Source organism: Luteolibacter flavescens (assembly GCF_025950085.1).
Taxonomy (GTDB): domain Bacteria; phylum Verrucomicrobiota; class Verrucomicrobiia; order Verrucomicrobiales; family Akkermansiaceae; genus Haloferula; species Haloferula flavescens.
In genome coordinates this window covers 397,082-454,752 of record NZ_JAPDDS010000003.1, presented here as the reverse complement: position 1 = coordinate 454,752, position 57,671 = coordinate 397,082, and the positions used below count along the sequence as shown (strand labels likewise).

Below are 57,671 nucleotides of genomic sequence, written 5' to 3'. Positions count from 1 at the left end.
GTTCGGATAAAACCGGGCGTTTCCTTGGTTCTCTCGCCAGGCCAGAACCGTGAATGCACTGATATACCCCGGATTGCGGGCGTGCAGGAAATCGAGGTCGCCGTCGCCGTCGAGATCCATGAACGGTTCGTCAGGTTTCACAAATGTCGATAGAGGAAATGCCCTGCGTTCGAATGTGACGCCGGGACGCGTGAGCAGGATTTCCTCGCTGCTGCAGAGATCCGCGTGACCGTCTCCGTCGAGATCAGGGATGATAGACAGCGTCTCAGCCGAGAGTTTCCGGATGGATGAAAACGAACCGTTACCATCGTTCTCAAACCAGTAAGAGGAAAGGCCACCAAAGAGGTTGCCGTTGAAAAGCAGGTCGAAATCTCCATCCCGGTCCAAGTCGATCAGCGGAGAGGGCCGAATAACACTATTCGGATGAACGCCCCAAACGGTTGCCATGACAGAACCGTTGAGCAACTGGATCGGATCGCCAAAGCCCGAGGCGGTTCCGCGTCTCCACAAGAGCCCCGAGTTCTCATAGCTACGTGGAATCTGGTAGACGACGTCCTTGATGCCGTCTCCGTCCCAATCGACATGTGCCACTGTCGCCAGGCCACTTGATGACTCCGACGTCAGTGGTTTGAGATGAAAGCTGCCGTCGTCGGCTTGAATCAGCCACTGGAAGCGATGCGTGCCGTTATAGGACACCGTAGCACCGACTTGATAGGTCTGTACGAGAAAGTCGGGCCGGCCGAGGCTGTAAACCACTGTGTGCCCGTGCGGCAGGGGCATGGGAATCAAATAGGATCCCGCCAGGTCCACTGTTGCTATCACCTCGATTTGGAGGTAATGCTGGGGAATCTGGTTCCCATCTTTCAGGGGGATGATGGTCCGTTCAAAATCGGTGCCACCCCCTTTCCGCTTCAGGATTTCAAGTTGGTTGATCAAGCCTGACCTATGAACGCTGGAGCTGCCGAACAATACTTCATTGGTGCCATCTGCATCCAGATCCAAGACTGAAATGATCCGCGGATCGATGGTGCTTCGCGTGATCTCCCGGGGGGCCCAATCCTCACCTCCAGCAGCATCGCCCCGATGCCACGTGATCTGCTCTGGAGGAGCTCCACTCAGCCCGGGCCGGCTGGGCATGGACAAAAGCAGGTCCGGGACAAGATCTCCGTTCAAGTCATGCATCGACGGTGGAAGCGGCGTGACCATCCCGGAATACCTGCCAATCGGAGTCAGATTCACCGAGTTTCCTTCAACCGTCACTTCTTGGATGACGGTGGATTGATCCATCGTGAGTATGCTCGACGGGCTGTATTCATAGGCACTCACAAAAACCCGGCCCGACCGGGCATCACACGTCAGCCCGATCCAGTCGATGGATGAGTGAGGGTCTACGGCGGGCAGTGGCAAGCTGGCGATCTCCGTTGTCGTCAAATCGACTGAAATGTCCCGGACGCGGAGGGTCTGGGCTCCGGTCTCCTCGTTTTGCTCGATCAAGAAAATCCGTGCGGATGCATTCGCCCCGATCTTTGGCTGAAAGCAGGAGTGGTAAACGGTGAACGAGTCATCGGGGTCGTCCGGGATCAAGTTGATGAATTCGGAGAAGCCCGATGGCCCGAGGTTCCTTGAGAATTGGAACTGTTGATAGGTGAAGAAACTATGCGCCAGCAGGTCCTTCAAACCATCCCCGTCGATATCGACCGGCATGATTCCCTCCCGCTGGTCCCATAGCATGTCACCAGGCTCTTCCCACTCGCTCGCTGGGACATCGATGCTCGGACTAGTGAATGCCCCGCTGCCATCCGCGAGAAACAGCCCGTTCGGCGTGAGAATGTCGGGGCGGCCGTTGCCATCCATATCGATGATTATCGTCTCTGCCCAATGCCAGTTTCTCGAATCCTCAAGAACCAGTTTCGGACTTTCGAATGATCCCTCACCATCATTTCGTGCGACGTAAAATTTCCGGACGGGATTTTGCAGTCCCTGCGGTTCATCTGTATCTTGCAGCCACACATCCGGCCTGCCATCTAGGTCATGGTCGGCCAGTCCGACCACTTCCCAGTCATATTCGCCCGCGATCCACTCGCGTGCTTTTGAGAATGATCCCGTACCATCATTCTCCCACCAGAGGACGCGGACGCCGTAGCGTTCCGCCGCCAGCACGTCGATGTCGCCGTCGCCGTCCATGTCCGTGCCGGCCGTGAACATGAGGCCGGTGCCGATGGTTTCGATCAGCGGGATGGAGGGGCCGAAGGATACCTGGGCCAGCGCGGGGGTGATAGGCAGCGCTAGGCAAAAGGCCGCAAGCCGGAGGGGGGAAGAAAAGAGGGACGGCATGTAGAACGGGAAAATGTCGGGCGAAGCGGTAGGCGAATGATGGGGTCAGGACAAGTCCCGGGGCGTGACGTTCCTTCTCTTGTCGGATTGACTCAGATCGGCGGGATGATAGGCATCGGATAGATTGCATCGTCCGGTCGAATTATCATCCCCATGAAGCTCTCCCGCAGGTCGCTGGTTATCCTTTCGGGCATCGCCTGCGTCGCTGTCGCGGGGTGGTCCGGCTATCGTGCGGAGCGGTGGGCGATGAGCGCTGCCGGTGCGCCGCAGAGGAGCGTGGGGATGATGGTGAAGCGCCTCGTCACCCCGGCGGCGAAGCTTGCAGGTGTGGATCGCCTGGAGGAATTGCGGCAGTCCGTCGGGCGGCAGTATCCCACCTCTGCCGAGATCTCCGGGCTGTGGTCGGTGGTGCGGGGCTTTTCGCTCGAGGAAGTGAAGAGCGCACTGGACTCCCTGCCCGAGCCGGGCAGTCCGGGGCAGCTTGTGAATGAGGTGATCGCGGACATGCTCCACTACCGGTGGGCGCAGCTCGACCCTCAGGCGGCGGCGGTCGCGGCGGTGAATGCGGCATCGGCTCATTCGGAGAGGCGGTTCCTTCCCTACGCGGTGCTGGCGGCCTGGGCCCAGAGTGACCCGGACGCAGCGATCCGATGGGCGCGTGAAAGCGGCGATCCTTACGCGAAGAATGCCGCCATGAATCTGGCCGCGATGCAGTGGGTGGCAGCGGACCCCGCCACCGCGCTGTCCCGTGCGAGATCCGGATACCCGGAGGCGGCGCGCGGTGTGACGCGTAGCCTGATCGACAAGCTCTCGACCACCCCGGAGTCCCGGCAGCAGCTCTTCACCATTTTGACCCCGGAGGATCTTGGCGATCTGGAGCCCGAGGTCCTGTCCCGGCTTGCACTCGAGCTGGGGAGGATCGAGCCGGGGAGGATGGAGGAATTGGTCGCCGAATTGTCCCAGGCGGGATGGACGGAAGAGCGCATCCAGAAAGTCCGCGAGGGCTCCCAGCGATACGGCTATTCTTACGAGGAACCCGAGACGGACATCGCGAACACGGGCAGTGGTAAGACCGACGGGGCGCGCCGCCTGAAGTATCCATCCTGGGTGCTGGATCATCCGCAGCAGGCACTGGAATGGGCGGAGAGCCGGGGCGATGCGGAGATCGTCTCCAGCACCGTGGAGAGCTTGTCAGGTCGTCTCTTGCAGTCCAGTTGGTCCCCGGGTCAGGATCAGCAGAGGCAATGGGTCACGTCGATCCGCAAGCAATACACCGTCTGGGAGCGCATGGACGGCGAGGCGGCGCGGACCTGGCTGGAGGACATGCCTGCGGACATGAAGAAAATCATCAACGCCCCTCAAGACGATGCCGCGCGCTAAAACGATCCTGTCCGCCTGCTTGCTCGTCGCCGTCATCGGCGGGCTCTCCTGGTCATGCCGGGAAGCAGGGAAGCGCATGGCACGCGCCGGGTGGTTCCACGGGGGTGCGGGGGCACGGGATGCCTCGCCGCCCGTGCCTGTCCGCGGCGCTTCTACTGTGAACGTAGTAGATCGGCGCCCCGATGCCGCGGCGAATGCCCTGCTCCGCCTGACCCATCTTTGTGAAGGGTCCATCTACCTCGCCTCCGACTGGGAAACGCAGGCAGAGGTGAAGTCCATCCTGGAGGGGCTGTCGGCCGAGGAACTGGCGGAAATTTTCAGGATGATGGAGGAGGATTTCACGCACTCGCCACTGGGCAAGTCCTTCCTCCTCGGGCGATTGCTGATGGAGGAGTGGGTGAGGAAGGATCCCGCCGCGGCCCTGGTCGCGGCATTCCGCCATCCGCGTCTGGGACCGGCGGAGGCATTCACCTCGTGGAGCATGGCTGACGCTGCTTCAGCCCTCGCATGGCTGGAGAGCGAGAGCTTTCCTGCCGAGCTGGCGAAGAAGAAGGACGAGCTTCGCGAGGCGGCACTGCGCCCGCTGCTAGGCCGGGATTTCGCGCTCGCCAGCGCCGAGTTCCTGAAGCTCCCGCCGGGGGGCACGGAGTGGCAGGGGCGCGCCGGCCTGATGCGCGGCTGGGCGGCCGATGTCGTTCACGATCCTGCGCTCCGCGAGCAATTGGTCGCCTTCGCGAAAACCACCGGTCACCCGGGCGATCACTCGCGCATGAATGACTCCCTGCTGCGCGCCTGGCCGCAGGAGGACGCGCTCGGCATGTTGACGTATCTGAATGAACTGCGGGACTACATGGAGACCGCGGATGTCCCCGCGGACCAGCGGCCCGGCTTCGATGCGATGGCCGTGGGTGCCGCGATCTACCGCGAATACGACCGCCCCGCGCTCGAGTGGTGGATGGAGCGCCACGCGGACCAGCCCGAGGTGCCCGGCGCCCTTCAGGACGCCATGATCCAATGGCGCGCCAAGTATCCGGACAAGGTCGCGCAATGGATGGCCGAGCAACCGCCATCGCTGCAACGCGATGCCATGCAGGCATCCTTCATTCCGTCCCTCGCCACTTCGGGCAAGATGGAAGAAGCCGCGCAAATCATCCAGGACATCGCCGATCCCGGCCTCCGCCAATCCGCCATCGAGCGACTGGATTACATGTGGTCCAGATACGACGCTACCGCCGCCGAAGAGTGGCGGGCGGGGCTCTCGGAAAATACAGACGGGCAATGAGGCATGGGATGGTCTTCACGGGCCGTCGTGCTTAGGGTGATCTGCTCGCGATGACTTTTTCCTCCCGCCATTTCCGGTGGATGACCTGCGTTGTTGCAGTCGCGCTGGTGGTGTTGGCCATCGGGACGTGTCATCGCGATCAGCCCGGCGAATCGTCTCCACATGTCGCATCCGGGCGTTCTTCGAAGACGGCCCGTTCCGATGACCGCATTGCCACGTGGTCGCAGCGCTTCGCGGTGCAGCGTCCGCCGCCGGAGGAGTTGCTGCCGGATCCCGGGCAGCAGGCGGGAGTCCTGGAGAATGGCATGCGCTACATCGTCGTGGAGCGCCCCGATTCCGCGGAAGAGGTCAGCCTGCGTCTCATGGTGCTCGCCGGGTCGATGCACGAGGATGAGGGTGAAGCAGGCTTTGCCCACTTCATCGAGCACCTCGCATTTCAGGAGACAGGTGAGGGGAATGCCATGGAAGCCTTCGAGCGGATGGGCCTGGAAGCCGGTTCCCATACGAATGCCCACACCGCGCTGGATCACACGCTCTACCGTCTGGACCTGCCCGTGGCGGATGACGCAGCGCTGGAGACCGCCTGCGCATTCCTCAGCCGCACGGCGGGCGGGCTGACCTTTTCCGAGGCGGCACTGGATGCCGAGCGCCGGGTGATCCAGCGCGAGATCGATGAGCGATCAGCCAATTCTCGCTACTATGAGGAAGCAGCGGCCATCCTTCCCGGTGTGCCGGCCTTGCGGCATCGTCCTGCCGGGACGGTGGAGTCCGTCACAGAGGTGACGAGGGAGGCTCTGTTAGATTTCTGGCACCGTCACTATGTCCCATCTCGGATGGTCGTGGTGGCAGTCGGTGACCTGAAGGCGGAGGCAATGACCGCGAGGCTCCGGCGGCACTTCTCGGACATCCCGGCACGCCCCGCGCCCGCGGAACCCGAGGCGGGCGATCCGATGGCTCCCGCTTCCTCACCAGTGACCATCATGCCAAGGGCAGCGACCTCGCAGGTTACCATGACCTTGGCCTTTCCCCGGCCGGTGGATCGCGAGCCGGACAGCCTAGCCAAGCGGCGGCAGGAACTCGTGGCGCAGGTCGGGCTAGCCATGCTGCAAAACCGGATCAGCCGGGAGTTCCACCGGCTCAAAATCGAGGCGACGTCCCCGGACATCAATGCCGCCGAGATCATTCCCGGCGTCGGCTGGCTGAAAGTGTCCTCCTCTTTCAGTCGTCCCGAGCTTCCCCGCGTGGCGAGGGATTTGGTTCTCAGGTGGCGTGCCGCGTTGGCCCATGAGTTCCACGAGACGGAGTTTGCCGAGGCCCGGGGAAAGGTCCGCTTGCAAATGAGGAGGGAATTCCTCTCGCGCATGACAGATGACGCCGCCGATCTGGCGAGGCGTCTCGCGGACTCGGTGCGGACCGGCCGCATCGTCCAATTGCCGGAAGACGAGCTCAACTGGTGTCAGTCGCAATTGCCCACGATCACGCGCCAGGAGTGCGAAGCTCTCTTGAAAGCGATGCAGCTCACGGCTCCCCGGGTCCTCGTGACTGGCGCGGTCGATGACAGTCTCTCGAAAGCGCTGGCGAACGTGGTGGAGGAGGCCCTGACCGCAGACACGCCGCGATTCGTCCATGGCGTGGAGAGCGAGAGATGGAACCCGGAGTCTCCCCGCCCGCCGGGCCGAGTCATCCGCAGGAATCTCGATGAAGGGCGCGGCATCCTTGAGGCCGAGCTTTCCAATCAGGTGCTGCTCAGGCTGGTGCCGATCCCTTCGCTCGGCGGCTTCGTCCAGGTGCAGGTGGACGTTGGTCATGGCAGCCAATCGCTGCCGCCGGAAAGTCCCGCACTCGGCTCCGCTGCACGGTTTCTCTACAAGTGGTATCCGCTGGAAGGATGGCCGGAGCTCAAGCTGAACGCGGCCCTGGCGGACGAAGACCTCAGCCGCAGCTTCACCGTGGCTGGCGATTCTTTCCAGTGGCACGGTCTAACAGATCGTGCCCAGCTCCGCCGTCAGCTCGACCTCCTGGCCTCGATGGTGGATCGTCCCGGGTTCGCCGCCCTGCCTCGGACGTGGAGGCCGCCCGCGGGGATGCGCGCATGGGAGGATCGCGTCCGAGAAGGGGCCTCGGTCCCGTCCCGGGAAGCCTACCGCCGGATGATGGGCGCGGATCCGCGTCACGAGATGCTTCCAGCAGGCATCATGGAAACGGACAGCGATCAGGTCACCGACTGGCTTCTGCCGATGATATCCGGCGACCGCCTGTGCGTGAGCATTGCCGGTGATTTCGAGCCCGAGGCCGCGCTTGCAGCCGTGGCCGCCAGCTTCGGGGCATTGCCTGCACGTCCTCCATGGGAGGACTCAAGCCGGTTCCCGCTGCCGCCGTCGCCCTCTCCCGGAGAGACCCGGATTCCGTTGGCGGAGGGGGTGGACACGGCGACTGTTGCGCTGCTGCTCCCACTCGGTCCCGCCGGCGATTCTGCGGAGATGCTGCGGCGGGACTTGCTCGCGAGGACACTGCAACTCCGCGTCCGGGAAATCATCCGGGAGAAGCGCGGCGATAGCTATTCTCCCTACGTATCCATCATTCCGACCGTCGAGGGTGGCAGTGAATATCTGACCATCAGCATTCACTGTGCTCCCGGTCGCACCGGGGAAATCTCGGAAACCCTGCGGGAACTCGTCCGCGACTTCCGCGACAAGGGCTGGACCCGCGATGAATTCCACCGTGCCCTGCGGCCGCTGCCCCATGTCCGCGCCCGCCAGTTGCGAAGCCCCGAGTGGGTATTGGCCAATCTGATGCGGCCCGACCGGATCGCAGCACCTGAGGAGATGGAGCTGTCCGCCTTGGCCGAACAAGAAAGCGCGGTCCGGGACCTCGCCCGTCGCGTCCTCGATCTGGAGCAGGCGTTGGAGCTACTGATGGATCGATAAGCCTATGGTGGAAATGAATCGAGGGGGGCGATTGATTTTGCGGCACGACGTGGGCTTGTGATGTCCCGTCCATTGGCTAGATTCCTTCATCTCGCTTTCCCCATGAACCCCGGCTCTCCCATCGTCCTGTTAGGTCCGCGGATGACGGAAGACTCCGTCGCCGTGTGGCGGACTTGCCTCGATCTCGGATGGCTGCCGGAGCGTATCCAAGGGTGGCGCGTGCCGCAGCATCTGGCTGTCGCCGGGCGACCGGTGATGATCTACGGCGAGCCGCTTTTTGCCGAGGCAGTGGCGGATCAGACCGGTCTGGTGCTGCTGGAGCCATCGGTGGAATGGCTGACTGTGGTGCCGCGCGAGTATCTGCAGAGGGACATCGAGCTGATGTCCCTAGGGAGCGCTCGCGATCGGACTTCTGCCGCTTTCGTGAAGCCCGCCGACGGCAAGATTTTCGAGCCGAAGGTGTATGCCACGGGCGCCGATCTTCCTACCGACGAGCACGTGGACATGGATATCCCGGTGCTACGCTCCGGCATCGTGGACTTCCGGCTCGAGGTTAGGTGCTTCGTTCGCGGCAGGCAGATCGTGACGCTCAGTCCTTACTGGAGAGACGACGAACTGGCCCGCGGTGAGGACGGCATGTGGGGCTTTTTACCGGACGAGGAAGAAGGTGCCCGCAAATTTGCGGAGGCGGTATTGGCCGATGATCGCGTCCTTCTGCCTCCGGCCTGCACTCTCGATGTGGGCCGCCTTCCCGATGGCTCATGGGCGGTCATCGAGGCAAATCCCTGCTGGGGCGCGGGTCTCTACGGATGTGATCCCAAGGAAGTGTTACTTTCGATTCAAGACGCGATCATCCCGCGTGACTCGCTCACCGAAGAGTCGCGCCGTTGGGTGTCGAAGCGACGGACTTCGGTGCTCCAGTGACGGGAATGTGGATCTTCGCTGGATTTTCAGGGGCAGGCTGACCGCCAGGAAGATCTTTCAGTCTTTGATGCCGAAGTGTCGCTTTTAGGAGATCCGTACTGGTCGCCCTTGAAATTACATGATTCCGGTAATACCGTAATACCTGTGACCACCCTCAGTTTCAAAGTGAGCGACGACGAGGCTCACGAGATTCGCAAGCAAGCGAAGCTCGCAGGCATCACGGTGTCCGATTTCCTTCGCCGCCGGGCGATGGGACATGTGTCCGGTACGCCTGTGGGCAAGGTCCGTTGCGAGTTCACCGGAGCGGAGATCTTCGCTCCGTTGGAGGGCGCGGGGCCGCTCACCACTGCATCCGTTCGTGAGATGCTCTCGGATTTCCCATGACTTACCTGCTGGACGTCAATGTATTGGTGGCGTGGGGGTGGGCTGATCATGCCGAGCATCGCCGTGTCGTGGCTTGGCTCGCATCAATGAAGAAGGTTGAGGAAGCATGTATCCTGACCTCCTCGATCCCTGAACTCGGGTTCATCCGGGTTTCACTTCAACGCGCCGCCGGTCGACTCGCGATGGAGGATGCTGTTCAGACCCTGCGTTCGATGATCGGGTCACTTGGCGACTCGCACGGGTTCCTTCCTGATGATCAATCAGCCGTGGAAGGTTTTCCTTCCTGGTGTGACGGGGCCTCCCGAACCACGGATGCTCACTTGCTGGCTTTGGCCATGAAGAACGGAGCGGAGCTGGCAACCCTTGATCTCGGAATTCCCGGAGCTTTCGTAATTCCTTCGCTCTGATCCAGCGGCGAACCTGCAGCAAAGAGGATCATTTTTTCGCTTTGTTATGGAAAACCACCCGGGCGGGTCGGATTGATCGCAAATTTCCACCTTGTCCCGCGGGAGTTCTTCCGAAAACTCCGCGCCGCGATGCCGACCGATTCGATCCTCTACGCGACCCGCCAATTCCTCGGGATCGCGCCGACCGTTTCCGTGACCCTGACGCCGATCAAGAAAGGCGCGTCGGGCCGGACCATCGTGCGCGTCGCAACGCCGGAGCGCGACCCCTTCATCGGCATCCACTGGACCGACGAGCGGCCTGACAGCGACAATTTCCTGCCGGTGGCGAAGTTCCTGAAGGCGACGAAGCTGAATGTGCCGGAGATCTTCTTCGATATCCCGCACCGCCGGGTGGCGCTGGTCGAGGATCTCGGCGACATCGACCTGCTGTCGATGAAGGATCGCCCCTTCTCCGAGCGCGAGCCCTACTACCGCTCCGCCCTCCAGCAGATCGACAAGCTTTTCTACTCGAAGGGCCCGAAGGATTTCGAGCTGATGCCTTCCTTCGATGAAGCGCTCTACCGCTGGGAGCAGGAGTATTTCTTCGACCACCTCGTGGAGGACCTGCTGGAGATGGACGCTTCCTCGCTGCGGGAAGACGAAGCCTTCACGGACCTGGCGAAACGCCTCGGTAGCTCGGCGAAGCACCTGGTGCACCGCGATTTCCAGTCGCAGAATCTCCTGCTAAAGGACGGCAAGGCTTGGTGGATCGATTTCCAGGGCATGCGCCGTGGCCGCCAGGAGTATGACATCGCGTCGCTCGTCTTCGATCCCTACATGGACCACTCGGAGGAGGATCGGGAGGCGATCCTCTCGATCTGGGAGGATATTTCCGAGGACAGGCCGGAGACGACCATCTTCCACCAGTGCGCGGCCCAGCGTCTCATGCAGGCGCTCGGTGCATATGGGAATATCGCGAAGAACCGCGGCGACGACTGGTACCTGCAATTCATCGCGCCTGCCGCCCGCATGCTCGCGCATGTGACAGCAGGAACCCCGCTGGAAAAACCCCTCGCGCCCGTGCTGGCGAAGGCGACAGAGTTCGCGCCGTGACCACACCGTCCAGCCGGACCTTCACCCACGCCGCGATCCTTCTCGGCGTGGGCTTGTTCGCGCTCGGCGGCGCGTCGCTGATCGCACCGCTGCGCACGCTGGAGCGGTGGATCGTGAAGCGGGTGGCCGTCGCGATCGATCCGGTGGACACCATCGTGGACGGTCAGGGCAGCCAAGAGGTTCCGTGGACGCGGCGTCTGGCCGTGCCGCCGGCGACCCCGCCGCCGGTGCGCATGCTGACGATCGACGAGGATCCCGAGCGCTGGTTCAGCGCCTCGCCGCTCGCGCCGGTCGATCACGCGACCATTTTCGCCCGCCTCGCCGACGTGGGGCACAAGACACTCGGAGTCGGCCACCTGATGGCGTGGGACGAGCCTCAGCCGCTGGCGATGGACGCGCTGCGCCAGCAGCTCGACCGCTTCGATGGCGCGGTCATCGCCCTGCCGCTCGCTAGGGGTGCCGCACCGGAACCGGTCGCCGCGCCTTTCCTCCGCTGGTCGATCAATGCGAAGGACGCGAAGGGAGATGTCGCCTCACTGCCGCAGGTGAACCGCATTTCCATCCCGAATGCCGAGCTCGGCGGCCAAAAGACCTTGGCAGGATTCTCCCTCCTCGAAAACGAGAAGGACCCCGGTGACGGCACCCAGCCGCTGCTCGCGCAATGGGGGGACCGCGTGATCTTCTCCTTCCCGCTCGCGGTGGAGATCGCCGGACAGGGCCTGAAGCCCGAGGACGTGCTGGTCGATGTGGGCCACGAGGTCCGGCTCGGTCGGGACGGCCAGGTCATCCCCATCGACGGCTTCGGCCGCGGTCCGGTGGCGAAGGACATACAGACGGTCGAGGCTCCCGCGATGCGGCTCATCTACGAGAAGAATTCGCTGCCCGCGCTGGCGCTGCCGCTCATCACGCGCGATGTCCGCACCGGCCTGCCAGCCGCCGAGAAGGCGTGGTCGGACGGGCTCGCTGGCAATGTCCAGGCGCTCCGGCAGGCTCAGCGCTTCCAGCCTGCCGTCCCGCTGCCACGTCCGGACACGCTCATGGAGCTGGCCCTGATGCTGGGCATGGTCTTCTTCGGCACCTGGGCCACCTGCCAGCGGAATGTGGCATGGCGCGCCATCACCGCGCTGATGCTGGCGGGGATCGGGGCGCAATTGCTCTACCTCTTCGCCTCGCGGCAAAATCTGTGGCTTCCGCCGCTGGCCATCCTCTCGCCCGGCGTGACCGCCTTCGGTCTGGCATTCGTGAGAAAGCGCCAGTCCGCAGTGACCACGACCGCTGTGATCCCGGTGACCACGGCTCCCATCGACCGGGTGATCGAGGTCTCCTCGGAGGTCGTCAGGCCCGCGCCGCAGCCCGTCTATCTGCCACAGCCGGTCGAGCATGAGCCATGGCCCGAGGAGGTGCCCGCCGTCGCAGAAGACGTGGAAGAGCCCCTGAAGCCCGCTCGCAAGGTGGGCAAGAAGGCCGCGAAAAAAGCTCCCACCAAGACCGCGGCGAAAAAGGCCGCGAAGAAAGCGCCTGCCAAGAAGGCCGCGAAAAAGGCAGCTCCTAGAAAGGCCGGGCCGACCGATGAGGCCGGGCCAGAGTCCGCGGCAGGCGACGATGAGGCTGCGCCGTGACGGCACGCTGCCGGATTCCAGATTTCAGAAAACCAAGACCGATCCCATGTCCCTCCAGCATCCCATCGAAAAAGCCGAGGCACTCATCGAAGCCCTGCCCTACCTGCAGGCCTTCCGCGGCAAGACCTTCCTCATCAAGATGGGCGGCTCGGCGATGGAGGACCCGGACCTCGTCGCGAAAGTGATGCGCGATGTCGTTTTCCTCGAGGTCGCGGGCATCAATCCCATCGTCGTTCACGGCGGCGGCAAGGCGATCTCCGCCGCGATGAAGGACGCGGGGCTCGATGCCGAGTTCGTCGGCGGCTTCCGCGTCACGTCAGACCAGGCGATTTCCATCGTCGAGAAGGTGCTGTCGAACGAGATCAATCCCGGCCTCGTCCGCATGATCCGCGACCTCGGCGGCAAGGCCGTGGGCATCGCTGGCACGGATGTCTTCCTCGGTGAGAAGATGCACGCCACCGGCAAGGACGGCGAGCGCGTCGATCTCGGCCGGGTGGGGGAGGTGGTCGGTTGCCAGCTCGGCCAGATGGATGCCGCGCACCGTGCAGGCATCGTGCCGGTCATCTCGCCGCTCGCGGCGGAGCTCGCCACCGGCCGTCCGCTCAATATCAATGCCGACCTCGCCGCCGCCGCCCTCGCGAAGGAGCTGCGCGTGGCAAAGCTGGTCTATCTCTCCGATGTCCCCGGCCTGATGAAGGACCCCTCGAAGCCGGAGACGCTCATCAAGTCCGTGAGCCGCGCCGAGGCTGACGATCTCATGGCCGACGGCACGATCTCCGGCGGCATGATCCCGAAGGTGAAGAGCGCCGTGGACGCCCTGAATGCGGGCGTGCGGAAGGTCCACTTCATCGATGGCCGCCTGCCGCATGCCCTGCTGCTGGAGATCTTCACCGACGGCGGAATCGGCACCGAGGTGACGCGCTGAGGGAAAAGCGGAATTTTTTCGTCAGGATCGTCCGTTTTGCGGAACATTCCGCGGGATGTTGTCACGCGCCGAGCCACGGGATGATCCGCAGGACGACTCCGCCTTCGCGGCGGAGATCGATGCCTTGCGCGTCCCGCTGCGTGGCTACGTCATGAGCATCCTGCCTCATCACGCGGCGTGCGATGACGTGGTGCAGGAGACCAGCGTCTTCCTGTGGGAGCGCCGGGACGAGCGTGACGACGATACGAATCTCAAGGCGTGGGCCTTCAAGGTCGCGTGGTTCAAGGCGATGGCCTGGCGGCGCGACCAGCAGCGGGAGAAGACGGTGAGCTTCTCCGAGGACACGCTGCACGAAATCTCCACGGCGGCGGAAAGCCTCTCCGAGGACGCCACCGAGCGCCTGCATGCCCTGCGCTCCTGCCTCTCCCGGCTGTCCCCGGAGGAGGTGAAGCTGCTGCGCCTGCGCTACGTCGATGGCGGATCGCTCACCAGCCATGCGCATGAACAGCAGATGAAGCCAGCCCGCGTGCAGAAGACGATCTCCCGCCTCCGGCTGGCGCTGCGTCACTGCATCGAAACGAAACTCTCCCGCGCATGACCCCGAGCCCCGAACTCCGGAAACTGATCGACCAACTCCTCGCGGAGGGTGGTCTGGGCAAGGTGGAGACCAGCCGCCTCGAGGAGCTGTTGAAGGCCCCTGCAGCCATGCGCTACTACACGGAAGTGATGGCGCAGGAGGCCATGATGGCCGAGGCGCTGGAAGGAATCGAGGGGACCGCGAAGACTCCGAAGATCGTGCGTTTCCCCGTGAAGGCGGCGACGCTCGCAGCGGCAGCCTGTGTGGTTTTCACCTTGGGATTCTTCAGCGGTCGCGACAATGCGGAGTCCGTGCTGATGCCGGTGAAAAAGCACCAGAGCGTGCAAGTGACCGGCCTGATGGGAGTGGAGTGGGGCGATGCGGGAGCGCCGCAATTCACCTCCGGTTCGGTGACGGCGGAGCGCGTGGCCTTTCACACCGGTCTTGTGGAGCTCACCTATGCGAGCGGCGTCCGCGTGACGCTCGAGGGACCGGCGGATTTCTCGGTGACGGACGCGACCTCGGGGAATCTCGCGAGCGGGAAACTGGTCGCCTACGTCCCGCCCGGCGCGGAGGGATTCACGGTGGACTACGCGCAGGGAAAGGTGGTGGACCTCGGCACGGAGTTCGCGATGGACGTGAGCGGGCGTCAGGCCGAGGTGGGCGTTTTTGATGGCGAGATCGAACTGCACTTGCCCGGGGACAAGCCGAGGTCGCTTTTCCAGGACCAGGCAGTCATCCATCGCGAGGGCTTGGAGAACCGCTTGCGTGCGGTGCCGCTGGACCGTGAGAAATTCGTGCGGCGCATGCCCGCCCGGGATTTTCGCTGGGAAGTTACCTCGGCGGGCACCCGCGAGCTGGAATTCGACGTCTCTCACCTGATCTGGAAGCCCTCCGACTATCGGGCCATCTTCAAGTGGATGGAGGGTCGCGACGCGATCATCATCCGGAATGTCGAGCTGCGCCGCGATGGCAGGGCGGTCTCCGCGGATACCCACACGGGCGTGACCGGAAACCTGAAGCTGGTGAGCGCCAATGTCTTCGGGCTGGACGTGAAGCCGGGAGACTTCGAGCGCGGACGGTGGACCTTGCACGTGACCGTGGAGACGTATCCACGTGATGACTGGGCCTCGGATCGCACCGTGCCCGTGGCGAGCGTCGGCCTCCTGCAATTCGAGGAAGGCCTCGTCTCCACTGCCACCGCGTCGGACTTCATCGGACGCTGGAGCTACTACAATCTCGGCAGCCAGTACGTCCGAGAATTCCTGCCGGACGGTCAGGTGCGGCTTTTCGTGAATGGCGAGGAGCGGCCCGCCGCGTTCCGGGGCTCCTACTGGGAGGTTTCCGATGGTGTCTTGAGGGTCGGAGTGCCGAGTTCACCGGGCGTCCATGAGAGACATGCGCTTCGTGACCGGAACACCTTGATTTTCATGAGTAATCCATACGGAAACGCGACGAGGGTGGTGGATCCGTAATTTTTTTGGCGGATTTTTGTCAGGAAGGGACATTTCGCGGTACGGACATCGAAGCGGAGGATTCCGGGTTATCCGGGCGCCCCCGTGCCGAGAATCCATGAAAAAAACACCTCTGAAAACCCATGGCCTCGCGGTCGCCCTGCTCGTCGCGGCGCAAGGCCCCTCCCAGGCGGAACTCGTGGCCCGCTGGGGCATGAACGAGATGACCGGCAATATTTCCGATACCTCCGGAAACCAACTGACGGGCAGGCCGACTGCAGTCTCCCTGGCAAACAACGGCCTGACCTACGGCCAGCCCTCCGTGACCGAGGGCACCTATGGCGCGATCACGGTGACCGCTGCCGACGTGGCGAAATTCGGTACCTCGATCCAGTTCAACCGCGCGGGCAGCGGGATGTTCCAGATCGGGAGCCCTGCGGTGATCGGCAATCTTGCCGGCCCCGGGAAGACCGGTACCTTCACCCTGATGTGTTGGGTGAATGCCAACATCACCGCGAACTCGAACCAGCGGATCTTTTCCACGGGCCCTGCGAATGGCTGGGGCGTCGGACTTTCGAATGCGGACAAGGCGCTCTTCACCACCTTCGGCGTGGTGGACATGCGCTCCACCACCGCCGTCTCGGCGAACAACGTCTGGCAGCACGTGGCCTACGTGTGGAATGCCGGAGCGGTGGAGGTCTTCATCAACGGCAACTCCGTTTACACCGCCACGTCCGCGAACTTCAACGACGAGACGGTCACCCAGTACGGTATCGGCGCGAATAGCAATAACATCGATCCCTTCAATGGCAGGATCGACGACCTAAAGATCTTCAATACCGCGATGACCCAGTCGCAGATCGTGGCGGCGGCGATTCCCGGACCGGAGATCACCACTGCGGCCGTGAACAGCTTCACCAATGACGGGCGAAGCCAAGTTTTCAGTGTGCTGGTCTCCAATGCGGCAGTCAGCGGTGATCTGACCGTCACGTCTGTCACACCGGTCGGCCAGAATGCGGATCTCTTCTCCGTGGTCGATTTCTCGGAGACATTGATCCCCGGCGAAAACGGTACCGTGGAGCTGGGCTTCGATCCGCCCGAGGGAAGCGGGACGTATCTGGTCACGCTTCAGATCGCATCGAATGACCCACAGCAGCCTGTCCGTCTGGTGCCGGTGACCGTCGTCGTCGTGGATCCGGTGATCTCGGCAGCGACCCCGCGGGTGGACTTCGGCGATCTGGCGGCGAATCCGGGGCCGCAGACCATGACGCTCACGCTGAACAACGATGGCGGAGGGACGCCGCTGTATTTCTCCGGCGCGACATTCGCGGGTCAGGGCGGAAACGGCTTTTCCGTGGTGTCTTCTCCCGATCAGATTGATCCGGGCGAAAGCGGTGACGTGGTGATTTCCTTCGATCCCGGGACTGCGACCGGGGCCTTCGGAGACCTCCTGAAGATCGAGACCAATGCCGGGAATGCGGGAATCCTGCACGTGCCCGTCCTCGCAAATGTCGCCCTCTCCGCCGCTACCAAGCCCGTCACCATGGTGAACGGGAACTTCGATGCGGGCCTGTGGAACTCGAATATCGGCACGGCCCCGCAGGGCTGGACGAACTCGCTCGCCACTCCACCCGCAAACGGCCTCTACGGCCAGGCCGGCAACCTGACTCCCGGGCTGACGAGCATCGCCGCCCATTCGCAGTCCGTCGCCGGCTACTACGAGCAAAACCTAACCACCGGAAATGCGGGCCTGACCGCGGGAGAAGTGGACTCCATCACGGTATCGCTGGATCGCTTCTACCGGAACGATGCCTTCACCAACGGCCACGCGCTGCTCCGCGTTTCGCTCTGGGACAAGACGAACAACCTCGAGATCACGGGCCGCGACATTGTCTTCGAGAATCCCGGCGTCGCCTCGGGAGGAAATATCCTCACCCCCGTGTCGCTGGATCTTCCCTACGATTCTTCGACCTACGGAAGCGAGGAGATCGCCCTGCGCTTCACCCGCATCGCGCCCTTCGTGGTGAATGCGAATGCAAACCAGGCCACGCTCGTCATCGACAATGTCAGCGTGTCCGTGGACGGCACCTGGGCTCCGGCCGCTGGCTACGCAAGCTGGGCCGTCTCCATGGGTCTCGATGGGACGCCGGGCAAGGAAAGCGGACCGGCCGACGATCCTGACCACGATGGCGTGTCGAACTTCGACGAGTATGCCTTCGGCGGTCATCCGCTGGCTGGTGGTTCCGGCGTGATCCAGGCCGTGTCCGCGACCGATACGAACGGGGACTCGCAGCGCGAGCTGATCCTGACGGTGGCGGTGCGGGAAGACGCCGTATTCACGGGTACCACGTCACCGGTCGGCACGGCCGCCGGAGTATCGTATGCGATCCAGGGCAGCCTTGATCTGGTAGACTTCGTCGCAGCGGTGGAAGGCCCGCTCGCGGCTGCGGTCGTCCCGGTCTCGCTGCCAGCGTCGCCGCCCGCCGGTTACAAGTATGTTTCCTTCCGCCTCGCGGGGTCCGGCGGGTTGCCCGGGAAGGGCTTCCTGCGTGCCGCCGCGACGGTGAATTGAGCAGATCTCGAGGTCGAGAAGGTCATCGTCCGTGGGAGCGGGTTCTACCTGCGGGCGATGACCACCATTTCATGCCGCCGTCCGCCGCTTGAGCAGGCGCGCGGCGAGGAAGAGGAGGAGCGGGAGCGCGAGGAGCATCCGCATCCACGGCAGGCCCGGCTTGAGCGGCTCTGCAACGATCACCTCGCCGGTCGCGAGCGGTGCATTTTGGCTCAGCACGAAGGGCGCGTAACGCAAGACCGCGGTTTCGAAGTCGTTGTCATTTCCGGCTTCTGTTAGGAACTCCCGCTGGCACTGCCACAGCGCCTGCGCGGGTCGATCCGAGGTGAGCGCGAGTTGGTAAAAGCGCTCCATGAATGCCGGCGTCGAGCGGTCCGATACCGGCCACAGCGCCACCACGATTTCCCGCGCACCCGCGAGCGCAAAGCCACGCCGCAAGCCGAGCAGCCCCTCGCCGGAGACCGCGGTGCCCGCTCCGGATTCGCAGGAGGACAGCGTGACCAGACGCGTGCCCTGCAGCGGCAGCCTCGCCACCTCGGCAGGGAAGAGCAGGTCATCGTCCGGCGAGTAGACAGGGGAGCCCGGCTTTCTCAGGGCCGCCCGGTGCAGCAGCAGACCACCGGCATGAAGCAGGTCGGAGTGCTCGTCGAAGTCGAGCGCCGCCGCGGTCGGCACGTCCTGTGACAGGAAGAACGCGTGGCAGCCGAGGTGCAGGACGGCGGGCGCATTCCCGATCGATGCCAGCGAGCGTTCGCTTGCCTGCTCGTCCAGCAGGATGTGCGAGCCCTCCGGTGCGAGCTTCCGGAGCCGGTCCAGCTCGTCCGCCGTGCCTGGCATGTCATCGAGCCCGGCGAGCAGCTCCAGCAGGTGATCTCCCGCGGGAGGTTCCCCGGATTTCGGGAACTCCGAGACTCCTAGTAATTCCCACGGGGATGCGGAGAGGCGCATGGCTGGGGGCTCATCCAGCAGGTCGCGCCCGCTGGTCACCGTGGCAATCTGGAGGAAGCGTGTGCAAAGCGGTTGCATCTCCCCGTCGAGCAGGGCGGGCAGCGGGAGGAAGTGCAGCGCCCCATCCGGCGAGAAGGCGACGTGCTGGATTCCCGTCGGCAGCACTGCGGCCACCGGCTCCCAAAAGCCCCGGTGCATCGAGTTCAGGATGGCTCGCAGCTTCAGGGCGGGCGGCGGCTGGTCCACGCCCGCCAGCATGCCGGCCTTCCACGCGAGACGATCCCGGAACGCGGCGAGCCAGCGCTCCAGATCCTCACCGCTTCCCAGCGGCACCCACTTCGGAGGGCCATTCGGCAGCAGCACGATCGCCCCGTATCGCACCTCGCCCTCGATGGTCGTGAAGCGGCACGCGTCCACCAGTGCCGATCCCGGAGCCAGCGCCTGCTGCACCGTGCGCCAGTCGGGAATGACGTGGCTCTTCCCCGTGGTGAGCATGGCGTCGAAAAGCCGGGCCTTCGTCGCAAGCAGCACGTTTGCGATCCGCTCTGCGTCACCAGTCGCGCAGGCCAGAGAGACCAGATCGTGACGCTGGAGGAAATTCAGCCGCTCCTTTTCGCTCCCTTGAACGATGAGCTCGTCCAGCACGGCGATCCCGAGCGCAGTGGCTCGGTCGATCTGCGTGGCGGCGTCCTCGTTTCCGGATAGCAGGGCATTGCGGGCCAGATTGCGTGCGGTCTCCGACGCCTGCACGCTCACGCGTGGCAGATGCTTCTCCTGCAGCGCTGCCGCGCGTCGCAACGAGGTCTCCGCCCGCGGGTAATCGCCCGCCGCCTGCTCCGCCGAGCCGAGGTTATTGAGCGGCGTGATCAGCGACGGGTGCTCCGGGCCGAAATGGCCTTCCAGCAGGTCGAGCGCTTCCCGGAAGGACTTCCTCGCCTCGTCCGGATGTCCCAGCGACAGGTCCAGCGCACCGAGATTATTCAGGAAAGGCACCGCGCGGAAAGGGGAGTCGCGGTAGAGCTTGCGGGCCTTCGCGGCGGTCTCCTCCATGCCACGGCGAGCTTCCTCGGTCTTCCCCAGACGGAGCTGGGCCAAGGCGAGCTGGCTGGAGAGGGAGAGCCGCAGCTCAGCATTCCCGGGATCGAGACCGAGCGCTTCCCGGAATGTCTCCGCGGCCCGCGCGTGGCTGCCGAGCACGTGGAAGTATCGGCCGAGGTTTCCCAGCCGCCGGGCACGCGATTCGGTATCCGCAGCGGGAGTCGCCTCCAGCGTTTGCATCAGGAGCGCGTTCGCTTCCGGGTATTTCCCTTGTGTCAGGAGATTGAGCGCGAGGTGCTCTTGTCCCTGGATGCGGTCGGGCCCTTCCGGGCGAAGCTCGATCACTTCCCGCAGGTGTTTCTCCGCGTCGGCGTCTTTTCCCAGATCCTGCTCTGCCAGCGCCAGCACCTCCAGCGCATCGGCGCGGCCTTCCGGGGTGTCGGCGGCAAGTCGTTCGAGGGCGAGCTGCAGGTGGGGCAGGGCCTCTTCCGTTTTCCCGGCCTGACGCTCGATCGCGCCGAGGTAATGGAGCGCACGCCCGGACTCGATCGCGTTCTCGGGCGACGGGTTTTCCCGCCACGCCTCTTCCCACTCGGCCACCACCCCCTCCATTTCCTGCTCCGTTGGCGGCGGATCATCCGTGTCGAGCGCCGCCGCCGCTCCTATGCCGAGGATCAGCAGGCAGACGACGGTGCGGCGGGGAGGGGGCATCCGGACGAGTCTGAGGTTGGCGACGTGCCTAACATCCCTGAACCGTCCCCGGCTGACAAGCCTGCGCCGAGGGAGGGTGACACGCACCATCCCAGTCTTTCCTTGAATGAGTTCACTTTGGGCGGAGTCTGATGGATAGCCATGAAAGTCGCCGCATTGCTCCTGACCCTCAGCCTGCCAGTCATGGCGGATTGGAAAGCGGAAGTCACCCCTGCCAAGCTCGGACCGCACCCGAAGATCACCCCGCAGGAATTCGACTACCGGCTCTCATGGAACGGCATGGTGGATGCCGGGAAGCTCACCTTCAGCTTCGGGAAAAAGGACCCGAAGTATCCCTCGGACTACGTCGCTCGGGCGCATGGCGGCAGCACCGGCGTGGCCTCCAAGCTCTACAAGAGCAACGTGGCCCTGATCTCCCGTCTCGACCCCGCCACCCTGAAGCCGCGCTTCTCCGTGGGCGTGCAGGACGAGGGGAAGGAGATCGTCACCACCCGCAGCAGTTGGGCAGGCACGCAGGTCACCAGCGAGCGCATCACCAAGGTGGCGAAAACCGGTGCCGAGACGACCGCCGAGACGAAATTCATTTTCACCCCGGTGCATGACATCTTCTCGGCCATGCTGCATGTCCGCAGCCACAAGCTCGCAAATGGCGACAAGCTTGTCTTGCCGCTGATGCCCTTCAACAAGCCATACTTGATGAGGGTTCATGTCTTGGGTCGTGAAAAATTTGCAGGGAGGGACACCATCAAGTTGTCTGTGGCGTTGCAAAAGATCGATCCCAAGTCGAAGGCGCTTTTGCCTTACAAAAAGATGAAAAGCACCACTCTGTGGCTCTCAGATGATGCAAATCGCATTCCTGTGGAGCTGCGATCCGAGGTTTTCATCGGCGATGTGAGGATGACTTTGGCCGCCGACCGAAAACTTTGAGCTTGGAAGCGCAGATTTTCCCCGTAATACACGTAGATCTACGTTAGAACAAGCGCTTGAAAACTGTCCGATTTTGGATAAGTTAAACGCAGCTTCACCGAATTCCTGTATCTGCGTGCGTATTGCATCAGTTGCAGCGGGTTTCGTGGTTCCCCCCAGATTGATACCATGTCTTCCACTACGCCTGACGATTTGATGCATGCATTGTCCGCCGAGCTCAGTACCATGGAAGAGGCGCAAGCAGAGCGCCTCATGTCTATCCTGAGAGGCCTTTTTGCCTGCATGCAGGACCTGAACAACCGCGTCGCTGTCCTCGAAGCCCAGCTCGCCCGCGTCACGCACGGCGAAAACTGAGGCCGCGCCCGGGATTAGCGGCCGTCCGCTGGAAGCGGACCCGGCGGGCCCGCTTCCAGGGAGAAAAAGCAGCTTCAGAGATACTTGTCCGTCACGGCGCCCTCGCTGGCGCTGGTCGTGAGCTTGGCATACTTCGCCAGCACGCCGCGGGTGTAGCGCGGGGCAGGCGGGGTCCAGTTCTCACGGCGGGCCTTCAGCGCGGCATCGTCGAGATCCACGGAGAGGACGTTGTTCACCGCGTCGATGGTGACGATGTCACCTTCCACGAGCAGGCCGATCGGGCCGCCGTCGTGTGCTTCCGGGGTGATGTGGCCGACCACGAAGCCGTGGCTGCCGCCGGAGAAGCGACCGTCGGTGATGAGCGCGACCTTCTTGCCGAGACCCAGGCCCATGATGGCGCTGGTCGGCCCGAGCATCTCACGCATGCCGGGGCCGCCCTTCGGCCCCTCGCGGCGGATGACGATCACGTCGCCCTCCACGATCAGATTGTCGAGGATCGCCTTCATGCCTTCGTCCTCGGAGTCGAAGACGCGGGCACGGCCGGTGAAGACCTCGCCTTCCTTGCCGGTGATCTTGGCCACCGCGCCGCCGGGGGCGAGATTGCCGTAGAGGATGCGCAGGTGGCTGTCCTTCTTGATCGGATTGTCGAGCGGGCGGATGATTTCCTGGCCCTCGGGGTAGTGGATCTTCGAGTTGGCGAGGTTTTCCGCCAGCGTCTTGCCGGTCACGGTGAGGCAGTCACCGTGGAGCAGGCCGGCCTCGAGCAGGATGCGGAGCAGCGGCACGGTGCCGCCGATCTTCACGAGCGCGGCCATGGAATACTTGCCGGAGGGCTTCAGGTCCGCGAGCAGCGGAACCTTCTTGCCGATCTCCGTGAAGTCATTGATCGAGAGTTCCACCTCGGCGGCGTGCGCCATGGCGAGAAGGTGCAGCACCGCATTCGTCGAGCCACCGAGCGCGATCACCACGGTGATGGCGTTTTCGAAGGCCTTCCGCGTCATGATGTCGCGCGGCTTGATGCCGAGATTGATCATGTTCAACACGGCGGCACCGGCGTCGAAGCAGTCGCGCATCTTGTCCTCGGACACCGCGGCCTGTGCGGAGGAGTTTGGCAGGGACATGCCCAGCGCCTCGATCGCGGATGCCATCGTATTCGCCGTGTACATGCCGCCGCAGGAGCCTTCGCCGGGGATGGCGCAGCTTTCCACGGTCTCGAGTTCCTCGTCGGAATACTCGCCGGACGCGTGCTTTCCGACCGCTTCGAAGACGGATACGATATCGAGGTCCTTTTGCTCGCCCTTGATGGTGGCGCAGCCCGGCAGGATGGTGCCGCCATAGACGAAAACCGACGGGCGGTTCATCCGCGCCATCGCCATCACGCAGGCCGGCATGTTCTTGTCACAGCCACCGATCGCGACGAAGCCGTCCATGCCCTCGCAGCCCACCACCGTCTCGATCGAGTCGGCGATGACCTCGCGGGAGACGAGCGAGTACTTCATCCCCTCGGTGCCCATCGAGATGCCGTCGGAAATGGTGATCGTGTTGAAGATCACGGCCTTGCCACCTGCTGCGTCCGCGCCGTTGGCGGATTCCCGGGCGAGGCGGTCGATGTGGATGTTGCACGGGGTGACCTGCGACCAGGTGGAAGCGATGCCGATGTGCGGCTTGGCGAAGTCTTCCTTCTTGAAGCCGACGGCGTAGAGCATCGCACGCGAGGGCGCGCGGTCCGGGCCGTCGAGCATGAGTGAGGAGTAGGGTCTGGTCGGGTCGGGCATGGGAGGGACATGCTACGGGGCTCCGCGCGGCGCGCCAAGAGCGTATTGGTTGTGCGAAAGGGTTCCCAAACGACCGTTGGTGAAAATTATTCACATTTTTGACCGGGCAGTCAGGGAATTCTCTTGCCGTCCCCGCAATTCGTATCGTTTGTAAATACCGCGTTAATTGCAGGTTGCTGCCCTTGCCGACACACTCTCCTCACGAAAATCGCCGGTTCCTCTGAACCCAGGGATATCCCGGCACAACCCAAGAGATTCCGTAAGGAGAGAGTCCGGCAAGGGCGAGCAGTCGCCGCAGGAGTGGCCGTTCGTTGTGCGGCTTTGATTTCCAGCGGTGACGCGAATGAGTCCTGCCCGCTCTTGCCAGCCCGTCCGGGCACGCCTATGGCGCTTCTGACATGGCCACTTACCGCGTGCTCGTTTCGGATCCGATTTCGGAGAAAGGTGTCGAAGCCCTCGCTGCCGCCCCGGGAATCTCCGTGGATGTAAATACCGGTCTCAAGCCGGAGGAGCTTTTGAAGATCATCGGCGACTATCACGGCCTCGTTGTCCGCTCCGAGACGAAGGTCACCGCCGAGCTGCTGGCCGCCGCCACGAACCTGAAGGCCGTGGGCCGCGCCGGGGTGGGGGTGGACAATATCGACCGCAAAGCCGCCACCGACCACGGCGTGATCGTGATGAACACGCCGACCGGCAACACGATCTCGACTGCCGAGCATGCCTTCACGCTGATGCTCAGCGCCGCCCGCAATATCGGCCCGGCCCACTCCGCCGTGCTGAAGGGCGACTTCAAGGCCGCCCGCAAGGCCTACCAGGGCATAGAGCTGAATACGAAGCGCCTTGCCATCCTCGGCATGGGCCGAATCGGCACGGAATTCGCCAAGCGCGCCCAGGCCTTCAACATGACGGTGGTCGCGTACGATCCCTTCCTCACCCAGACCCGCGCCGACGAGCTGAAGGTGGAGCTGGCCGCCACGCCGGACGAGGCCCTGAAGGGTGCCGACGTGGTTACGCTGCACGTACCGCTCACCCCGGACACCAACCGCCTGATCAATGCCGAGCGCCTTGCCCTGATGAACAAGGGCGCGCTGGTCATCAATTGTGCCCGCGGCGGCCTGATCGACGAGGAAGCGCTGAAGGCGGCCATCGAATCCGGCCACATCGCCGGGGCCGGCCTCGATGTTTTCGAGGTGGAGCCGCCGCCGAACGATCACCCGCTTTTCACTCTGAACAAGCACGTCGTCTTCACCCCGCACCTCGGTGCCTCGACGAATGAGGCGCAGGAAAACGTGGGCATCCAAGTGGCCGAGCAGCTCCGCGATTTCTTCGTCACCGGCGAGATTCGGAATGCAATCAACATGCCGTCGCTGGACGCAAAGGCGCTGGCGGAAGTCGGCCCCTATCTCGGCCTCGCCCGCGCGCTCGGCAAGCTGCTGGCAAAGCTTGGCCCGGCCGGCCCGGACTCGCTGCGCGTGTCCTACCACGGCGCCCTCGCGAAGAAGGACACCGGCCTCGTTTCCCGCACGGTGCTGACCGCCCTGTTGGAGGCATCGCATCAGGAAGGCCAGGTGAATATTGTCAATGTCCCCGCCGTTGCCGCCCAGCTCGGCCTCGATCTCGTGGAATCGACGATCAATGCGAAGACGGAATTCAACGAGCTGCTCGTCGCTGAGCTCCGCAAGGGCGAGGCCCGCTACCGCGTGGCCGGAACGATCATCGGCCGCTCGCCGCGGATCGTGGAAATCGACCACCTCTACGTGGACTGCAATATTTCCGGCCGCTTCCTGCTGGTGGAGAATGACGACCGCCCGGGCATCGTCGGCGTGATCGGCACCGCCCTCGGCGCCGCCAGCGTGAATATCGCGAACATGGACCTCAGCCGCACCGCCGACCGCAGCCGCGCGCTGACTCTCATGGAAGTCGATTCCGAGCCGCCCGCCGCCCTCATCGACCAGCTCCGCAGCACCCCGGGCATCCTGCGCGTGCTGACGCTGGATCTCTGAAACCCGAAACGGAAGTCGGGGTAGGCACTCGGTATTTACCGGCCTTTTTGCACCCGGAACTTTTCCCTTGGAACTGCCTTCCTGCCCCACTTTCCCGTTGCCAACCCCCGATTCCCGCTCCTAACCTAACCGCAGGACATGAAAAAACTCGCCGTTCTCGCTACAGCCGTGCTCGCCCTTGGCGGCGTTGCTTCCGCCGATATCCAAGCTCCTCCGGGATCGACCTACACGGCGACCCGCAAGCTGGGCCGCGGCATCAGCAACATCCTCTATGGATTCATGGAACTGCCCGAGCAGATCGTCCGCAAGTCCGACGACTACGGCCGCAAGGCTGGCTGGTCCTTCGGCGTGGTGGACGGCACCAGCCGCTCCCTGAAGCGCCTCGGCTACGGCTTCTATGAAGTCTTCACCTTCACCTGCCCGACCTACCGCGGCACCTTCAAGCCGCCGTACGAGCGTTGCGGCGAAGACAACCGCATCGAGATGAACCCGTCCGACGGTCTCTCGGAGTTCCCGCCGGAACTCGGCTTCGAAAGCCACTTCCACCACGCACGCACCCAGCGCTGGTAATCCGGTAGGATAGACAGTTCATTGGTCCCGGCCGCGGCTTTGCCCGTTGCCGGGATTTTTTTGTCAACTTTCCGCGCCCCGCGGCGTTCTTCCAGCATACCCATGCGACTCCTTCTCCTCACCGCCTTCCTTTCCGGCACCGTGTCACTCTTCGCGGAATCGCGGACGTGGAAGAGCGCGGACGGTGGAAATTCCTTCACCGGGGAGTACGTGTCGCACACGGACTCGGGCGTCACGATCCGCCGTGAGGACGGGAAGGTCTTCACCGTGGACTACGCGAAGCTCCACCCGGATGAGAAGACATGGGTGACCACCCAATCGGCCACCGCCGGGAAAAAGCCTGCAGCCGCCGAGCCCGAGGTGGCACCGGACCCGAATGCTGTCTTTGACACGCTGTGCTTCGGCGACACGACGGACACCGTCAAAAAGAAGCTGAAGGAGAGCAAGGCGGTCGAGACCACGCTGGATGAGAGCTACATGGCCCGCACCGGCTTGAATGGCGTCTATCGCACCCGCCAGAAGATCGGCGGCTTGCATTGCGAGCTTTTCTTCGACTGGACGCCGGTCCAAACGCTCAGCGAGGTGGTGCTTCAGACGCAGGCCCAGCGCTCGGATGCCTACGCGGGTAACCTGCAGGCGACCTGGGCGCAGCTCGTGGAACTGATGACCACCCTCCACGGCAAGCCCGTCCAAGGCGGTGCCTACCCGGGGATCAATCAGGTGAAGGACGACATGTTCCTGCCGACCCACCTGTGGAAGCTGAAGAGCGGGGGCTCCGCGCTGCTGGGCGTCTCCAGCCAGGGCGGCGGCTACCTCGTGGTCGTCCGCTTCACGAAGGACAAGGTGGAGCCGGCCCGCTACTGAGAAAGATCAGCGGCGTCCGGCCCCGGTAATCTCTCACTTGGCCTCCGGGGCGGCGGTGGAGGTCATGCGGTGCTTCGTCGGCATCAGCTTGGCCGAGACGATGAATGCCGCACCGGCCAGGACCATGAAGAGCGAGAGGAATTGCCCGCTGGTCATGAAACCGACCATCTTCGAGTCGGGCTCGCGGAATTGCTCCGCAAAGATACGGAACAGCGCGTAGAAGATGAAGAACAGGCCGGTCAGGATGCCAGCCGGGAGCTGCGGGAAGCGGTTCCGCACCCACCAGAGGATGGCGAAGAGCACGACGCCCTCCAGCAGGCCCTCGTAGAGCTGGGACGGGTGGCGCGGTTGCAGGAAGGGCTCGATTGCCTTTGAGACGGCGGGATCCTTCCGCTGCACCGCGAGCATCGCATCCATCATGGCGTGGCTGCTGATTCGGTCCTGCTGCCAGAGGTCGAAGGACTCTTTGATCGTCGGGGATACCTCGGAGGCGGCTTGCATGGCCGCGGGGAAATCGACGCCCTCGGCTTTTTGCTGCTCCACCAGCGAGCGGGGGAATTTCACCGCCCACGCCACGCCTTGGGCCGCGCGACCATAGAGCTCGCCGTTCCAGAAATTCGCCAACCGGCCGAAGAACAGGCCGAGCGGAGCCGCGACGCAGAGGCCGTCGCCTAGACCGCGCCAGGAGACGTTTTTCTTCCGCGCGTAGAACCAGGTGAAAATCACCAGCCCGAGGATGCCACCATGGCTGGCCATGCCGCCTTCCCACACCTTGAAGAGCATCAGCGGGTCCTGATTCACCCAGTCCCAGCCGTGCTCGCGGCTGTGATACCACAGCATGTAGCCGACCCGCCCGCCGATGAAGACGCCGAAGATGGCCGCCGCCGCGATGAAGTCGCCCGCCGCGCCGGGCGGCAGCACCCACAGCTTCCGCTTTGCCAGCACGTTCAGCAGCCAGGCACCCACCAGGAATGCCGCCAGATAGGCCAGGCCGTACCAGCGGAGCTGGATGGCATCGGTGAAGCGGATGAGCACGGGGCTCAGGTCATGCACGTAAGTCGCGAACACGCGGCGACTAGAGAGCAGCCGGTAGCCGGTAGCAAGTAGCGAGGGGGCCGGGGTGCATTGCTGCCGCAGATGGCGATTTCGCCCCGCCACTCGCTACTTGCTACCGCCTCCGCCCCGTGCTGTCCTCCCGCCGCCATGAAAATCGTCGTCGCTTACTCGGGAGGACTCGACACCTCCGTGCTGCTTCTCTGGCTCAAGGAGAAGTACAACGCTGAAATCATCGCCTACTGCGCGGACGTGGGTCAGGGCGACGAGCTGGACGGCCTGGAGGAAAAGGCCCTCACCACCGGTGCCTCGAAGTGCTACATCGGCGACCTCAAGGAGGACTTCGCGGCCAACTACATCTTCCCGATGATCCAAGCTGGCGCGATCTACGAGGGCCGCTACCTGCTCGGCACCTCGATCGCCCGCCCGTGCATCGCCAAAGGCATGCTGGACATCGCCATCGCGGAAGGCGCCGACGCCATCGCCCACGGTGCCACCGGCAAGGGCAATGACCAGGTCCGCTTCGAGCTTTCCGCCGCCTCGCTCGCTCCGAATGTGAAGTGCATCGCCCCATGGCGCGACGCTTCCTTCCGCGAGCAATTCCCCGGCCGCTCCGAGATGATCGCCTACGCCGAGGCGCACAATATCCCGATCAAGGCTTCCATGAAGAAGCCCTACTCGATGGACCGGAATCTTCTGCACATCTCCTTCGAGGCCGGCATGCTCGAGGACCCGTGGTACGACGCCACCACCCCGGACGACCGCGAGATGTACGTCCTCTCCGTGGCCCCGGAAGACGCCCCGGACACCCCGGAATACGTCGAGATCCTTTTCGACAAGGGCAATGCCATCGGCATCAGGCACGACGGCCTCGACGCGATCATCACCGAGCTCGGCGACGTGAAGGTCACCGGCAGCCAGGACGGCTACACGCTGCTCACCCCGTACGGCGTGATGCGCGTGCTGAACCTGCTCGGCGGCCGCAATGGCGTCGGCCGGGTGGACATCGTGGAAAACCGCTTCGTCGGCATGAAGTCCCGCGGCGTCTATGAGACCCCCGGCGGCACCATCCTGCTCGCCGCCCACCGCGACCTCGAGGCGCTGACCGTGGACCGCGAGGCCATGTTCATCCGCGACGGCCTCATCCCGAAGTACGCGCAGCTCGTTTACAATGGCTTCTGGTTCGCCCCCGAGCGTGAGGCCATCCAGGCACTCGTCACCCAGACCCAGCAGACCGTCTCCGGCGAGGTGCGCGTGAAGCTCTACAAGGGCAACGTGATGAATGCCGGCCGCAAGAGCCCGCACAGCCTCTACTCCGAAGCAGTCGCCACCATGGAAGGCGGCCAGGAAGCGGCCTACAACCAGGACGACGCCACCGGCTTCATCGCCCTCAACGCCCTGCGCCTCAAGGCCAGCGCCCGCCAGGTCAAGTAAGCCCTTGAGGGGTGTCGACGTCCCGTCGACACGGCACAGGCCCCGCGCCCATCCACTCACCAGCAACGGACACCGGACAAGCTCCCGGTGTCCGTTTGTTTTTCGAGGGGCACTCAGGGTCGCGGCTCAGGCTCTTCCAAGCCCAGAAAGGCCATCCCGTTTGATCAGGCAAAGGGGAGGGGCGGTTCTCATTCCTCGTAGCGTTCCGCGATCTGTTTTTTCAGAGTCTCCGGTATCTCCATTTCAATTGAGATTTCGCGAAGCACTTCTTCTGGAGCGAGAATTTCATCGGCATGCGAAAGCCATGCCGATGCTGTTTCTGGCTGTTGCTTCATCCATTCTCCCAGCAAGGCCGCATGTTCGGAGAGACTGTAAACATTGTCGAAGATCCCGTGCTTGAAAACAGGGATACGGACCCAGTTCCCTTCCTCCCATGTTGCCCTGTCTTTCGCGAACCAAGCCATGGCTGCTTCGGGGTCTGATTGGAGCCAACGTTGCGCGAATGCGAGGGCCGCAAAAGCCCGGCAACTCGTCTCGAAAAACAAGTCATCAGGTTTATTCCACGGCAGGGCTTCCAACCGAGAAGGCCAAGCTGACCAGTCGGTGTCTTGGGGCAGCCCGGCGAAGAAGCCCTTGAGGATGTCGCAGTCCGGAGGTTCATTCATTCGTCCGGTTGTGACCGCTGTCCAAGCTGCTTCCGGATCGGTCGAGGCCCAGCCTTCGGCCAGTGCGGCGCAAGCCGGGAAGTGTTCATCATCGCGGACTATCGTGGGCACTCCGGCTACTCCTTCGATCCACTCAAATTTGATTGGCGGAGAATCCCGGTCGAGTTCCCGCCATTCATCACGAACCCGATTCCAGACCTTCAATGTTTCTTTCCCGTTCTTCTTCGCGGATGCCCTCAGAAGGACTTCGGCTCCGGAAGGGAAGCGCTTGAGGGAGGTTTCCAGCTCTTCGTGGGCGACCTGCTCCAGCAGCAGATCCCGCAGTGGTTGGAGTCGGATCAAGTGACGCCTGAGCTTGTTGGAACCGCCGAAGGAAGGGTCTCTGTAGTGCTGCTCGATCTCCTCCAAGAGATCCATGCACTCCGATGTGGTAGTCTGTGCGCACGCTCTCGCAAGAGCCGCCTTTCTAGGCGACTTCCAACGCGAGTCAGCCGACAACTGGATCTGCCTTCGAAGCCAAGCGGCGGCTTCATCCTTGCCGAAGTTTCCTGAGTTGGAGACCTGCTCTGAAGATCCCGGACTTGCGAGCGAAGCCTTCTCCGGCTGGCTCGATTTGGACATGGTCCACAAGGCCGCGAATGATGCCGCTGCCACGAGAATCGATGGGCCGGAGATGCGCATTCCAGAGTGGCGAGGTGCCGGTGCAAGAATGCCATGGCGCGTCCAACTTGTCTGTGCCGGAGGAAACCGTCATCGACAAAGACAAAAGGCACCCCGTTTCCGGAGTGCCTTTGTCTGATGCGGTCGTTGCCTGGAAATTATCCCTTCCGGCTCAGCGGTGCGTCCACTCCGGCAGGCGGATGAGTTCGCCGCCCTTGAGCGCGGACTCGTGGGCGAGGATGCCGGTGCAGGTGATGTTCGCGCTTTCGATGGCATTCGGATACGCGTCCTCGCCGGTCTGGAGCATCTTCACGAACTGGTGGACGAGGTGCGGGTGGCTGCCGCCGTGGCCCGCGCCCTGGGTGAAGGAGAGGTGGTCCTCGCCGGTGTCGCCGCCGTAGACGCCGCCCTTCGTGAAGAGCTGGATTTCCTCCGGCAGGTAGTGGGCGAAGTCCGGGCTCTCGACTTCCGAAGGGATCTCCGGCTCGGGCAGCTTCGCGGTGTGGAGCACCAGCGGATTGTGCTCGATCAGCGGCCACTCGACGGACTTTTGCGAGCCATAGACCTCGATGGACTCGCGATACTGCCGCGCCACGTCGAAGAGCGAGCGGTAGATGTGCGCGGAGACATCGCTGTCCTTGAATTTCACGTGGGTGGTCTCCACGGCGAAGGGCGAGCCGTAGCAGCCGTGCATCTCCTCGCGGATGGTGCCGGAGCCGAAGCAGGACACATACTCCGCCTCGGAGCGCATCAGGCCGAGCGCCGGGCCCACGCAGTGGGTGGCGTAGTGCATCGGCGGCAGGCCCGGCCAGTAGCCCGGCCAGCCATCCATGTCCTGCTGGTGGGATGCCTTGATGAACTGGATCTTGCCGAGCTCGCCCTTGTCATAGAGCTCCTTCATGAAGAGGAACTCGCGGGCATATACCACGGTCTCCATCATCATGTATTTCAGGCCGGTCTCCTTAACCAGATCGACGATTTTCTTGCAGTCCTCGACACTGGTCGCCATCGGCACGGTGCAGGCGACGTGCTTGCCCGCCTTCAGCGCCTTGATGGATTGCTCGGCGTGGTCCGGGATGGGGGAGTTGATGTGGACGGCGTGGACGTCCGGATCGGCGAGCAGGTCGTCGTAGGAGGTGTAGCGCTTTTCGATCCCGAACTTGTCGCCGACTTCATCCAGCTTGGACTGGGTGCGCTGGCAGATGGCATACATGTTCACGCCCTTCAGGCGCTGGTAGATCGGGATGAATTCGGCGCCGAACCCGAGTCCGACGATGGCGATGTTGATGTCACTCATGGATTTAAAGGAAAAGGAAATGGGTCCCAAGATATCCGGTATCAGTGGGAGGCGGTCAAGATCGCGGCCTCCAGGCTGCGGAGCGGCCGGTCGAAGAGATCCTGCATGAAGGCGAGGCCGCGCCCGGCGAATTCATCCTGCGTGGTGGTGAAGCGCTTCCAGATGCAGACCGCGCCTGCGAGGTCGCGATTGTCCGGCGTGAAGGACTCGATGACGATCGCGCCGGTGTAGCGGATGTCGCGCAGGGCATCGCGGAAGTCCTGCCACGGGGTGAGGCCGGTGCCGGTGACTCCGCGGTGGTTTTCACTGACCTGCACGTGGATCAGATCGTCGCCCGCATGGCGGATGGCGTCGCCGATGTCCGACTCCTCGATGGTCATATGGAAGGTATCGATCATCGCCTTCGCTGCGGGATGGTCGATGGAGCGGATCAGCCGGATGGTGTCGGCGGTGGTATTGACCAGATCGCTTTCGAAGCGGTTGATCGCCTCGATCGCGAGCTTCAGGCCGCGGTTGCCCGCTTCATTCGCCACGGTGCGGAGTTCGCTCGCTGCCAGGTCCCACTCGCGCTGGCGATCGTCCGGGGAAAGCTGGCGCGCCTTTCCGACCTGCGCATACATCGGTCCGGCGATGAAGGGGATGTCCAGCGCCTCGGCCAGATCCATCAGGCGGGAGAGGTAGGCGCGGGTATTCGCGCGCACGCTGGAGTCGGCATTCGTCAGGTCGCGCCCGGGGCCGAAGGCACCGCAGAGATACGGGGTCAGGCCGGTCTCCTCCAGGATGGGGCGGATCTCCGCCGCATCCACCAGATCGGGGTCCTCGATGGGAAGCTCGACCGCGTCGAATCCCAGTTTCGCGATGCTGCGGAGAAGATCGCCGTGCTCCGAGGTGAAGGGCGAAGTCCACAGCCAGGTGCTGGCTCCAAAAGTGACGCTCATGATGAGGGTCAGCTTAAATGAGCCGCCGTCAGGAGCTATGATGAAACAGGTTTGAGTGTGTATGATTCCGTATTTTCTGTGACAGCGGATTCCCGGAAAGTGCCAGCGGGCGCGGGATGCAGCGTGATTTCGGATTGGGATTTTTGTACCGGAAATCTTGAAGTCGTCCCGTGATCTGGAAGCTGCCCGCCCGAGACATCGTTTTTCCCCGCCGCCCGCTGGTCATGGGGATCGTGAATGTGAATGACGACTCCTTCTCCGGCGATGGCACGCTGGAGATCGCGGCGGCGCTCGCGCAGGCGAAGCGCCAGGCGGAGGAGGGCGCGGACGTGATCGACGTGGGGGCGGAGAGCGCGCGGACGAATCGCGCCGCGGTCGCGGTGGAGGAGGAGGTGCGGCGCTTCCGGGAGTTTCTCACCCGCTGGCCGGAGACAGTTGCGGCGGCGGTGCCAAAGGATGACCCCCAGGTGTGGCCACCCGTCCTCTCCGCGAATACCTGGCGGCCCGAGGTAGTGGAGGCCGTGCTTCCGCTTGGCGTGGAGCTCGTGAATGACATGGGCGCGCTACCCGATGACCGGAATGCGCGGCTCTGCGCCGGGGCAGGGGCGTCGCTGCTCGTCATGCACTCCGTCGGCGAGCCAAAAGTCCCGCATTTCCATCAGCAATGGGACGATGTGATGGGGGCCATGGAGCGCTTCTTCGAGGAGAAGATCGCGATGGCCGTGGATGCGGGTCTGCCGCTTGAGGCGCTGGTGCTCGACCCGGGCATCGACTTCGCGAAGCAGCGCGAGGACAACCTACGGGTCTTCCGCGAGCTGGAGCGCCTGCATCGCTTCGGCCGTCCCTTGCTGGTGCCGGTGAGCCGCAAGACGGTGATCGGCGAGGTGCTGGGAATTCCCGAACCAAAGGAGCGCGATGCCGGCACCGTGGCATGCATCTCCGCAGCCATGCGCCGCGGCGCGCAGATGCTCCGCGTTCACGACGTGCGCGCCGCGTGGCAGACGGTGAAAACGTTGGATGCGCTGGGGTGACGGGATCAGGCACCTCCAGCTTTTCCCGTGGTCCCGAGCATGCCGGGAAAGCGGGCTGCAGCCCGCGCATGCAAGCGTCGCGAGATTTGGTCGAGCACCAGTGCACCGACGATCCCTGCCAGAGCACCGCCGAGCGCGCCGAAGACGAGCACGGGCAGGTCGGCACTCGCTTGTAGCTCCGCCATCAAGCGGGTGGCCACCCATGCGCAGGCGGCACCCATCGGCACTCCGGCGATGATCCCGCATTGAAGTAGGAAAATCCGGATGCCATCCGTGGTCCGTCCGCTGTAGATCCCAGCGAGCACGGATGATGAGATCACGCCAAGGCCCACGAGCACTGCTGCGATGGCACAGGCCACGAGGCCCAGCGCGATCCCGACGCCGATCAGTAGGAGTGCTATCACCGCAAACACCAAGGAGACGATGGCCATGTGTGGATCATGCCTGACGTCACCGCGACCGGCAACTTCCACCGATTTCCGCGGCAATTCTTCACGAGGGCTTCACAGGAAGCTCGAGGCTTGTCCGCTGGTAGATCACCGATCACGAGGAAGCGAACCTCATGCTCCAGAAACAACTTCAAGAACTCTCTGAAGTCGGGCGGTAGCTGCGGCTTTGCCATAGACGATGTAGCGGATCTGTGCGGCGGCTTCGAACCGCTCTTCCGGAGTGGCCGCGTGCCATCGCGCCCGTTCGCTGGCCTCGGCTTCGTCGAAGCTTTGCACTACTTCCAGAGTCCAGCCTTCCCGTCGAGCGGCGATGAGAGGCTTGGTATCCTGAGACATGCGCAGAACCTAGCCGGGCTCTTTCCGCACGGCAAGAACGCAGGAGACCTACCCTGTCGGAACGTCGTAAATACGCGTGGTGAAAATCCGTTGGATTTTCACAGACAAACGGGGGCCGCTGCGGCACTGAGTTAGGTCGTCGATTGCAACGCAAATTGCCATGAGCAGCGTCCACACCCCGATTTCAGAAACCGCGCAATATCTCCAAGCGATCCGCGAGCGGGTCGGCACCATCGTCGTCGGCCAGGACGTGGTGGTGGAGCGCATGCTCATCGCCCTGCTGACGAGCGGCCACCTTTTGTTAGAAGGCATGCCCGGCCTCGCGAAGACGCTGCTGGTGAACACGCTGGCCCGCGCGATGCACCTGAATTTCCGCCGCATCCAGTTCACCATCGACCTCCTGCCCTCGGACATCCTCGGCTCGGAAATCCTCGACGAGCGCACCGGCAACTTCCGCACCCACCAGGGTCCCGTCTTCACGAACCTGCTGCTGGCCGACGAAATCAACCGCGCCGCGCCAAAGGTGCAGGGCGCCCTGCTCGAGGCGATGCAGGAGCGCAAGGTAACCATCGGCAGCCAATCCTACTCGCTGCCGACGCCCTTCCTGGTGATCGCCACGCAGAACCCGATCGAGCAGAGCGGCACCTTCGAGCTGCCGGAAGCGCAGCTCGACCGCTTCATGATGTGCCACCGCCTCGGCTACCCGACGCCGGTCGAGGAGGAGGAAATCCTTCGCCGGAACCTGAAGCTCGGCGTGAAGCGCGAGGGCTCCGGTGCCGTGGCTCGCACCGAGTTCGACATGATCAAGGAGGAGGCCATCGGCAGCGAGAACGACCTGATCTCGGCGATGGAAGCGGCGAACCACATCCACGTCAGCGATGTCTTCCTGAAGCACGTCGTCGATGTGATCGAGCGCACCCGCAAGCACCCGGACCTCGAGGTCGGCTGCTCGCCGCGCGCCGGCATTTCCATTCTCAAGGCGTCCCGCGCCCGCGCGCTCCTGCATGGCCGCGACTACGTGGTGCCGGAGGATCTCTTCGCGCTGGCGGAGGACGTGATGCTGCACCGCATCCGCCTAACCTACGAAGCGCTGGCCGAGGGCAAGACCGGGGCGAATGTGCTCCGCCAGATCCTCGAGGCCTCGGTTTCCTGAGCATGCAAGCCACGCTTCACAACGCCGATCCGCTCGACCACCGCCAGTTCCTGGTGGCGGTGAAGCGCTTGGCAGACAGCCTGAGCTACGGCACGGATCGCAGCCCGTTCCTCGGCCAAGGCTTGGAATACGTGCAGTCGCGCCGCTACGAGCCGGGAGATCCGGTGAAGTCGATCGACTGGCGGGTGACGGCCCGCACGGGCAAGCACCACGTGAAGCAATTCGAGACGCCGAAGCAGATGCCGGTGTGGCTCGTGGTGGACACCTCCGCCTCGATGGCCATCGCCTCGCATCCGCCGGGGAAGTACGGGCTGGCCGTGCAGGTCGCCGGTGGCATCGCGCTGGCATGTCTGGATCACGTGAATCCGGTGGGCGTGCTCGGTGCCGGTGGCCGCGACCTCGTCATCCAGCCGAGTCTTTCCCGCGACGTGTTGCTCCAGTGGCTCCACGCGCTGCGGCACTACCGCTTTGACGAGCCGACCACGCTCGGCCAGCGCCTGCTCTCGCTGGAGCCATCCTTGACGCAGCGGTCGATGCTGATCGTGCTCAGCGATTTCCACGATCCCGATGCACTCGCCGCGATGAAGCTCATTGGCGCGCGACACGATTGCCTGTGCCTGATCTTCCGCGATCCCGCCGAGGACCAGCTAGAAGGCGCGGGCCTCTTCCGTGGCCGCGAGGTCGAGTCCGGCCGCGAGCTGCTCACGCACGGCAAGCGCCTGCTCTCCACGACCGATGCGCTCACCGAGTCGCTGAAAAAGGCGTCGCTCGATCATTTCCTCATCCGCCCGGGAACGCCCTTCCTCGGCCAACTCCGCCACTTCCTCCGCTCGCGCGGGGGAGCATCCCGCCGCAGCCGCCAGTGATTCGCCGCGCCCTCATCGCCCTGTTGCTTGCCGCGAGCCCGCTGCTTGCGGAGACTCCCACCCAACGCGTCGGCCAGCCGCTGGAAATCAGCGACGTGTACATCCCCGGCGGCGAGGTGAAGCCAAAGCCGCGCCGCGACCGCAAGCCGCCGCTGATGGTCCGCGTGCTGGAGGTGAAGCCCGCCAAGGATGGCTCGCGCTACGACTTCGAGGTGCAGGGCCTTGAAGCCGGGACCTACAATCTCGCGGAATTCCTCGATGCGCCGGAGGGCACCACCCTGCCCGCCATTCCGCTGGAGATCACTTCCGGCCTGCCCGACGGGCTGGTCCATCCGAACAAAAACGAGGCCGCCGGCCTGCCGGAACTCGGCGGCTACCGCACGAAGATGATGCTCTTCGTCTCGCTGTGGATCGCGGGCTTCGTCGGCATCCTGATGTGGAAGAAGAGCAAGCCCGCCGCCGCAGATGACGGTGCGAATGCCCACGCGTCCCTCGCGGAGCGCCTCCGCCCTCTGGTCGGTGCCGCGGCAAAGGGCGAGCTTTCCTCCGACGATCGCGCGAAGCTCGAGCGCCTCGTCATCGGCCACTGGCGCGAGAGCCGACCGGACATCGCCGCGCTCGCACCCGCGGAGGCCATGGTGAAGCTCCGCACCGACGCCGATGCCTCGCCGCTCGTCCTCGCGCTGGAGCGCTGGCTGCACGCCCCGAGCAGCCATACGACTACCGCCGATATCGAAAAGCTCCTCGCCCCTTACTCGGGCTCCAGTCTTGCGTCCTGAGTCTCCCAGTCTTCCGTCTTTCCCATGACCTTCGCCCATCCATGGTTGCTAGCCCTGCTCGTCCTGCCGGTCGGGCTGGCGGTGTATCTCTGGAAGCGTGGCGGTCGCCGCGTGCCACTGCCCTTCGACCACCAGCCGATCCCGCGCGAGCGCATGCTCGCCATCCTGCTGAAGGCCGCCGACCTGCTGCCGGTGCTTCTGCTGATGCTCGCCATCGCGATCCTCGCCGGACCGAGGCGCTTCGAGCAGCCGCGCAACGAGCGGGAAATGACGAATATCCTCTTCTGCCTCGATGTCTCCGGCTCGATGACGGCGCCCTTCGGGTCCGGCACACGCTATGACGCGGCGATGCAGGCGGTGAATGACTTCATCTCCTTCCGGAAGGGCGATGCCTTCGGCCTGACGGTCTTCGGCAGCGCGGTGCTGAACTGGGTGCCGCTCACGAATGACGTGTCCGCCTTCAAGTGCGCGCCGCCATTCCTGCGGCCGGATGTGCTTCCGGGTTGGTTCGGCGGCACCAGCATCGGCATGGCGCTGCGTTCCGCGGAGAAGACGCTGCTCGCCGGCGACTCGGGTGACCGGATGATCGTGCTCTTCACCGATGGCATGAGCTCGGACCTGATGAATGGCCAGGACATCGCCATCGCGCAGAGCCTGAAGGCGAACAATATCAAGGTCTATGGCGTCCACGTCGCCGAGGGCGGCGCGCCGGACGAGGTGGGCGTGATCGCCTCGATCACCGGTGGAGAAATCTTTGCCGCGGGCGATCCGAATGGCTTGAAGGCCGTCTTCTCAAGGATCGACGAGATGGAAAAGGCGCCGCTCAAGCGCGTCACGCCGGACCCTGTGGATTACTTCCAGCCCTTCGCCATCGCCGGTCTCGGGATCGGGGCGCTTTATCTACTTACCCTCTTCGGATTGCGACACACGCCATGGTGAGGACGAGTCCAGAGATCGCGGATGGCGGATGGTGGATGGCAGATAAGATGCCATCGGCGAATCGCGTGATCCCGTCCGCATCGGGCGGTGCATCTTTCGCCCCGGCGGGGCGGGGGAGATTAGCCGGTGGCGTGAGCCACCGGAAAGGCACGGAAAAGCGGAATGCACCCCGGCGGGGTGCCGGAAGGGTGGGAATAACCCCACCGTACGTTTCATCCGACGATGGCGTGCTACAAGGTTTCTCCGTCCGGCGACCCTTCGGGACGCGGCAATTTTCTTCGACCGAGACCCGGTGGCTCACGCCACCGGCTAATTTCTCTGGCCCCTCCAGGGCTGAAATCATCGGCTCATCCCTCGCCAATCTCGGGGCATTTTCGTCGCATCTGCCATCCTCCATCCACCATCTGCCATCTTGAACCAGACCCCGCTGCTGCTGGCTGTCGCCGCCGTCGTGCTCGCCACGGGGGCGGAGTGGATTCACATGGGCCGCGTCCGGAGTGTCGCGGCGCTTGCCTTCGGTCCGGATAAAAGGGCCTCGCTGGTCGGTCAGGCTGCGCCGGTCATCCGCGTTTTGGCGCTCGGCATGCTCGTCTGGGGCGTGGCCACCTTGTTCCTGCTGCCGCCGGTCGCCCATCGTTCTTCGGTGAAGGACGTCGAGGTGAAGGACCGCCAGCACCTGCTGCTGGTGCTCGATGTCTCCCCCAGCATGCGCCTCCGCGACGCCGGGGCAGGCGGGAAGGAAAGCCGCATGGACCGCGCCCGCGCCGTGCTGGAGTCGGTCATCGCCCGCTCCGCCCACGACAAGCTCCACACCACCGTCGTCGCCGTTTATAATGGCGCGAAGCCGGTGGTCGAGGAGACGCGTGACCTGGAAATCATCCATAATATCATGGGCGACCTGCCCATGCACTACGCCTTCCAGTCCGGGCAGACGCGGATCTTCGACGGCTTGGAAGAAGCGGCCAAGATCGCCTCGAAGTGGCCCGCCGGTTCGGCCACGCTCATTCTCATCAGCGACGGCGATTCCGTGCCTGCCACCGGCATGCCAAAGATGCCGCCCTCCATCGGCGGCGTGCTGGTCGCCGGGGTGGGGGACCCGCTGAAGGGCAGCTTCATCGACGGCCGCCACTCCCGGCAGGACGGCACCACCCTGCGCCAGATCGCCACGCGCCTCGGCGGCGAGTATCACGACGGGAATGCCAAGCTGGTCCCCACGGCGATGCTGGAGCGCCTCGGCACCATCACCATGGACGGGATCGCCCGCCTGCCCGGCCAGCGTGAATTGGCGATCTTTCTCACCACAATGGGCGCCAGCCTGCTTGCCGGACTCCCTCTGCTGCTCCATTTCGCCGGGTCCCGCTGGAATCCCGGCCCTCTCCGGTTCCAAAATCCGCGGAAGTCCTCGCTTCCTTTTCCTGACAAATCCGATCAACTCGCGACTTAACAGACTGCCATGAAAATACTCGTTCTCACTTTGTGGTGCCTGGTTCCCCTGGGCCTCGTCGCCTATCATTACGGTCCCGGCCAAGCCGGGCTGAAGCTCGATGCCGCCTCCGAAGCACTCGGAAACGCGACGTCGAAGTCGGCTTCCAGCGAATGGAAGGGTGCGATTTCCTCCTACGAACAAGCGCTCGCGAAGCTGCCGAAGGAGAATGTCTCCGACGCTCGCCGCATCCGCTTGGAGCTGGCAAAGGCCCGCATGGAGGCCGCCGAGCTGCCGAAGGCCCGCGAAGAGCTGGCTGCTCTGGCCGATGAACTCGCCCAGGACCCGAATGCCCACGCCGGCCTGCGCGACGAGACTCTGGCGACGCTGGCCAGCTCGCGCTTCTACATGACCTATCTCATGAAGCTGGAAGGCCTGCCGGACAGCGATTGGGAGCCGGAAATCGAAGCCGCCCGCCAGGAGCAGAAGCTGCTCGTCCAGCGCGCCACCGAGTCCGGCGACGAAAAGGCTGCCGCGAAGCACGCCGACGACCTTGAAGCCTCGATCCGCCTCGCCCGCATGGAGCCGGAAGAACTCTACGGCAAGGCCATCCCGAAGCAGTGCAACTGCAGCTCGGGCAAGTGCAACAAGCCCTCGCCCAAGAGCGGTAACAAGAAGCCGCAGGACGCCCGCGGCGCCAGCTCCGGTCCGCCGGTGGATGGCCAGGGCTCCTGAGCTGGAAATCAGAGGCATGCATCTCTCCGTAGGCGCGGTGGTGACACCGCGGTAGCTACTGGAGACGCATGCCTCAGTCCCTGCTTCTGCCCTTTGACGATTGTGTTTGCGGCATCCCGGCGAGTTTCTCCGGGACTGCCGCCTTCTGACGACAGGAGTGTCGTCTCCCCCCGCCTTTGTTTCGTGCCCTTGCTTCCGCAACACCCTTTTTAAGCCCCGTCATGTACTCTCGCACCGCCCTGATCACCTTGGCCGCCCTTACGGTTCCGCTTTCCGCCCAGATCATCGTCCAGGGAGGGGCGGTGAGTGGTGCGGTCATCGGGGGAGTTCCCGGTCAGCCGATGGTCATTGAAGTCCAGGACGGCGAGCCTGCCGAGGGCATGCTGCCTCCGGCGGGTGCCATGGCCGCGCTTGCGGCAGGCGGGGCGGAGGGTGGCGATGTCGATTTCAATCGCCTCCGGCAGATGATCGAGCAGAGCAAGAACCGCCCTGCTCCGACCGTCGAGCAGCAGAAGGCGGGAATCCTCCGCGAGCTCCAGTTTGACCGCAGCCCAGCAGGCATCCTCGCCACCCGCATGGAGGAAGCCCGCGAAGCCGCCGCTGCAAAGAATCCACAGCCTGCACATCCGGCCCCACCCGCGCCTCCTGCCCCGGTCGCTCCGCCCGCTCCGCCGGTGGCCCCGCCTGCCGCTCCCGCAGTGGAGGGTGTGCCCGCCACGCCCGAGGGCGGCATGACTCCGGAAGGCGCTCCGGGTGTGGAAGGTGCAGTGGTTCCCGCTCCCGAAGTCGCCCCGGCCCCGGTCGCGCCTCCGGCTCCGCAGAAGCCATCTCCGGATGCCGCAAAGGCACAGGCGGAGCTTGAGCAATTCCGCAAGGACGCCGCCGTTTTCCGCCGCGATGTGGTGCTCGGTCGTTGGGACAAGGTGAAGGCATTCCTCGCCGGTCTCCCGCCGCAGCTTTCCGCAGAGGCTTATCAAAATGTCGTCGCGAGGCTTTCCGCGCCGTCGCCGGTCCAGCCGACGCCGGACCTCATCGCCCGCGGTGCGAAGCCGCACACGCAGCCGGCCCTGCTCTCGACCGATGACCTGCTAGGCCTCGCCGCCGCTGCCCCGAAGCCGCCGCAAAAGGCACAGATCAAGGGTCTCGCCAAGATGCTGCCGAAGGACCCGCGCCCGCCGAAGGAATTCTTCGATGCGCTGGCCAAGGGCATCCAGCACTTCGGAGGTGAGGACCCCGCGTCGCGCCAGCGTGCCGCAGAGTTCCTGATGGAGGCGGGTTTCGTAAAGGACGCCACGCCGTTCCTGCCCGACCTCGCCACCGCGAAGGAGAAGAAGGACTACGCCGCCCTCAACCTGATCGCGCGCCATCGCGCCGATCTCTACCAGCTCGACAAGAAGGACGCGGGCAAGGACGCGCTGCCCCTCGCCTGGGAGCTTTCCACTTCCTTCCTCACGGACGCCAAGGCACCGGCACCCGCCAAGGCCGAGGCGCTTTTCCGCGCGCTTTCGCTGATCCCGCAGCTCGGCGATGACACCGGCAAGCTGTGGCTTGAAAAGACCTTCAAGAACCCGCAGGGCGAAGGCGTCGAGCTGCTCGCCACGCTCGGCACCCTCACCGCGCAGACCCGCGAGAATCCCGATCAGACGCTCCGCCTCGAGCAGCTCAAGCTGCAGCACGCCGCGGTGACGACGATCCTCGCGACCAAGGACGTCGATCCCGCAGCATGGTCCGGCATCTTCACCATCTACGCCGAGCAGTGGGCCTACGAGGCCGGCGTCACCCAGGTGAAGGACCAGAGCAATACCCGCCGCATGGTCCCGCAGTATGACGAGTGGGGGAATCTCTTCTACAGCCGCCCGAATACCGGCTTCCAGGGCCCCGGCGTCCGTCCCATCGGCGCGGGTGAATTGCTGGAGTGCAAGCCCGACGAGAAGTGGCTCGCTTCGATCCAGAGCTCGTCGCGGAACGAATGCCTCCTCGCCGCCGCCCGCCTGCACCTGAAGGTGAAGGAGGAGAACCAGGCGCTGCCGGTGATCAAGACACTCGCCGCCACCGACAAGGAGCAGGCGAAGGCGCTGGTCCGCGAGACGATCAAGGTCTGGACCGAGAATAACAACCCGAACGAAGGGCAGAACTATCGTTCGCAGTACATGTATTTCTACGGCTTCAACAACCAGTCGGGAGCGATCCCGCTGACGCGTTCGAAGCAGGAGCGCAATTTGGTCGAGCTGGCCGCGCTGGTGAAGGGCGTGAGCGAGCTGGACCTTGGCGAAAGCTTCCACACCGAGTTCGCGAATGCCTTCATCTCCTGCCACAGCCAGGCAGAGGTGTGGCGTGTCGAGGCGGTCGAGTCCGTCTTCGGCGCGACCGACGTGCTCGACTCCGACACCCTCGCCACGCTGGTGGGCAAGATGCGGCTGAACCTCGCCGGTCTCTGGCCGAATCCGAAGGTGCAGCAGGCCTTCCAGACGAAGCGCAAGGACAAGGAACTGCAGGAGCAGATCTTCACCGGCTACAAGGCGGCGCAGGGCGTGCTGGAGCGCGCGCTGCTGAAGAAGCCCGCCCAAGCGTGGCGCCTGGAGGAGCAGCTTGCCGGCCTGCGCTTCGAGGAGAGCAACTACCGCAGCTCGCTTGAGGGCAATCACGAGCACAGCAAGACGAAGCGCGCGTCGCTCGACATGCTCGCCGCCGCCGCCGGGGAATACGCGGCCTCGCTGCCGCTGGAGGATCCCTCGGACGAGACCAGCGCGATCTTTGAGACGTGGTTTTACGCCGCACTGGGCTCGCCTTCGCTGGAGGCGCTGAAGAGCAACCACGTCGCGACTCCCGAGGAGTATGCGAAGATCAAGCAGGCGCTCGATTCGCTGCCCGGCGACACGAAGGCGCGCCACCTGAAGTCCTTTGCCACCACGATCAACAACCGCCTCGCCAACGTCGCGCCGGACCTGAAGCTCCGCTATCTGGAAGCTGCGGGTGCCGTGATCGGCGACCATCCGGCGATGCGCGATGCGAGCGACGTGCTCGCCTATTACCGCGACCTCATCACGGAGATCCAGCTCGACGCCACGGTGGACGGCTCGGATCGCGTGGGCACGGATCAGGCATTCGGCCTGCGCGTGAACCTGCGCCACACGCGTGAGATCGAGCGCGAGGCCGGCGGCTTCCAGAAGTACCTGCAGAACCAGAATTCGATGCAGTATGCGTGGAACTTCGGCCGCCCGACCGAGGACTACCGCGACAAGTTCGAGAAGGCGGCACGCGCCGCGCTGGAGGAGCACTTCGAGGTCGTTTCGCTCACCTTCCACACGGACAAGGTGGAGTCGCAGACCGATCCGAAGTTCGGCTGGCGCTACACGCCGTATGCCTACTTCATGCTGAAGCCGAAAGGCCCGCAGGTGGACAAGGTGCCGCCCCTCAAGCTGGACCTCGATTTCAATGACACGTCCGGCTACGTCGTGCTGCCGGTGACTTCGGCGGAGGTCCTGATCGACGCCGGCAAGTCCGAGCCGCGGCCCTTCCGCGACCTGAAGGTGACGCAGACGCTCGACGAGCGCAGCCATGCGGAAAAGGGCAGCCTCTTCCTTGAGGTGAAGGCCACCGCGCACGGCCTCATCCCGCCACTTGGCGAGCTGATGTCGGAGACCTACGACGGTTTTGAGGTTGGCAATATCGAGGACCGCGGCCTGCGGGTTGTGGAGATGGATGCCGCCGCGGATGACTTTGCCCCGATCTCCGAACACGAGTGGCGGATCGAGCTGAAGCCGGAAGGTGGCAGCCTGCCTGCCTCGTTCGAATTCCCGACGGTGAAGCAGGAGCTTGCGAAGGAAGACGGTCTGACCCGTCAGCGCTACGTCGATGTCGATCTGCAGCCGGTGGGCGAGCGGGTCGAGCTCGGCGGTTCCGCCGGTGGGAGCGAGACCATGGTCCTCGGCGGGCTCATGGCCCTCGCCGTGATCGCCGCCGCGGTGCTGGGCACTGCGAAGCGCCGCAAGGCCCCGCATCACGACGGCCCGGAGCTGGCACCGCTGCCCGCGCAGATGAATGTCGTCAGCGTTATCGGCTACCTGCGCCGCCTCCAGCAGCGCGCAGGCACCACGCCGATGATGAAGCGCGAGATCGAGAAGGAGATCGTCGAACTCGAAGCGAAGCACTTCGGCCGCGCCGATACTCCGGAAGACACGATGCAGCTCGAGTCCATCGCGAAGCGCTGGCAGACGGCGTGATCTGGCGTTTTTCCGATCAATTGCAGATGGGTTTGACGTAGGACGGGTTCGCCTGTTCGCATGAAATTCCTGTGCCTGCTCTTCAGCGCGTTGGCCGCCACGGCCAGCGCGCGCCCTCCGCTGGAGAAGCCGAACGTGATCGTCATCCTGCTGGATGACGCCGGGTACGGTGACTTCTCGCACACGGGGAATCCCACGGTCGATACGCCGAATCTCACGCGGATGGTCCGCGAGGGGGCGAATTTCCCGCAGTTCTACAGTGCGTCGCCCGCTTGCTCGGCGTCGCGTTACGGCCTGCTGACCGGGAGGAATCCGCGCCGCTCAGGATTTGGCAAGTGGGTGCTGGGCCCGGCTGACCAGCGCCACCTTCACCCGGATGAGGTCACCATCGCAGAGGGCCTGAAGCAGCGCGGCTATGCGACGGGTCTCTTCGGCAAGTGGCATCTCGGAACGCCTAACGGTGCCAATGGGAACACCGTCGACTCCCTGCCGCTCGCCCATGGCTTCGACCGCTGGCTCGGCACGAATCTCTCCCACGACTACAATCCCGCCTCCCATCTCATGAAAGGGCCGTCCGCGGTGAATCAACCGGTGGCGGGCTATGAGATCATTGCGCGGAGCATCGCGGCGAATATCCCGGTGATGGAAGGCCTCACCGGTCGCTATGCCGATGCCGCCATCGGCTTCATCCGCGAGAAGAAGGACGAGCCTTTCTTCATCTACCTCGCGCCAAACATGCCGCACCTCGCGGTCCATGTGCCGGATGCCTTCAAGGGGAAGTCGCGCCGCGGTCTCTACGGTGACTGCATCGAGGAGATCGACCACCATCTCGGGCGCATCCGTGCCGCGCTGGAAGAGGAGGGGATCGCGCAAAACACGCTCGTCATCTTCACGTCGGACAATGGCCCTTGGATCCGCTTTCAGGACACCGCAAGCCACGAGCAGTATGGTGAGGCGCGCCTGCTGATCGGCTCCGCCTTGCCCTTCCGCGATGGCAAGGGCTCGACCTGGGAAGGCGGCGTGCGGGTGCCCGGCGTGTGGTGGTGGCCCGGCACGATCCCGGCTGCGACGGTTGTCCGCGATCCCGCCTCGACACTGGATGTGCTGCCCACGGTCTTCGCCCTGGCCGGGCAAGCCCTGCCCGCCGGACGCACGCTGGATGGCCGGGGCATCCGCCCCGCGCTCAATGCATCGCTCTTCCCCGGCATGGTGCCGGACTTCTCGTTCGTCTACACCGGCGATTCCACGAATGCGATCTGCGCCGTGCGCAAGGGGCCGTGGAAGCTCCACACCCGGCTCTATTCGCAGACAGGAAACAACTACGGCTTCACTACTTCCGTCGCCAGTCCGCTGCTTTTCAATGTCGAACAAGATCCCTCCGAGCGCATCGATCAAGCCGCCGGGAACAGCGCAAAGATCGGTGAATTGAAGAGCGTGGTGGATACCTTCGAAGCATCGCTTTCGAAGGAGGGAACCTTCTGGGACTGATCGCTCCCGCCTACGAAACCACGGGCAAGAGCAGCTTCGCGACTGTCCCGCCGCCTTCGCGATCATCGAGGGAAATCGAGCCGCCATGGAGTTCGGCGGCTTCCTTCACCAGCGTGAGGCCCAGCCCGGTGCCCTTGCGGCCGGAGGAGTGGTGCTTCAGCGAGTAGAAGCGCTCGAAGATTTTTTCCCGGGCGTAGTCTGGGATTCCCGGGCCGCGGTCCGAGACGATGATGCCGCCGTCCGGCTCAAGTACGATATCCACCGTAGCTCCGGCCGGGGAGAAATCGATGGCATTCTCCAGCAGGTTCGTGACGGCGGAGCGCAGGATGAAGGCGTCGCCGCGGACTTTCACGGTGCTGCTGGGTAGAGACGGGGCGAGCGTCACCCTGGCCATGCTTGCCGGTGCCTTGGCCTGGTCGATCGCGCGGGCGACGATGAGTTCCAGATCGACGGCCTCCGTTTCCTCCAGGCTGCTGCGTCCCTCAAGGGCGGAGAGTTCGAGTAGTCGGTTGAGCAGTCGCTCGGCACGGCCGGATTCGGCACGGATGTTCTCCAGGAAGCGCCTGCGGTCGGCCTCCGGCATGTCCTCGTCCAGCAGCTCCGCGGCTCCTCGGATGGCGGCCAGCGGGCTCTTCATTTCATGGGTCAGCGTCTGGACGTAGCGTTCGGCGTAGCGGCGGCCCTCGAGTGCTTCGCGCATGGACTCCAGCGCGCGGGCCAGCGTGTTCACTTCCTTGCCCGCGCCCAGCTTCGGCAGCGGGGGACGCTTGCCAGATTCGATCTCGCGGGCGTATTCCGTGAGCAGGCTGACCGGCCGGTACTGCCAGATGAAGACCGCAGTCACGAGGAAGAAGATCCCCGCGCCGATGAGCCCGGTGCCCCAGTAGATGCCGCGCCGCCGGGCGTCCACGATCGGCAGCACGTCCGCCTGCGGCTTGTACACGGTGAGCATGCCGAAGGGCTTCTCCACCGGTCCGATGAGCGCCCCCACGTGGAGGACGGAGGAGTTCGCATTGTTCTCGTCCGTCCTGCTACTGCGCGCGCCGTACTTTCCCTGAAGGGTGAGAGCCACGTCCCGCTTGTGTCCGAGATAGGTGCCCTCCAGCCGGTCCCGCGAGTCGAAGATGCAGAGCCCGCTGGCATCGGTGACGTAGGCCCCGAGGCCCATGTGATCCTTCAGGTGCCCGTGGATCAGCGCCTTGAATTTCCGCGCCTCCGCACCGTCGAAGGCTCTGTGGAAGTGGTCCTTGTCGAAGTTGCCATCCTCCAGGTCCTCCTCGACGAAAGCGGCCAGCATCTGCGCTGCATCCACCATCAGCTCCTCCGTCGCCTGGTACGTCTGCGGCTCCACGACCGAGAGCTGCTGGCGCATCAGCAGGTAGAGACCGGTGCCGATGATGAGGGCGATGAAGAACAGCGTGACGCGGGTGAGGCGCATGGAGGGAAGTCAAATGGCCAAGGACGAAGTGCCAAGTTCCAAAGAGAGCGGGAAGCCTCAACTACTTCATCGAAGTCGGAGCATCTCTTCTCACGGCACGAATAGATAGCCCAGCCCGCGGCGGGTCTGGATCAGGTCCTCGGAGCCGGCCTTGGCGGTGCGGAGCTTGGCTCGGATGGACTTGATGTGGGCATCAATGGTGCGGTCGGTCACGGCACCGGGATCGGCCCAGGCGTGGTCGAGGAGCTGGTCCCGGCTCAGCACGCGGCGCGGGTTCTTCATGAAGACGAGCAGCAGCTTGTATTCGTGGGCGGTCAGGTCGAGCTCGCTGCCGTGGCAGTGGATGCGCATGGCGGCAGAGTCGTGATGCAGCACCCCGGCGGGCGTAGCTTCGGGTTGCTTCAAGGGAGCGGGAGCCGCGGTGGCAGTCTGCGACCGCCGCAGGATCGCGCGGATGCGGGCGACGATCTCGCGCGGGCTGAAGGGCTTCGTGACATAGTCGTCGCCGCCGAGTTCCAGGCCGAGAATGCGATCCACCTCGCCATCGCGGGCGGTGAGGAAGAGCACGGGGACGGTGGAGGTTTCGCGGAGCTTCTTGCACACGTCCAGACCGGTCATGTCCGGCAGGCCGATATCGAGGATGGCGAAGTCGAAGGGCTGGCTCTCGAAAGCATCGAGCGCCTCCTGCCCGGTGAGCGCGTGATGCACCTCGAAGCACTCGGTTTTCAGCGCATAGACGAGGGTGTCTGCGATGGCGGGTTCGTCTTCGACGAGCAGGACGTTCATGGGTTGGAAGATACGGCACCGGATAAGCCCGGATCGTGGTCCAACTGTGAAGAAAAGATGAAATCGTGGCCAGCCGGGAAATCTAACCGATGGCCCCGTTGACCTCCCCTGAAATCGCCGACTCGCTCGTATCCTTGAGGTCCACTCCGCTGAAACCAAGCCTCCGGGACTCGTGCAACAGCCATGCGATCCGGCGAGCCGCCGCGGCTGGGGGCAGGCCCTCCGGACGGATGTTCGAGACGCAATTCCGACGCGCATCCGTATTCCCGGACCGCGGTGAATGAACGAGGTAGGCACCGAGGCTATCGGGCGAGCCGAGGCCGGGCCTCTCGCCGAGCAGGATGAGTGCCGCACGGGCCCCGAGCGCGTGGCCGATCTCATCCTGCAGGGCGACTCGGGCGAAGGGCACGATGACCAGCGGAGCGAGCGCCCAACTCTCTAACAGCGGGAGCAGTGCTCCGAGCAAAGGCGGCCCCTGCCGATGCGCGGCGGTCGCTGACAGGCCGTCGGCTAGGATGATGACGAGGTCGTGATCGCCGTGGTGCGCGGCAAGCTTTCCGGCGCTCTCAGGGGAGAGTCTCCTCCCCAGATCCGGGCGCTGGAGATAGGTCGCGCGATCACCGGCCTGCGAATGTGCAAGGATGACCGGAAGCCCCAGAGGTTCCAGTTCCGCCGCAAGCGATGCGGGGTCAAAGCAGGCATGCACGGCATCGCGGGCCTTCGCATGATCCAGGCGGAAGCGCAGCAGTTCGCCATGCGGCAATGAGCCGCCGGCGCGGCCGTTCCCGACGCGGGCGCTCGTCCAGTGCTTCAGCGGATGGATGTCGTCACTCATGGGGTGAGGAGGCCGAGAGCGGCGGGTGCGTCGATGAGCGCGCGGGCATCCTTTCTCAAGCGACCACGCCGGTCGGCGATGCCGCTTCTTTCCAGCCACGCTTCGAATTCCGGCGCAGGCTTCTTCCCGAGCACCTGGCGCAGGTAGTGGGCGTCATGAAAGGAGGTTGATTGGTAGCCGAGCATGATGTCATCCGAGCCGGGCACACCCATGATGTAGTTGCACCCGGCGACGCCCAGCAGCGTGAGCAGGTTGTCCATGTCGTCCTGGTCCGCTTCGGCGTGATTTGTGTAGCAGACATCGCACCCCATCGGCAGGCCGAGCAGCTTCCCGCAGAAGTGATCCTCCAGGCCTGCGCGGGTGATCTGCTTGCCATCGTAGAGATACTCGGGACCGATGAAGCCGACGACCGTATTCACGAGCAGCGGGGAAAACTCGCGCGCCACGGCATAGGCGCGTGCCTCCATGGTCTGCTGGTCGATGCCGTGATGGGCATCCGCCGATAGGGCGCTGCCTTGGCCCGTTTCGAAGTACATCACGTTGCTTCCGAGCGTGCCACGCTTCAGTGAAAGCGCTGCTTCCCTTGCTTCACGGAGCAGCGCGAGATCGATGCCAAAGCTGGCATTCGCCGATTGCGATCCGGCGATGGATTGGAAGACGAGATCGACCGGCGCGCCTTGCTCCATGGCGCGGATCTGCGTCGTCACGTGGGCAAGCACGCAGGATTGGGTGGGGATCTCATATCGCGAGATCAGGCCGTCCATCATCTCGAGCAGGGCGCAGGTGGTGGAGACCTGGTCGGTGGCGGGATTGATCCCGATCACCGCGTCACCGCAGCCTAATAGCAGGCCATCGAGCATGGAGGCGGCGATTCCCCGCATGTCGTCCGTGGGGTGATTCGGCTGGAGTCGCACGGAGAGCCTGCCCCGGAGTCCGAGGGTATTGCGGAAGCGGGTCACGACCTCGCACTTCGAAGCGACGAGGATCAGGTCCTGATTCGCCATGATCTTGCTGACTGCTGCGACCATCTCGGGCGTGAGCCCGGGGGCGAGGGCGGTGAGCGTGATCGTGTCCGTTTCGTAGTCGAGCAGCCAGTCGCGGAATTCGCCGACCGTGAGTCCGGCGACGGGAGCGAAGGCCGAGGCATCGTGACGATCATGGATCAAGCGCGTGACCTCATCGTCTTCATACGGGACGAGGAGGTCCGTGAGGAAATGCGAGAGGGGAAGGTCTGCGAGGAGATGCTGGGCGGCCACCCGCTCCTCCGCGGAGGTGGCGGCTAGGCCCGCGAGCATGTCGCCGGAGCGCAGTGGTGTCGCCTTCGCCAGCAAGGCGCGCAGGTCGGCGAAGCCATGGCGGCGGCCGGCGATGGTGGTGCTCCATGGCATGCGGTGTCGCTAGCAGGTCACGCGCCTTTTTGAGGTGACGGCGAATCTTTGGCTGCGATGATCGGAGTAGCAGATGAGATCGAATGTCCCGCGAATCAGGAGCCTGGTGTTTTCAGGCAGATCGGCTCTTGCCGGGGTGATCGCCGCGTGTTGCGGGGCCACGGGGAGCGTGATGGCCCAGGAGTCCGGTCAGGAGAAAGCCGTGGCGGTAGCTCCTGATCCAGTCGACATCGCCAATCGGATGGTGGCCCAATTCAGGGAGCTTTCACGGCACCGGTTCGAGAGATTCGAGACGGAGTGGGCTGCTGCCGATGAGGTGCGCGTGGCTGAGCTTGAGATGACCCGGTTGATGTTCGAGTTACGCAGGCAGGACGCGGAGACTTGGACCAGACTTATCAAGGAGTTTGGCACCTATGCCTTCGAGTGCGAGCAAGCCCGGCTCGAAAAGGGTGCTAAAAGAATCGCGCTCAAGGCCGAATCAGCCAGAGCGAGGACGACCGATGAAGACATCCGCAAGGCTGACGAGAAGCTCCAAGCTGCGATGAAGAATCTGCCCCTTGGAGAAGGGCCGGCCTACGATGCGATGGTCGCTTATCATGCGAAGCGGAATGCCTGCGGGGATCTGAGTGATCGTTTCAACGCGGAGTCTCAAGCTTTGACGGAAAAACTGACGGAGGTTCGTCGGCAGTGGTTTGGCATGGACGATCACCTGTGGAGGAAGCTGGAGAAGGTCACGGAACCATGGCACCAAGAACTCATCCGCCTGCAAGCGGAGGCGGAGAATGCCAAGCGCGCCGAAGCCGACAAATCGGATGCGGCCTGGCCGGAGGAAAAACGCTGGCCCGCTGCCCGCCGCCGGTATGTGGAATACCTGGAGCGCGAGATCGACTGGAGTGACGCGCTGAAGCGTTAGTTGGCGATGTCAGCCTGAAGTCTCAGGAAAGCACGCGGTCCGCTGGCCGAGATGCGGGCCCTCGCAACGCCATCCACACCCGGAGCCGGCGGGACGGTGAAGGGGACGAATGTGTCGAGCGAGCCGACCGCTGCCGCCGGACGCAGGGTGAAGCGGGACGTAGAGGTGAGCCGCACGGGATAGGCGAGCTCCAGTTCCTTGCCGCCCGATCCATTCACGATCCGCGTGCTGACCTTCCACGAGTCGTGGAAGGTGGGATCGAGTCCGAGCGCGAATTCCACGCCATTTGCGATGCCATCGCCGTCCGAGTCTGCATCGGAGGATGCGGCGGGCAGCCCGTAATTCGAGATCCACGTGGTGTAGGTCATGTCGATGGCGGTTGCCGATTTGCCAAGCAGGCCGCCGAGAATCTCCGTGGCAGTCAGGGGTGCGATGCCCGTGCCGTAGTGACGGTTGAAGGCATCGACGATGGTGTTCGCGATGACTGCCTGTGCATTCGTGTTCGGGTGGAAGTTCGCGCTCACCGGGCCATTCAGCCATACGTAGTTCAGATCGCCCGTCGTGGATCCAGAATTCGTGAAGGGCAGGCCTTGAATGCAAAATGGTGCCGTGCCCAGCAGGGGCAGGGTGGGGGTGAAAATATCGGCATAGCCGAGTCCACGCTCGGCTGCGAGACCGGCGAGGCGTGCGTTAAGATCAGCCAGCACGTTCGTCACGAGCGGCGTCTTCGTCGCATGCGTGGGGTAGCTCGCCTTCACATCCGGGGTGATGCCCACGTGCGGGACATTCACCACCACGATCTGAATGCCCGGATTGATATCGAGCACCCAGTCGAGGATGAAGGCGGAGTCCGCGATGAAGTCATCGACGAAGGTCCCGGGCGAGCCGCCATTGTAGATGGTACCATAGACGCCATTGATGTCGTTCCCGCCGATGAAGAAGGTGAGACGTTCGGCGGTATTGGCGATCTGTGCTTCCAGATCGGTGACGTTGAAATCGGTGTTCTCGTTGAAGTCCGAAAAACTCAGCGCCAGGCTCAAGCTCGCGAAGTCCGGGTCCTCCGCGAGGAGATCGGTGACCGTGGCGTCGCCGCTGACGAAGCGGCGGAGCTGATCGACTTTGAGACCGGGGATGGCCCAGTTGTGCTTTTGGCGGAAGTAGAGCGAACCGCCGACTAGGAGCGATATTGAGTCTCTAGCCCCGAGGTCAAAATGATTCTTTCGATAGGTATTTGAACTCAATATCTCGACCCAATTGCGGACTTGCGGGCCAAAGCCGTCTCCATAGGTGGTTCCCAGGATCTTCTTCTCGAAGGCAAACGATGCCTCGTAGGCGAAGGTCAGCGAGTCACCGAGGGTCACGATCTGCTCGGCACCTTCCAACGGAGCGGCATGGAACAAGAACACAGTGGCAAGAAAAGCGGGGGCGACCTTCATCGCATGAGCGATAGTGGTCGGCCCCCGCAAAGTCGATCCGGGAGATCTCCCTACTCAACTTTCATCGTCCACCGCGACGCTCGAAGGCATTTTCACTTTCGAGGGATGGGATGGCGTCAGCTTGAGCTTCGTGAGCCCGGGCAGATCGGGTGATCGCGCCGGGGCCTTTGCTCCGCCGGGCAGGCTGGGCGCCGGGACGCCAGATGGTGGTCCACCCGGTTTGGCAGTCAGTGGTGGCAGTGCGGGCTTGCGAGGCGCGGTCGCAGCAGCAGGCGCTGCTGTCGGGGCCACGGTCGGCGGCGGCGGTAGATCCGGCGCAGGCGGGCCGGATGATGGCTTCGGCGCACTGGCTGGCTTGTCCGGAGTCTTGGCCGCTTTCTTCGCGGCGGGACGTGCCTTCTTCTTCGCTGGCTCCGGTGCATTTGCTGCTCCGAGTTCCGGGTCGAAGAGCCGGTCTTTCTCCGCGACGCGATCCAGCGGGATCGTCACTGCCGGTGGCGGACTTGGCTGCGCGTTTTTCGCAGGTGTCTGCTCGTAGAGTTCGTTGGTCAGTTCTTCTCCGAGGGCTTCCTGCAGGCTCGCCACGCGGATCGGCGTCGTGTGTCGGCTGATGGAGGCGGTCAGCTTCATCGATTCCTCGAGGCTGCGCTTCATCCATGGCAGCTCGCCGAGGCGCGGGCTCCGGTTCTTGAAGTTCCCCCACAGGGACTCCTCGTCGTCGATCCACAGCATGAAGTGCTCGAGGTCAGCATTTCCCAGATCGGGATCGGCTTCCATCGCAGCTCCGTAGAATCGCGCCGCCTGCAGCACCATGCCATGATGGAGCAGGGCATTCGCGAGTCCCAGGTTCTGCACTGCCTTGCCTTGGTTCAGCTCCAGGAGCGCGGTGAGCAGGCGTATCGATTTCCTCGGTGCCGCCTTTGCCAGCACGCGTGCGGCGAAGGCGAGCTCGATGTCGATGTTCGGTATTTCATCCGCCGCCCACACGAGGTTGGCAGCGTCGGTAAAGCGTTCCTGATCGTAGAGGAGATGGGCCAGTCGCTTGCGGGTTTCCCAGTCGGCGGGATTTTCTTTCAAGGCCTCTTTGAGGTCCGGTTCGTTGGCGAATGTGGGTTTCATGCTAACGGCGAATTTTTTCTTAGCGGGCACCCATCGACCCGCTCCGCCGCACAGGCAAGTTGGAATGTGTCATGCACTCCCCACGCAAAATCGCAAAACGCGGGAAAAGCGGAGTTTCACGTGAAGCTCCACGCGTCCATGTCAAAGACCACGGTGACGTCTTCCGGGAGCGTGGTTTTTTGCAGGACCTGCTGCACGTGGCGGGTCATGGGGCGGGCCTTCGTGCTGCGCAGCATGAGCTGGAAGCGGAATTGGCCGTGGGTTTTCACCAGCGGGCTGGGCAGCGGGTCGCCGATGATGATGTCCGGCGGCGTATTCTCCGTGAGACGGCGGTGGAGCGTCTGGAGCGTGAATTCCGCGCGGCGCTCGTGGGTGGAGCGGCTGGTGAGCACGGCGCAGTGTGAGAAGGGCGGGAAGCTGAATTGACGGCGGAATTCCAGCTCCTGCTCGGCGAAGCCGTCGAAGTCGTGATGCCGTGCGAATTGGATCGAGGGCGAGTGCGGCGTGAAGGTTTGGACGATCACCTCGCCCTCCAAATCGCCGCGACCGGCACGACCGGCCACCTGCGTGAGCAACTGGAAAACCCGCTCGCCCGCGCGGAAGTCCGGGACATGCAGGCCGATGTCCGCATTGAGGATTCCCACAAGGGTCACATTCGGGAAATGCAGCCCCTTCGCGATCATCTGTGTGCCGATGAGGATGTCGATCTTGCGGGCCTGGAAGGCATTCAACAGGTCGCGCAGCGCGTGCTTCTTTCGCATCGCGTCGGCATCGATGCGGGCGACCTTCGCATTCGGCAGCACCTTTGCGATGATCTCCTCCACCTTCTGCGTGCCGTAGCCTTGCAATGCGATTGCCGGGTCGCGGCACTCCGGGCACTTGCGAGGCACCACGGCCTGATGCCCGCAGATGTGGCACATCAGCCTCTCCTCATCGCGGTGATACGTCAGCGCCACCGAGCAGTGAGGACACATGCAGACGGCACCGCATGACGGGCATTGCAGGGAGCGCGCGAAGCCGCGGCGATTGAGGAAGAGGATCGACTGCTCGTTCTTCAGCAGGCGTTGCTCGAGGGCATTGCGCAGCCGGTCGGAGAGGATGGCCATGCCGCCCTTCTGCTTTTGCTTCTCCAGCCGCATGTCGAGCACGCGGATCAGCGGCAGCGATTGGCCGTCGGCACGCTTGGCCAGTCGCACGAGCCGATACTTTCCTTCGAGGGTGTTTTGAAACGACTCCAGCGAGGGCGTGGCGGAGCCGAGCACGATGGTGCAGCCTTCCAGCGCGGCACGCAGCACGGCGACATCGCGCCCGTGATAGCGCGGGATCTGGTCCTGCTTGTAGGAGTTCTCATGCTCTTCATCCACGAGGATGAGACCGAGATCCGGCAGCGGGGCGAAGACCGCGGAGCGCGCGCCGATGACGATGCGCGCGATGCCCTTGCGGATGCGGTGCCATTCGTCGAAGCGCTCGCCCTGGGAGAGATTCGAGTGAAGCACCGCCACCTGGTCCTGCATGCCGGCGAAGCGCGCGCGGAAGCGCCGCACGGTCTGCGGCGTCAGGGAAATCTCCGGCACCAGGACCAGCACCGTCTTGCCCATGTCCAGCGCGGCGCGGGTGGACTGCAGGTAGACCTCGGTCTTGCCCGAGCCGGTCACGCCGTGGAGCAGGATGGGCTGCTTGTTCTCCGCGGATTGCAGCGAAGAAAGGATGATTTCAAGCGAAGCCTCCTGCTCGTCATTGAGCGGGAGCGGGGTGTCGGGCAGGATCTCCTCGACGCCATCCGCCTCCGGATCTCGGCGGACTTCCTCCTCAAGCACGCGGACAAATTCCTGCTTCGCGAGGGATTTCACGGAGGCGGATGCACCGTCGCCCAGGTCGGCCAGCGCGATCTTCCGTTCCGGAGCGTGAGTGAGCAGGGAAAGGATGGCGGCCTGCTTCGGCGCACGCTTCTGGAGCTTGGCGAGCGTCTCGGGAGAGGGCTCGTGATCGAGCACCACCGTCTTGCGGACCTTTGCGGAATTGTCCTCGGTCCTGACGGCCTCCGGTAGCAGCGCGCGGATCACGCTTTCAATACTGCATCCATAGTAGTCCGCGATCCAGCGGCCCGCCTTCAGCAGGTTCGGGGTAATCAGCGGCTCGGGATCGCTGAGGGAATGCAGAGGGCGCAGGGCAAAGCCGAGGTCGTCCTGCTGCGGCACCAGATCCAGCACCGTGCCCTGGGACAGCTTGTTGCGCAGGGGGATGCGCACGCGGCAGCCGGGCTGGACATTCAGTCCATCCGGGATGGCGTAGTCGAAGACGAGCTCGGAAGGGCCGTCGATGAGGACGCGGGCGGCGGGCATCGGGGGGTCTTCTAGACACGATTGGAACCGATTGGGCGCGAAATTTTTCGCGATTTGGCCGGGAGCGATGCCCGCCGGGTCCAGCTTGGTAGGACACGCTTCCATCGCGATCCGCCTTGCTTCCCGGTCGCCGATGTAATGCCATGTCATGAGATAAGGAGTCACAGTCACGTCCACCCATGAGTGCTTCATCCATTCTTCGCTCCCGTGCTGCCATGATCTTCATCTCAGGGCTCATGGCCGGCGGACTGGGCGGTTGGCTCATGGGGCGTCAGGCTGAGGCTGCCGCGGCCGGTGCCGAGGGCGGCGGATCAGCTTCAAGTCGCGGCTCCGCTTTCCATGAAGGCTCTTCGTCCGCCGGTCCGGCGGGGCGGACGCGCCCACGGGGTCAATCGCGCGAGGAAACGCGGGAGTTCGCCGACTCGGTGCGCTCGATCTTCCGGGACAGCGTGGAGAATCGCCGCTTGGCGAAGTTCGAGCGCATGCTGGAGCGCATCGAGGTGGCGGACTACCCGACCGTCCTGGCCCTGATCCGCGAGAGCGATCTCAGGGGATGTGGCAATGCCGGCGAGTGGTCGAGGATCTGGGAGAGCTGGGGCAGGCGCGATCCCGCCAGCGCGCTGGCATTCATCCAGAGCCCGGAATTCGAAGGCTGGAACGAGGCCGCCAAGGGAGAGGCGAGGAACCGGACGCTGCTCCACTGGGCCGAGACCGATCCTGCATCGGCGCTCCAGCATGTGGAGGCGAGTCCCGAGATGGCACGTGGCGACCGCTCGCTCGTCTACGGGCTGGTGAGAGGTTGGTCGAATGTGGACCCGAAGGCTGCCGCGGAGTGGATCTTCAGGTCCGGGCTGGGCATGAGCGGCGAGTATGGAGCA

General features: G+C 64.0%; 44 protein-coding genes (2 of these 44 running past the window's edge). 28 read left to right on the top strand and 16 right to left on the bottom strand.

The window, feature by feature from the left end:
* On the bottom strand, window positions 1–2,334 hold the 5' portion of the coding sequence (locus OKA04_RS07780) for an FG-GAP repeat domain-containing protein (protein ID WP_264500584.1). 558 nt of this gene lie to the left of the window's left edge; the window shows 2,334 of its 2,892 coding nt (coding positions 1–2,334); its start codon is at window positions 2,332–2,334; the stop codon falls past the left edge of the window.
* A 153-nt stretch (window positions 2,335–2,487) separates the two neighbouring features.
* On the opposite strand from OKA04_RS07780, the gene OKA04_RS07775 reads away from it, so the two are divergent.
* The 12 genes from OKA04_RS07775 to OKA04_RS07720 all read left to right on the top strand — a co-directional run bounded on the left by OKA04_RS07775 (window position 2,488) and on the right by OKA04_RS07720 (window position 17,877).
* Entirely contained in the window at window positions 2,488–3,714 is a 1,227-nt protein-coding gene (locus tag OKA04_RS07775; protein WP_264500583.1) for a hypothetical protein, read from the top strand.
* On the top strand, window positions 3,701–4,996 hold the full coding sequence (locus OKA04_RS07770) for a hypothetical protein (protein ID WP_264500582.1): 1,296 nt from the start codon (window positions 3,701–3,703) through the stop codon (window positions 4,994–4,996). Before OKA04_RS07775 ends, OKA04_RS07770 begins: the two co-directional genes overlap by 14 nt.
* An 80-nt stretch (window positions 4,997–5,076) precedes the next feature.
* Window positions 5,077–7,923, top strand: coding sequence for a M16 family metallopeptidase (locus OKA04_RS07765; protein ID WP_264500581.1), 2,847 nt, complete (start codon window positions 5,077–5,079; stop codon window positions 7,921–7,923).
* A 102-nt stretch (window positions 7,924–8,025) separates the two neighbouring features.
* Entirely contained in the window at window positions 8,026–8,847 is an 822-nt protein-coding gene (locus OKA04_RS07760; protein WP_264500580.1) for an ATP-grasp domain-containing protein, read from the top strand.
* Window positions 8,848–8,922: 75 nt separating this feature from the next.
* Window positions 8,923–9,231 (top strand): plasmid mobilization protein, encoded by a 309-nt coding sequence (locus OKA04_RS07755; RefSeq protein ID WP_425503660.1) that lies wholly within the window; start codon window positions 8,923–8,925, stop codon window positions 9,229–9,231.
* A complete protein-coding gene (locus OKA04_RS07750; protein ID WP_264500578.1) occupies window positions 9,228–9,638 on the top strand; it encodes a PIN domain-containing protein in 411 nt (136 codons plus the stop codon). Before OKA04_RS07755 ends, OKA04_RS07750 begins: the two co-directional genes overlap by 4 nt.
* Before the next feature lie 129 nt (window positions 9,639–9,767).
* A complete protein-coding gene (locus tag OKA04_RS07745) occupies window positions 9,768–10,730 on the top strand; it encodes a phosphotransferase (RefSeq protein ID WP_264500577.1) in 963 nt (320 codons plus the stop codon).
* Window positions 10,727–12,349, top strand: coding sequence for a hypothetical protein (locus OKA04_RS07740; RefSeq protein ID WP_264500576.1), 1,623 nt, complete (start codon window positions 10,727–10,729; stop codon window positions 12,347–12,349). The genes OKA04_RS07745 and OKA04_RS07740 overlap by 4 nt, the downstream gene beginning before the upstream one ends.
* Before the next feature lie 46 nt (window positions 12,350–12,395).
* A complete protein-coding gene (gene argB, locus OKA04_RS07735; protein WP_264500575.1) occupies window positions 12,396–13,274 on the top strand; it encodes an acetylglutamate kinase in 879 nt (292 codons plus the stop codon).
* Between the two features lie 55 nt (window positions 13,275–13,329).
* Window positions 13,330–13,872, top strand: coding sequence for a sigma-70 family RNA polymerase sigma factor (locus tag OKA04_RS07730; protein WP_264500574.1), 543 nt, complete (start codon window positions 13,330–13,332; stop codon window positions 13,870–13,872).
* Complete coding sequence (locus tag OKA04_RS07725; RefSeq protein WP_264500573.1) at window positions 13,869–15,326, top strand: FecR domain-containing protein; 1,458 nt, start codon at window positions 13,869–13,871, stop codon at window positions 15,324–15,326. The genes OKA04_RS07730 and OKA04_RS07725 overlap by 4 nt, the downstream gene beginning before the upstream one ends.
* Before the next feature lie 97 nt (window positions 15,327–15,423).
* Window positions 15,424–17,877, top strand: a complete 2,454-nt coding sequence (locus OKA04_RS07720; protein WP_264500572.1) for a LamG-like jellyroll fold domain-containing protein — start codon at window positions 15,424–15,426, stop codon at window positions 17,875–17,877.
* A 69-nt stretch (window positions 17,878–17,946) separates the two neighbouring features.
* Here OKA04_RS07720 and OKA04_RS07715 read toward each other — a convergent pair whose 3' ends face one another.
* Entirely contained in the window at window positions 17,947–20,574 is a 2,628-nt protein-coding gene (locus OKA04_RS07715; RefSeq protein WP_264500571.1) for a CHAT domain-containing protein, read from the bottom strand.
* Between the two features lie 141 nt (window positions 20,575–20,715).
* On the opposite strand from OKA04_RS07715, the gene OKA04_RS07710 reads away from it, so the two are divergent.
* Window positions 20,716–21,501, top strand: a complete 786-nt coding sequence (locus tag OKA04_RS07710) for a DUF3108 domain-containing protein (RefSeq protein WP_264500570.1) — start codon at window positions 20,716–20,718, stop codon at window positions 21,499–21,501.
* Window positions 21,502–21,929: 428 nt separating this feature from the next.
* Here OKA04_RS07710 and ilvD read toward each other — a convergent pair whose 3' ends face one another.
* Window positions 21,930–23,630, bottom strand: a complete 1,701-nt coding sequence (gene ilvD / locus OKA04_RS07705) for a dihydroxy-acid dehydratase (RefSeq protein ID WP_264500569.1) — start codon at window positions 23,628–23,630, stop codon at window positions 21,930–21,932.
* Between the two features lie 398 nt (window positions 23,631–24,028).
* Here ilvD and serA point away from each other — a divergent pair, with 398 nt between their 5' ends.
* The 3 genes from serA (at window position 24,029) to OKA04_RS07690 (ending at window position 27,067) form a co-directional block, all read left to right on the top strand.
* Window positions 24,029–25,633, top strand: a complete 1,605-nt coding sequence (gene serA / locus OKA04_RS07700; protein ID WP_264500568.1) for a phosphoglycerate dehydrogenase — start codon at window positions 24,029–24,031, stop codon at window positions 25,631–25,633.
* A 138-nt stretch (window positions 25,634–25,771) separates the two neighbouring features.
* Window positions 25,772–26,203: an exosortase system-associated protein, TIGR04073 family gene (locus tag OKA04_RS07695; protein WP_264500567.1), complete on the top strand. Its 432-nt coding sequence runs from the start codon at window positions 25,772–25,774 to the stop codon at window positions 26,201–26,203.
* A 102-nt stretch (window positions 26,204–26,305) separates the two neighbouring features.
* A complete protein-coding gene (locus OKA04_RS07690) occupies window positions 26,306–27,067 on the top strand; it encodes a hypothetical protein (RefSeq protein WP_264500566.1) in 762 nt (253 codons plus the stop codon).
* Window positions 27,068–27,100: 33 nt separating this feature from the next.
* Here the strand turns inward: OKA04_RS07690 and lgt are convergent, their stop codons facing one another.
* Window positions 27,101–28,135, bottom strand: a complete 1,035-nt coding sequence (gene lgt, locus OKA04_RS07685; protein WP_264500565.1) for a prolipoprotein diacylglyceryl transferase — start codon at window positions 28,133–28,135, stop codon at window positions 27,101–27,103.
* A gap of 135 nt (window positions 28,136–28,270) precedes the next feature.
* Here lgt and OKA04_RS07680 point away from each other — a divergent pair, with 135 nt between their 5' ends.
* Window positions 28,271–29,554, top strand: coding sequence for an argininosuccinate synthase (locus OKA04_RS07680; protein WP_264500564.1), 1,284 nt, complete (start codon window positions 28,271–28,273; stop codon window positions 29,552–29,554).
* A gap of 188 nt (window positions 29,555–29,742) precedes the next feature.
* Here the strand turns inward: OKA04_RS07680 and OKA04_RS07675 are convergent, their stop codons facing one another.
* The 3 genes from OKA04_RS07675 to OKA04_RS07665 all read right to left on the bottom strand — a co-directional run bounded on the left by OKA04_RS07675 (window position 29,743) and on the right by OKA04_RS07665 (window position 33,114).
* A complete protein-coding gene (locus OKA04_RS07675; protein WP_264500563.1) occupies window positions 29,743–30,636 on the bottom strand; it encodes a hypothetical protein in 894 nt (297 codons plus the stop codon).
* A 415-nt stretch (window positions 30,637–31,051) separates the two neighbouring features.
* Entirely contained in the window at window positions 31,052–32,176 is a 1,125-nt protein-coding gene (locus tag OKA04_RS07670) for a Gfo/Idh/MocA family protein (RefSeq protein WP_264500562.1), read from the bottom strand.
* Window positions 32,177–32,217: 41 nt separating this feature from the next.
* A complete protein-coding gene (locus OKA04_RS07665; RefSeq protein ID WP_264500561.1) occupies window positions 32,218–33,114 on the bottom strand; it encodes a sugar phosphate isomerase/epimerase family protein in 897 nt (298 codons plus the stop codon).
* 170 nt (window positions 33,115–33,284) lie between these two features.
* On the opposite strand from OKA04_RS07665, the gene folP reads away from it, so the two are divergent.
* The gene (folP, locus tag OKA04_RS07660; protein WP_264500560.1) at window positions 33,285–34,145 is read left to right on the top strand and encodes a dihydropteroate synthase; all 861 of its coding nucleotides are present in this window, start codon (window positions 33,285–33,287) and stop codon (window positions 34,143–34,145) included.
* 5 nt (window positions 34,146–34,150) lie between these two features.
* On the opposite strand, the gene OKA04_RS07655 is transcribed toward folP, so the two are convergent.
* Both OKA04_RS07655 and OKA04_RS07650 read right to left on the bottom strand, forming a co-directional pair.
* Window positions 34,151–34,576, bottom strand: a complete 426-nt coding sequence (locus OKA04_RS07655; protein WP_264500559.1) for a hypothetical protein — start codon at window positions 34,574–34,576, stop codon at window positions 34,151–34,153.
* A 129-nt stretch (window positions 34,577–34,705) separates the two neighbouring features.
* On the bottom strand, window positions 34,706–34,930 hold the full coding sequence (locus OKA04_RS07650; protein WP_264500558.1) for a hypothetical protein: 225 nt from the start codon (window positions 34,928–34,930) through the stop codon (window positions 34,706–34,708).
* A 160-nt stretch (window positions 34,931–35,090) separates the two neighbouring features.
* Here OKA04_RS07650 and OKA04_RS07645 point away from each other — a divergent pair, with 160 nt between their 5' ends.
* The 8 genes from OKA04_RS07645 (at window position 35,091) to OKA04_RS07610 (ending at window position 46,536) form a co-directional block, all read left to right on the top strand.
* Window positions 35,091–36,083, top strand: coding sequence for an AAA family ATPase (locus OKA04_RS07645; protein ID WP_264500557.1), 993 nt, complete (start codon window positions 35,091–35,093; stop codon window positions 36,081–36,083).
* 2 nt (window positions 36,084–36,085) lie between these two features.
* The gene (locus OKA04_RS07640; protein WP_264500556.1) at window positions 36,086–36,949 is read left to right on the top strand and encodes a DUF58 domain-containing protein; all 864 of its coding nucleotides are present in this window, start codon (window positions 36,086–36,088) and stop codon (window positions 36,947–36,949) included.
* A complete protein-coding gene (locus OKA04_RS07635; RefSeq protein WP_264500555.1) occupies window positions 36,946–37,728 on the top strand; it encodes a hypothetical protein in 783 nt (260 codons plus the stop codon). Before OKA04_RS07640 ends, OKA04_RS07635 begins: the two co-directional genes overlap by 4 nt.
* A 24-nt stretch (window positions 37,729–37,752) precedes the next feature.
* Window positions 37,753–38,667: a vWA domain-containing protein gene (locus OKA04_RS07630; protein WP_264500554.1), complete on the top strand. Its 915-nt coding sequence runs from the start codon at window positions 37,753–37,755 to the stop codon at window positions 38,665–38,667.
* 412 nt (window positions 38,668–39,079) lie between these two features.
* Window positions 39,080–40,111: a vWA domain-containing protein gene (locus tag OKA04_RS07625; RefSeq protein WP_264500553.1), complete on the top strand. Its 1,032-nt coding sequence runs from the start codon at window positions 39,080–39,082 to the stop codon at window positions 40,109–40,111.
* Between the two features lie 9 nt (window positions 40,112–40,120).
* Window positions 40,121–40,825, top strand: coding sequence for a tetratricopeptide repeat protein (locus OKA04_RS07620; protein ID WP_264500552.1), 705 nt, complete (start codon window positions 40,121–40,123; stop codon window positions 40,823–40,825).
* 221 nt (window positions 40,826–41,046) lie between these two features.
* Window positions 41,047–45,048, top strand: coding sequence for a hypothetical protein (locus tag OKA04_RS07615; protein WP_264500551.1), 4,002 nt, complete (start codon window positions 41,047–41,049; stop codon window positions 45,046–45,048).
* Between the two features lie 60 nt (window positions 45,049–45,108).
* The gene (locus OKA04_RS07610; RefSeq protein ID WP_264500550.1) at window positions 45,109–46,536 is read left to right on the top strand and encodes a sulfatase family protein; all 1,428 of its coding nucleotides are present in this window, start codon (window positions 45,109–45,111) and stop codon (window positions 46,534–46,536) included.
* Window positions 46,537–46,546: 10 nt separating this feature from the next.
* On the opposite strand, the gene creC is transcribed toward OKA04_RS07610, so the two are convergent.
* From creC to OKA04_RS07590, 4 genes are all read right to left on the bottom strand, one after another.
* Window positions 46,547–47,974, bottom strand: a complete 1,428-nt coding sequence (creC, locus tag OKA04_RS07605) for a two-component system sensor histidine kinase CreC (protein ID WP_264500549.1) — start codon at window positions 47,972–47,974, stop codon at window positions 46,547–46,549.
* 90 nt (window positions 47,975–48,064) lie between these two features.
* Complete coding sequence (creB, locus tag OKA04_RS07600; RefSeq protein ID WP_264500548.1) at window positions 48,065–48,760, bottom strand: two-component system response regulator CreB; 696 nt, start codon at window positions 48,758–48,760, stop codon at window positions 48,065–48,067.
* 82 nt (window positions 48,761–48,842) lie between these two features.
* Complete coding sequence (eutC, locus tag OKA04_RS07595; protein ID WP_264500547.1) at window positions 48,843–49,595, bottom strand: ethanolamine ammonia-lyase subunit EutC; 753 nt, start codon at window positions 49,593–49,595, stop codon at window positions 48,843–48,845.
* Entirely contained in the window at window positions 49,592–50,983 is a 1,392-nt protein-coding gene (locus OKA04_RS07590; protein WP_264500546.1) for an ethanolamine ammonia-lyase subunit EutB, read from the bottom strand. Before OKA04_RS07590 ends, eutC begins: the two co-directional genes overlap by 4 nt.
* Window positions 50,984–51,155: 172 nt before the next feature.
* Here OKA04_RS07590 and OKA04_RS07585 point away from each other — a divergent pair, with 172 nt between their 5' ends.
* A complete protein-coding gene (locus tag OKA04_RS07585) occupies window positions 51,156–51,896 on the top strand; it encodes a hypothetical protein (protein WP_264500545.1) in 741 nt (246 codons plus the stop codon).
* On the opposite strand, the gene OKA04_RS07580 is transcribed toward OKA04_RS07585, so the two are convergent.
* From OKA04_RS07580 to priA, 3 genes are all read right to left on the bottom strand, one after another.
* Window positions 51,893–53,332: an SGNH/GDSL hydrolase family protein gene (locus OKA04_RS07580; RefSeq protein WP_264500544.1), complete on the bottom strand. Its 1,440-nt coding sequence runs from the start codon at window positions 53,330–53,332 to the stop codon at window positions 51,893–51,895. The two genes, OKA04_RS07585 and OKA04_RS07580, sit on opposite strands and share 4 nt — an antisense overlap.
* 54 nt (window positions 53,333–53,386) lie before the next feature.
* Window positions 53,387–54,451: a tetratricopeptide repeat protein gene (locus tag OKA04_RS07575; protein WP_264500543.1), complete on the bottom strand. Its 1,065-nt coding sequence runs from the start codon at window positions 54,449–54,451 to the stop codon at window positions 53,387–53,389.
* Between the two features lie 116 nt (window positions 54,452–54,567).
* Entirely contained in the window at window positions 54,568–56,793 is a 2,226-nt protein-coding gene (gene priA, locus OKA04_RS07570) for a replication restart helicase PriA (protein ID WP_264500542.1), read from the bottom strand.
* A gap of 215 nt (window positions 56,794–57,008) precedes the next feature.
* Between priA and OKA04_RS07565 the strand changes: the two genes are divergently transcribed.
* Window positions 57,009–57,671 carry the 5' portion of a hypothetical protein gene (locus OKA04_RS07565; RefSeq protein WP_264500541.1) on the top strand. Its footprint extends 519 nt past the window's final position, so the window shows 663 of its 1,182 coding nt (coding positions 1–663); it begins with the start codon at window positions 57,009–57,011; its stop codon lies off the right edge, out of view.

Coding starts and splice junctions, on each gene's coding strand:
- OKA04_RS07775 (WP_264500583.1), top strand. CDS start 2,488: ATGAAGCTCTCCCGCAGGTCGCTGGTTATCCTTTCGGGCATCGCCTGC.
- OKA04_RS07770 (WP_264500582.1), top strand. CDS start 3,701: ATGCCGCGCGCTAAAACGATCCTGTCCGCCTGCTTGCTCGTCGCCGTC.
- OKA04_RS07765 (WP_264500581.1), top strand. CDS start 5,077: ATGACCTGCGTTGTTGCAGTCGCGCTGGTGGTGTTGGCCATCGGGACG.
- OKA04_RS07760 (WP_264500580.1), top strand. CDS start 8,026: ATGAACCCCGGCTCTCCCATCGTCCTGTTAGGTCCGCGGATGACGGAA.
- OKA04_RS07750 (WP_264500578.1), top strand. CDS start 9,228: ATGACTTACCTGCTGGACGTCAATGTATTGGTGGCGTGGGGGTGGGCT.
- OKA04_RS07745 (WP_264500577.1), top strand. CDS start 9,768: ATGCCGACCGATTCGATCCTCTACGCGACCCGCCAATTCCTCGGGATC.
- argB (WP_264500575.1), top strand. CDS start 12,396: ATGTCCCTCCAGCATCCCATCGAAAAAGCCGAGGCACTCATCGAAGCC.
- OKA04_RS07730 (WP_264500574.1), top strand. CDS start 13,330: ATGTTGTCACGCGCCGAGCCACGGGATGATCCGCAGGACGACTCCGCC.
- OKA04_RS07725 (WP_264500573.1), top strand. CDS start 13,869: ATGACCCCGAGCCCCGAACTCCGGAAACTGATCGACCAACTCCTCGCG.
- OKA04_RS07720 (WP_264500572.1), top strand. CDS start 15,424: ATGAAAAAAACACCTCTGAAAACCCATGGCCTCGCGGTCGCCCTGCTC.
- OKA04_RS07715 (WP_264500571.1), bottom strand. CDS start 20,574: ATGCCCCCTCCCCGCCGCACCGTCGTCTGCCTGCTGATCCTCGGCATA.
- OKA04_RS07710 (WP_264500570.1), top strand. CDS start 20,716: ATGAAAGTCGCCGCATTGCTCCTGACCCTCAGCCTGCCAGTCATGGCG.
- ilvD (WP_264500569.1), bottom strand. CDS start 23,630: ATGCCCGACCCGACCAGACCCTACTCCTCACTCATGCTCGACGGCCCG.
- serA (WP_264500568.1), top strand. CDS start 24,029: ATGGCCACTTACCGCGTGCTCGTTTCGGATCCGATTTCGGAGAAAGGT.
- OKA04_RS07695 (WP_264500567.1), top strand. CDS start 25,772: ATGAAAAAACTCGCCGTTCTCGCTACAGCCGTGCTCGCCCTTGGCGGC.
- OKA04_RS07690 (WP_264500566.1), top strand. CDS start 26,306: ATGCGACTCCTTCTCCTCACCGCCTTCCTTTCCGGCACCGTGTCACTC.
- OKA04_RS07680 (WP_264500564.1), top strand. CDS start 28,271: ATGAAAATCGTCGTCGCTTACTCGGGAGGACTCGACACCTCCGTGCTG.
- OKA04_RS07675 (WP_264500563.1), bottom strand. CDS start 30,636: ATGGATCTCTTGGAGGAGATCGAGCAGCACTACAGAGACCCTTCCTTC.
- OKA04_RS07670 (WP_264500562.1), bottom strand. CDS start 32,176: ATGAGTGACATCAACATCGCCATCGTCGGACTCGGGTTCGGCGCCGAA.
- OKA04_RS07665 (WP_264500561.1), bottom strand. CDS start 33,114: ATGAGCGTCACTTTTGGAGCCAGCACCTGGCTGTGGACTTCGCCCTTC.
- OKA04_RS07655 (WP_264500559.1), bottom strand. CDS start 34,576: ATGGCCATCGTCTCCTTGGTGTTTGCGGTGATAGCACTCCTACTGATC.
- OKA04_RS07650 (WP_264500558.1), bottom strand. CDS start 34,930: ATGTCTCAGGATACCAAGCCTCTCATCGCCGCTCGACGGGAAGGCTGG.
- OKA04_RS07645 (WP_264500557.1), top strand. CDS start 35,091: ATGAGCAGCGTCCACACCCCGATTTCAGAAACCGCGCAATATCTCCAA.
- OKA04_RS07640 (WP_264500556.1), top strand. CDS start 36,086: ATGCAAGCCACGCTTCACAACGCCGATCCGCTCGACCACCGCCAGTTC.
- OKA04_RS07630 (WP_264500554.1), top strand. CDS start 37,753: ATGACCTTCGCCCATCCATGGTTGCTAGCCCTGCTCGTCCTGCCGGTC.
- OKA04_RS07620 (WP_264500552.1), top strand. CDS start 40,121: ATGAAAATACTCGTTCTCACTTTGTGGTGCCTGGTTCCCCTGGGCCTC.
- OKA04_RS07615 (WP_264500551.1), top strand. CDS start 41,047: ATGTACTCTCGCACCGCCCTGATCACCTTGGCCGCCCTTACGGTTCCG.
- OKA04_RS07610 (WP_264500550.1), top strand. CDS start 45,109: ATGAAATTCCTGTGCCTGCTCTTCAGCGCGTTGGCCGCCACGGCCAGC.
- creC (WP_264500549.1), bottom strand. CDS start 47,974: ATGCGCCTCACCCGCGTCACGCTGTTCTTCATCGCCCTCATCATCGGC.
- creB (WP_264500548.1), bottom strand. CDS start 48,760: ATGAACGTCCTGCTCGTCGAAGACGAACCCGCCATCGCAGACACCCTC.
- eutC (WP_264500547.1), bottom strand. CDS start 49,595: ATGAGTGACGACATCCATCCGCTGAAGCACTGGACGAGCGCCCGCGTC.
- OKA04_RS07590 (WP_264500546.1), bottom strand. CDS start 50,983: ATGCCATGGAGCACCACCATCGCCGGCCGCCGCCATGGCTTCGCCGAC.
- OKA04_RS07585 (WP_264500545.1), top strand. CDS start 51,156: ATGGCCCAGGAGTCCGGTCAGGAGAAAGCCGTGGCGGTAGCTCCTGAT.
- OKA04_RS07580 (WP_264500544.1), bottom strand. CDS start 53,332: ATGAAGGTCGCCCCCGCTTTTCTTGCCACTGTGTTCTTGTTCCATGCC.
- OKA04_RS07575 (WP_264500543.1), bottom strand. CDS start 54,451: ATGAAACCCACATTCGCCAACGAACCGGACCTCAAAGAGGCCTTGAAA.
- priA (WP_264500542.1), bottom strand. CDS start 56,793: ATGCCCGCCGCCCGCGTCCTCATCGACGGCCCTTCCGAGCTCGTCTTC.